Raw genomic sequence first — 56,010 nt, forward strand, 5'->3', positions numbered from 1 at the left:
GAAGCTCGCGACGCCCGCGGCCGGCCATCCGATCATTCACACCATTCGCCTGATCGAGCCGGAAGTGTCGCGGACGATCGGCATCGTGCGCAGGCGCGGGGCGACCCTGTCCCCTCATGCCAGCCAGTTTCTGAAGATGCTGCTGGAGGCATGGCGCTCGCCTGCCCGGACCAGCGGGCAAGGCAGGCCGCGCTCCCGATCTGCCGACACGAGCGCGAATGTCGCTGCGACCGTGCCTCGCGGGAAACGCTGACAAGGCCGGACACCGCGAGGCGAATTGATTGGCATGTATTGATGCGGCCTTTGGATCGATGCGCGAATCCGCAGCCCCACAGCCTCTCTTCAACCGCGACATAGGTCTGACAAGAAGCCGCTAGATCGGATGACGGCCATGCGCTAGTGTTTTATACGACCGGTTAAAAACACCGGCCGTTTGAGGGAGAAAAACGTGAAATCCAAGGTTATTGGCGCAGTATCACTGGCGGTCGCTGCGGCCGGGCTGTTTGCAGCCGCTGCACCCGCATTTGCGCAGCAGAAGACGATCACGGTCTGGTGGGGCAAGGGCTTCTACCGCTCCGAAGACGACGCGTTGATCGAGACGATCAAGAAATTCGAAGCCAAGACCGGCATCAAGGTCGAATTGTCGCAGTATGCGATCCAGGACATGATTCCGAAGACGGTCGCCGCTCTCGATGCCGGCACCGTGCCCGATGTCGCCTATTCCGATTCCTATGACGTCCAGGCGCAGGGCAAGTGGGCCTATGAGGGCAAGCTCGAGGATCTCTCCGACGTCATGGAGCCGATCAAGGGCCGCTTCGTGCAGAACACGCTCGATGCGTCGATCCTCTACAACGACGTCACCAAGAAGAAGGCCTATTACGGCTTTCCGCTGAAACAGCAGAGCATGCACGTCCAGATTTGGAACGACATGCTGGAGAAGGCCGGCTTCAAGCTGAGCGACATTCCGAACGACTGGAGCGGTTACTGGACCTTCTGGTGCGACAAGGTGCAGCCCGCGATCCGCAAGGCGACCGGCCAGCGCATCTATGCCGTCGGCCAGCCGATGGGCGTGGAATCCACCGACGCCTTCCAGTCCTTCTACACCTTCATGGACGCCTACCATGTCAAGCTGGTCGACGATGACGGCAAGCTCACCGTCGACGATCCCAAGGTTCGCGAGAACCTGATCAAGGCGATGAAGGATTACACCGACACCTACATCAAGGGCTGCACGCCGCCGTCCTCCACGACCTGGAAGGATCCCGACAACAACGTCGCCTTCCACAACAAGACCATCGTGATGACCCACAACTTCACGATCTCGATTGCGGCGAAGTGGTTTGAGGATTCCACGAACCAGGCGCTGACGCCCGAGCAGCGCGAGGCCGGCAAGAAGGCCTATGAGCAGGACATCATCACGGCCTCCTTCCCCAAGGCACCGGATGGTTCGACCATCCGCTACCGCTCCGACGTCAAGACCGGACTGGTGTTCACCGCGGCCAAGAACAAGGCCGAGGCCAAGCAGTTCATCAGCTTCCTGCTCCAGGAAGAGAACGTCCGTCCTTACATCGAGGGCGCGCTCGGCCGCTGGTTCCCGGTGACGAAGGAAAGCCAGGAAAGCCCGTTCTGGCAGGCTGACAAGCACCGCAAGGCCGTCTACACCCAGTTCAAGGGCGGCACCGCGGCGTTCGACTTCACCAAGAACTGGAAGTTCACGATTCTCAACAACGAGAACGTGTGGGCGAAGGCGATGAACCGCGTCGTCAGCGAGAAGGTTCCGGTCGACAAAGCCGTCGACGAACTGATCGCCCGCATCAAGCAGGTCGCGGGTTAATTCATCCGCCCCTCTCCCCGCATTGCGGGGAGAGGTGTAAGAACAACACCGGCCGCGTTTCGCGGCCGGCTTCTCTTTGAAGAGTCCAAAAAGAATGGCGATCACGCTCTCAGGCGATCAGGCAGTCCCCGGCCCGCCCCTGTCGTCTCGGCTGACCCCGGCGCAGGTCTGGGGCATCGTGCTGCTCGCGCCCTATCTGCTCGTTTTCCTCGCCTTCGTGGTCTATCCCGTCTGCTACGGGCTCTGGCTGGCGCGGGCCCCCTCGAACTATGTCGCGCTCTATAACGACCCGATCTTCGCGCGCGCTGCGGTCAACACGCTGATCTTCCTGGTCATCGGCATCAACATCAAGATGCTGATCGCGCTGTTCCTGTCCGGCTTCTTCGCCCAGCAGCGCCCCTGGATCAAATGGCTCTCGGTGATCTTCATCCTGCCCTGGGCCGTGCCGTCGATCCCGACCATCCTGTCGGTGCGCTTCATGCTCAATCCCGAATGGGGCATGATCAACCATTTCATCTTCTCCTTCACCGGCGATGACGGCCCGAACTGGCTGAACGATCCGACCGTGGCGCTGACCATGGCGATCGCCGTGCATATCTGGAAGTCTCTGCCGTTCTGGACGCTGATCCTGATCACCGGCCGCCTTGCGATCTCGCACGACCTGTTCGAGGCCGCCGAAGTCGACGGTGCGAGCTGGTGGCAGAAATTCCGCTACATCACCTGGCCGTCGATGCAGACGCTCTACGTCACCTGCACGCTGCTCTCGATGATCTGGACGCTCGGCGACTTCAACAGCGTCTATCTGCTCACCGGCGGCGGCCCGGCCGACCTCACGCACGTGCTGTCGACGCTCGGCATCCGCTATCTCCGGCTCGACCAGCTCTCGCTGGCAATGGCATCCATCGTCTGCGCGATGCCGTTCGTCCTGCCGCTCGTGTACTTCATGATGAAACGGTTGTCCCGATGAAGCTCCCCGGCGTAAGAGAGTTTTCCTGGCGCGAAGTCGGGATCGAAGCGCGGCTCCTGCTGATCGGCATTCCCGTCTTCCTGTGGACGATGATCCCGATCTATCACATGTTCCTGTTCGCGATCTCCCCGAAGGAGGACGCATTCTCGGGCAAGCTGTGGCCGGACCATCCGACGCTGCACAACTTCGAGATCGTGTTCAAGCAGCAGCACTACTTCCTGCGCGATTTCTACGTGCAGTTCTGGAATTCGGTGGTGATTGCGGCGTCCGTCGGCGTGCTGACGCTGTTCATCGCGACCGCGGCTGCGTTCTCGATCTCGCGGCTGAAAGTGCCGGGCGGACGGATCGTGCTGAACCTCGCGCTCTTCACCTATTTCATTCCGGCCGCGTTCCTGGCCGTGCCGATGTACCGGACCATGGGCAATTACGGCCTGCTCAACAATCACTGGTCGCTGATCCTGGCGATGGTGACGATCGCCTCGCCTTACGCCATCTGGGTGCTCAAGCAGGCGTCGGACAAGCTGCCGGTCGAGCTCGACGAGGCCGCGGTGATGGACGGCGCGACGACGCTGCAGATTTTCCGCCTGGTCTATTTGCCGCTGATGATGCCCTCGCTGGTCGCGATCGGCACCTATGCGGTGCTGCTGGCCTGGAACGAATATCTCTACGCGTTCCTGCTGCTCTCCAACGACCGCGAGATCACCCTTCCCGTCGCGCTCGGCAACTTCCTCGCCGCCGATGACTCGCCCTGGGAGCTGCTGATGACCACCGGCTTCATCTACGCGCTGCCGCCGGCCGCGGTCTACTACGCCTTCCGCCGCTACATGGTGGGCGGGCTCACGGCAGGTGCGGTGAAGTCGTAAGCACCAGGTTTGCGCGATTCAGGATCAAGACTCGAGCCGGATGCGAAACCGTCTCGTCACGGATGTGTCGCCCTCGAAGTGACGCCAGTACTTCAGCACGACATCGCCGCTTCCGGCCGAAATGCGTCTGAAGGAGAACTTCACTTCGCCTCCGCTTCCGAGCTGGCCCGAAGAATAATTCGGCGTCGCTTGGCCATCCTCGACAATGCCTGAATCGATCCGCTCGATGGCCCAGCGATAGCCGGTGGTGGCGTTTTCGGGGAGCGTGATTTCAACGGTGTCTCCGCCCCGCAGATCAAGCGTGCGATCGTTATCAGCTTCGGTCAACGACGGCATACGCTTCAATCCCGCAGCAAAGCCGGCCTGTGCACGGCAGCACACCAAACGCGCGGACGGACGTCAAGTTCCTGCCCGTCCGCGCCGAGCCCGCCAATCCAGTCTAGACGGTCGCCCCATAACTCTCTGAATAGAAAGCGGCATTGATGTAGGCTTCGCTGACGTAAGCAAACCCCTTGTCGCCCCAGGCGGTGCCCCAGCTGTTGCGGATGATGATACGGCCGTCGGCCCGGTATCCGACGGCGCACACCGCATGGCCGCCGCGTACCGTTCCCGGCTGGAACGTGTCGATGATGCCGTGCGTGGCAGTGGCATTGTCCCAGGCGTGATCGACATTCAATCCGACCAGGATCGGCCCGTGCGTCGCGAGCCATGACCGCCAGTTTGCCGTATTGCGTTGCAGATTGACGTAGGACGCAATCTTGCGCGTCGCGGCCGTTGCGAAGAAGGTCTTTTCGTCGCCAAGATACATGTTGGTCGTAATGTGAAACGGCAGCAGGGTCTCGGGCACCGGACCGTAATTCCGGAGGATGTCCATTGCCGCCTTCAGGGTGGTGCCTGCTCCCTCGATCATCGTTTCCGGCAAACTGGTCAGCGTGTCCGTCTCTTTGGACGCCATCCAGGTAAAGCGGGGCGACAGCTTGACTTTCGCATCCAGCTTGCCGGCCTTGACCAGATGATACCGGGCGATGCCGTCCGTCGAGCTCCAGCCAACGCAGGATCCCGTCGATTCCTGGTTTCCAATGTCCCACCACGCCGCGCGCAGATCGACACTGGCCGGAAGCGCCGCGGGCGCGGTGACGGCGTTTGCGGCCAGCGCATTTTCATACTGCCAGTCATTCTGGGTGTCGCGGGACGGCAGCAGATTGCAAATTCGGTGCTGTTCGGGACGTCCCGACGTTTCAGAGGCGGATGACTTCTGATTTCTGTCGCTCTTCTTACGCTTCGCCATAATGATTTCCTTGTGAAATGAGGATGTGAGGCAATGCGAGCTGACGCCCGTGGGGCGACGCAACTTTATGCGCCCGACCTCAGCGGAGAGCTGTGAAGTGGATTACACATCCAGAGGTAGAATATTATTATTCAGCGTCACTTCGTCGCGCGCGCGACACGTCGCTCTCAGTTGTTACAGCGGCGCTGCGCTCTCGCCCTGCGAGCTCGACAGCTTCGAAGCGAGCGAGGCGATGACGATAACGACGGCGATCAGGGCGATCACCAGCGTGCAGACCGCGTTGATCTCCGGCTTCACCCCCAAACGCACCTCGGAATAGATGCGGATCGGCAAGGTGGCCGAGCCCGGTCCGGTGGTGAAGCTCGCGATGACGAGATCGTCGAGCGACAGCGTGAAGGCCAGCATCCAGCCGGCGACGATCGCAGGCGCGATCAGCGGCAACGTCACGGAGACGAATGCGCGGAGCGGGTTGCAGCCGAGATCCATCGCCGCTTCCTCCAGCGAGCGATCGAGCGAGCCGAGGCGGGACTGCACGACCACCGCGACGAAGCACATCGTCAGCGTGGTGTGGGCGATCGTCACGGTCCAGAAGCCGCGCTCGGCGTTGAGCGCCACGAACAGCAGCAGCAACGACAATCCGGTGATCACCTCTGGCATCACCAGCGGCGCATAGAGCATGCCGGAGAACAGCGTGCGGCCACGGAACCGCTCGCCGCGCGACAGCGCGACCGCGGCCAGCGTGCCGAGCAGCGTGGCGATGGTCGCCGAGGAGACCGCGACCCGCAGGCTCATCCAGGCCGCCTCGATCATGGCGCGGTCATTGAAGAGCTCGTGATACCAGCGCAGCGACCAGCCGCCCCACACCGTGACGAGGCGCGAGGCGTTGAAGGAATAGATCATGAGGATGAGGATCGGCAGATAGAGGAATGCCAGACCCAGCGCGAGCGAGGCGATGTTGAAGCGGGAGAGGCGAGAGACCCTGCGCATCGTCTCAGCGCCCTTGTTCCAGCTGCCGCTTTTGCAGCCGCTCATAAAGCAGCAGCGGCACCAGCAGCACGACCAGCAACACGATGGCCGCGGCGGACGCGACCGGCCAGTCCTTGTTGGTGAAGAATTCGAGCCACAGGGTCTGGCCGATCATCAGCGAATTGGAGCCGGCCAGAAGATCCGGAATGACGAACTCGCCGACGATCGGGATGAAGCACAGCAGCACGCCGGCGCCGACGCCAGGCAGCGACAACGGAAAGGTGACGAGCCAGAACACCTGCCAGGGCGGAGCACCGAGATCGCCGGCCGCCTCCTCTAGCGCCGGCTCCATCTTGGCGAGCGTGGCGTAGAGCGGCAGGATCATGAACGGCAGATAGGAATAGACGATGCCGATATACATCGCGCTGTCGGTGGAGAGCCAGACCACGGGCTGGCTGACCAGGTGCAAAGCCAGCAGGATCTGGTTGAGCAGGCCGTCGTGCTGGAGGATGTTGATCCAGGCATAGATGCGGATCAGGAACGAGGTCCAGAACGGCACGATCACCAGCACCATCGCCACCGCCTGCCAAGCCTTCGGCAGTCGCGCCATGCCATAGGCGATGGGATAGCCGATCAGCAGCAACAGGGCGGTGGCCGTCACCGCAACGGTGAGGCTGCGCACATAGGCGAACACGTAGATATCGTCGGAAGCGAGCAGCTTGAAATTATCGATCGAGAGCGTGGCAAAGGCCGCCCTGAGCGCGTCCCATCCTGCCGTCAGGTCGAACACGGGCTCATAGGGCGGCTGCGCGATCGCCGTCTGCGACAGGCTGATCTTCAGCACGAAAGCGAACGGCACCAGGAAGAACAGCACCATCCAGACATAGGGGGCGATCGCGGCGAAGCGCGCCGGGCGCGCGAAGATGCGGCGGGCGCTCATGATTGCAGCACCACGCAATCGTCGGGAGAGAACCAGGCGACGACATGCTGATTCAGGCTGTAGGCATCGACGTCGAGGCGCGCACTGTTGGCGACGGACGCCTGCACCGTTCCGCCGGCATCGAGCTTCACCTTGTAAGTGGTGGTGCCGCCGAGATAGCAGATGTCGGCGATCACGCCGTCCAGGGCGTTGATCGCGTTTTCACGGCCGGCCTCGCTCACCGGGCCCCGGCGCGACAGCTTGACCTTCTCGGGACGGATCGCGATCGAGAATCGTCCCGCGCCGACCGGCTCGCGTGGTTCGGCGACCACCAACGTGCCCGCATCACGCGTGCCGACGACCAGACGATGACCGTCGCGCAATTTGGTCTCGCCGTCGAACAGATTGACGTCGCCGACGAACTCCGCGATCCAGCGCGAGCGCGGCGCTTCATAGAGCTCGCGGGGGCTCGCGACCTGCGCCAGCTTGCCTGATTTCATCACGCCGATCCGGCTCGCCATCGTCATCGCCTCCTCCTGGTCGTGCGTGACGATGATGAAGGTCATGCCGAGCCGGCGCTGCAGCTCCATCAGCTCGCCCTGCGTGCTCTCGCGCAGCTTCTTGTCGAGCGCCGCGAGCGGCTCGTCGAGCAAAAGAAGTTGTGGCCGCCGCGCCAATGCGCGGGCGAGCGCGACGCGCTGGCGCTGGCCGCCGGAGAGCTGGTCGGGCTTGCGCTTCTCCAGCCCCTCGAGCTTCACCAACGCGACCATCTCGGCCACACGGGTGGCGATCTCGGCGCGCGCCATGCCGGCACGCTTCAGTCCAAAGGCGATGTTTTCGCGCACCGACAGATGCGGAAACAACGCGTAGTTCTGGAACATCATATTGATCGGGCGCTCGTGCGGCAGCGCCTGCGCGATGTCCTTGTCCCCGAGCAGGATGCGGCCCTCGTCCGGGGCCTCGAAGCCCGCGAGCATGCGCAGCAGAGTGGTCTTGCCACAGCCGCTCGGACCGAGCAGCGCGAAGAACTCGCCGGCCTTGATGTCGAGCGACACGCCGTCGACGGCGCGGAACGTCCCGAACGTCTTGGCGACGTTCTCGATGCGCAGCAGCGGCTGGCCGACAGCAGCGTCTCCATCGACCGCATTTGTGGTGGCGCGCGTTTTGGGCAATTCGTCCGTCATGGTCCCTGCCAACCCCGATTCCGCCGCACGCTAGCGGCCGATCGACCTTTGCTCAACCGGTTAGCGGTGGACATCCGCCATGAACGCTGCCAGCGCCTCACGATCCGCCGCAGCCATGGTCAGGCCGAGCTTGGAACGGCGCCACAGGACATCATCTGGAAAGCGCGCCCATTCGCGGGTCATGAGATAGCGCACTTCGGCGCCCGTTAGCTCTGGGCCGAAAGCAGGGCCGAGCTCGTCGCGGGCCTTGGCCTCGCCGAGCACTGCCGAGAGCCGCGAGCCATAGGCCCCGACCAGGCGCTGGGCCTGTGTCTCCTCAAGAAAGCGCCAGCGGTCGCGCGCAAGGTCGACTTCGGTGTCGAAGCGATCCCAGGCGAAATCGCCGCCAGGCAGCACGGCGCCGGCCGTCCAGGGCGGCGACATCGGATAGAATGGCGTCAGCTTCGTCACCGCCTGCTCGGCACGCAGGCGCGAGGTGGTAACGTCGCCGCCAAACATCGTGATCAGCGGCGCCTTGCGTCGGCGGGCATGGAACAGCATCGCGCCGTCGCGTCCCCGCGCGGACGCCAGCGTCAGGTTGACGCCGGAGACCGTCCGAACCACGTCGGTGGGCGCAACGCGCTCGCGGAAATAGCGGCTGGCCGCCTCGCAGAGATAGCTGACATCGGCCCCCGGCATTGCGACGATCGCGGGATCTCCGGTGAAGGCATGCGTGACCGTGCCGATCAGCGTGAACGCGCGCTCGAACGGCTGAGCGAAGATCAGTCGTCCATCGTGGTTCTGAAACACGTAGACATTCTCGGAGTCGAACAGCCTGGGCACCACGATCTGACTCATCTGCGTAGCCGCCATAGCCGGCTGCGGCTGCCGCAGCACGGTGTCGGCGACCATCGACGTCCAGCCCCCGGTCGCGTTGGCCAGCGCCCGGGCCGTGATCGTGCGGCGATGGCCGCGATCGACCACCGCGAGCCGCCAGACGTCGGTTCGATCGGCGCGCACGCAGCGCGCCCCCGTGCGGATCGCGGCGCCGCGCTCGGATGCATCCAGCGCGGTGAGCACCACCAGGCGGGAATCGTCCACCACGCAGTCCGAATATTCGAAGGCCGTACCGAACGGGCGCTTCAGCGCGTTGCCGACCGGATGATGGGTGATGTCGAGGGTCACAGATCCAGGCAGTCCGTTCCGGCTGATGAGGCCGTCGTAGAGAAACAAGCCGGCGCGCAGCAGCCATGGCGGACGCTCGTCGGAATGCGCGGGGATCACGAAGCGCATCGGCCGCACGACATGCGGGGCGATGGAAAGCCAGATCGGGCGCTCGGCCAGCGACCGGCGCACCCGCCAGAACCCGCGCCGCTCCAGCACCGACAGATCGCCGTGGATCAGCCGCGGTGTTGCCGAGGACGCCGCGCCGCCGAGATCGCCCTGCTCGAACAGAATAACCCGCAGACCACGGCCGGCCGCATCGCGCGCGAGACTGACACCGTTCAGGCCGCCGCCGATGATCGCAAGGTCGTAATCCGCCATGAAGCCGTCGAGAAGGAGCGAAGCGCCCTCTCATCTCTAGAGCCATTTCCGTTCCGATGAAATCGGAACGGTGCTCTGGATTCATAGTCTGACGCCGTTTTCTTGACGCGAACCGGCGTCCACTTCGCTGGAAAACGCTTCTAGCCGGTCTTGAGCGCAAGCTCCATGACCTCGGCGCGGCCAACGAGACCGGCATATTTGCCGATCGGCAGCGGCTTGCCGAGCAGATAGCCCTGCACGCCGTCGCAGCCCTCCTTGGCGAGGAAAGCGAGTTGCTCGACGGTTTCGACGCCCTCGGCGATGATCGACATGTCGAGGCCATGGCCGAGATCGATCACCGCACGGACGATCGCAGCGGATTGCGGGTTGCGGCCGAGATTGATGATGAAGGCGCGGTCGATCTTGATCTTGTCGAACGGGAACGCCTGTAGGTAGCTCAGGGAAGAATAACCGCTGCCGAAATCGTCCATCGAGATCCGAACGCCGAGCGCCTTCAATCGGCGCAGCAGCGCGAGGCCCCGGTCGAAATCTTCGATCAGCACGCCCTCGGTGATCTCCAGCTCGAGCCGGCCGGGTGCAAGGCCGGTCTCGATCAGGATCGAATGGACGAGGCCAACCACGTCGCCGTGCATGAACTGCGCCGGCGACAGATTGACCGCGACCTGGAGCGGCTTCGGCCAGGACGCCGCCTCGCGGCAGGCCTCGCGCAGGATCCACTCGCCCATCTCGACGATCAGGCCGCTCTCCTCGGCGATCGGAATGAATTCGGCCGGCGAGACCTGGCCGCGCACCGGATGCTGCCAGCGCGCCAGTGCCTCGAAGCCGATGATCTCGCTCTCGGCGACGCTGTGGCCCGCGGCCCCCTGCGGCTGGAAGGCAAGCGAGAGCTCGCCGTTCTTGATCGCCATTGAGAGGTCCTGGTGCAGCACGCGGCGATCGCGGATCTGCTGGTCCATCTCCGGCTGGTAGAGGCTGATTGTGCCGCGGGACTTCTGCTTGGCCCGGAACAGCGCCGCACCCGCATTGGCGAGCAGCGAGGCGCCGTCAGCACCATTGTGCGGGAAGACCGCCATGCCGGTGGTGGCGCCGGCGCGGACCGCCCGGCCGTCGATCTGGAATTCCTTCGCGACGGCTTCGCCGAGGTGCTGCGCCAGCGCAAGGCCCGAATCCGGCTGCTTGCCGTCGATGATGAGGCCGAATTCGTCGCCGGAGAGGCGCGCGACCACGCCGCCGCGGGCGGAGTCCTGAAGCCGCTGGGCCACCTCGACCAGGAGCTTGTCGCCGAGCGCGTGGCCGAAGACGTCGTTGACCTCCTTGAGGCCGTCGAGGTCGACGCAGAGGACGGCGAACTCCTCGTCGGTGCCTTCGCAGGCCTCGATCATCTGGGTCAACGCCTGCAGGAAGGCGGCGCGGTTCGGCAAATCGGTGAGGCCGTCGTGATAGGCCATGTGCGCCATGCGCGACTCGGTCTGCCGGCGGTCGGTGACGTCCTCGTGGGTCTTGATCAGATATTGCGGCTCGCCGGTATCGCCGAGCACGGTGGCGCGGCGGGTCAGGAACAGCCGCAGCCCGTCCTTGGTGGAGATCGGGTGCTCCTCGGTGATCATCCCGCGTTTCTTGATCGCGGCCTCGTCGCGCGCGATGATCAGCTTGGCTTCCTTGGGGTTGAAGATGTCGGACGCCGTCAGGCCCGTGGCTTCCTCGCGCCTGCGATTGAGGATCGTCTCGGCGCTGCGGTTGGCGAGCAGATAGCGGCCATCCTTGACCTGCTCGACGATCAGGGCCACCGGGATGTTGTCGACCACCAGTTCGAGGAACTTCTTGGTGCTCTCCAGCTCCTTCGACAGCGAGCGGCGGTCGGTGATGTCCTCGAATACGAGCATCAGGAATTCGGGCTTGTTGCTCTCGTCGCGGACCACGATCCGGATCGAGGCGACCATGCGCCGCTCGCCGCCGCGGTCGACCTCGAATTCGTTGCGGAACTGGCCGTCCGGCGAATTGAGCGCCGCCCGGTCGGTCGCCTCGATGCTGGCAGCCGAAAGCGACGCGAACAGCTCGCGCGCATTCTTGCCGACGACGTGGTCGCGTGAGAAGCCCCAGAACCGCTCATAGGCGCTGTTGGCGAAGATATAGCGGCCATCCTCGATGTTCTTCGCGGCCACGCAGGCCGGGACGTTGTCCAGCACCGTTTCGAGGAACTGCTTGGTCGAGGCGAGCTGCCGCGACAGCCGCCGCTGCTCGCTGACGTCGAGATGCGTCGCCACCGAGCCGCCGTTCGGCAGCACGAAATATTTCACCAGGATGGCCCGCCCGTCCGGCAGCTCGGTGATCAGGCCGTTGGTGCTGGCCGCCTTCTCATAGAACTCGTCGTCGGAGGCCACGCCGAGCACCCCGCGCTTGCGCCGCAGTTCGAGGAGTTCATAGCCGTTCATGTTGGCCCAGATGTCCGAGCGCGTCAGGCCGTAAATCTCGAGATAGCGGTCGTTGCAGAAGATGATGCGGCGCTGCGAATCCGTCATCACCACGCCCTGATTGAGATTGTTCATGGCGGAGGAGACGAAGGCGTTGCGCCGCAGCTGCAAACGCCTGGTCCGGCGCAGCGAGGAATGGATCCACAGCGCGATCGCGGCAAGGAAGGCGCAAACGACGATGCCCGCGATCAGGACTTCCCAGACCACATTGGGATCGAGCTGACCAAGATAGCTCGGCGCGGCGAAGCCGTCCGACAGCGCATAGGCGCGCGCGGGCGCAACCGTGCCGGCCAGGCACACAACGGCCTGCACAGCAATCGGAAGCGTGCTGCCCTCGTGCCAGTTCTTCTCAGCCATCAGCCACCCGCGATTTCAACGTCGGATTGTCTGGCTTCACGGGTTTGGATCGGGTAAACGCCTGTACGCGCAACAGAAAAATGTGACGTAAAATACGGCAATTGCCCTGACATGATAAATTCTTCCTTAACGGAAAACGCCCCCGCGCCATTCATTCCGGTCCTGATGCCACCGGCGCGACCAGCGGACATGCTGCACAACCATGGATAGGGTCGATTGCGTCGTCGTCGGAGCCGGGGTGGTCGGGCTCGCGGTGGCCCGAAAGCTGGCGCAGGCCGGGCGCGAGGTCATCGTGCTCGAGGAGGCCGAGGCGATCGGCACCATCACCTCCTCGCGCAACAGCGAGGTGATCCATGCCGGCATCTACTACCGCGCCGGGAGCTGGATGGCGCGCATGTGCGTCGACGGCAAGCACGCGCTCTACCGCTACTGTGCCGAGCGCGGCATCCCGCACAAGAACTGCGGCAAGCTGATCGTCGCGACCAGCCCGCAGGAGACCGCCAAGCTGCAAGCGATCAAGGCGCATGCCGAGGCCAATGGCGTGCTCGACATGCAGCTGCTCGCGGGCGAGGCGGCACGCGCGCTGGAGCCGGCGCTGGCCTGCGACGCCGCACTGCTGTCGCCCTCGACGGGCATCATCGACAGCCACGCCTACATGCTGTCGCTGCGCGGCGAAGCCGAGGCGGCAGGCGCCGCCTTCGCGTTTCACACCCCGCTGGTCCGTGCCAAGGCGGCCGGCGGCGTCATCGAGATCGAGGCCGGCGGCGAGGCCCCGATGACGCTGCAATGCGGCCTGCTCGTCAACGCCGCTGGGCTCTCGGCGACGGCGGTAGCGCGCAACATCGACGGCATGCCGCTGGATCGCATTCCACCGGCCTATCTCGCCAAGGGAAATTACTTCAGCTGCAATGCCAAGGCGCCGTTCTCGCGCCTGATCTATCCGGTGCCCGAACCCGGCGGACTTGGCGTGCACCTGACGCTGGACATGGCCGGCCAGGCGCGCTTCGGCCCCGACGTCGAGTGGATCGAGACGATCGATTACGAGGTCGATCCGTCGCGTGCCGAGCGGTTCTATCCGGCGATCCGCAAATATTGGCCGACGCTGCCCGACGGCGCGTTGATGCCGAGCTATTCAGGCATCCGGCCGAAGATCGTGCCGCCCGCGGTGGCCACGCAAGACTTCTTGATGCAGGGACCGCGCGATCACGGCATCGCAGGTCTGGTCAATCTGTTCGGCATCGAATCGCCGGGTCTGACGTCGTCGCTCGCGATCGCCGATCACGTCGCCGAGCTCGCAGACGTCTAGGCTCGCAGGTCTCTAGAGCATCGAGACGAAGTCCAAGAGCCGCGCAAATGGCTTTGCACGGTGCGCACCCCTTCAGCAGGGATGAGCGCAAAGCTCTCATCCCTGCTGGATAAGGGTACGATCAACTCTACGCTGTTACGGGGGTTACTAGTGGAGCGTGTCGCCGTGCTTCAGACGCTCGATCTGGTCCTTGACCATCAACTTCCGGCGCTTCAACTCAACAATTTGCAGGTCGTCTGTTGAAAGGTGCACGAGAGCTTCGTGCAATTCGTTTTCCAGAAGTTTGTGCTTCCGTTCCAATTCAACGAGATGTGCCTGAATTGTCATTCGAAACCTCCTCGGTAGGGTTGAACCTTAGGATTCGATCCGGACAATGAAGTCTACATCACCGATTCGTTCTGTCGATGGGTATCCGTCGTCGCAGCTTCATTTTTGAAAATTCATATGTAACGAAGCGTGAGTAAAGGAACCCCGCGGGAAAAATCCATGATATCAATGCGCTTGCGCGGCCCCGTCAGATCTCCTCAGAAATATGTTGCGGGAGATCGGCGAAGAGGGATCGCAGATCGCTTGCGATCACGCCGCGCAAGGACGATAATTTCCACAGGGCATCCACAGCCTTAGTCTCACGCCTATCGGTTTTCGGCCACCGCAGACATGACCAATGAAGACGAGCGTGAGCTCGAAGCCGAGCTCACCCGGTTGCAGCAGGAACACCGAGATCTCGATGCGGCGATCGATGCACTGCATCAATCGCCCGCCCCCGACCTGTTGCGGCTGCAGCGGTTGAAGAAGCGCAAGCTGTTGTTGCGTGACCGCATCGCGTTCATCGAAGACCAGATTACCCCGGACATCATCGCCTGATCCACAGACCGCGCGCGACGAGCCTGCTGGGCATCGAATCCGCTTGACTCAAAAAGAACAAAATAAGAACATTCGGGTACCCCAACGCCCCCCCCCCCAGGAACGCCCGAGGAAACGCAGATGTCGACAGCCGCCCTTCTCGACAACAGCCACTATGAACAGGCCTGCGACCAAGCCATCGCGATGTGCGACGGCAATCTGCGCAGCACCATCAAGGCGCTGATCATGGCCAACGAATATCTGGAAGCCGAACTGGAGGAATTGCAGGCGGCGATCTCCGCCGGCTGCATTCCGGACACCTCCCGCAGCAAGACGCGGAGCAAGAGCAGCGCCGCTTGAACTTCAATATTGGAGCAACGCCATGTCGGACGTGACCTATTACGTTGCAATGCCCTTTTTGATCGACGCCGACGGCTCGCCTGTCGCCGGCGCAGCGGAAGAATGCCAGAGTTCGACCTCCGCGTTGCGGCGCGCCGAGGCCTTGTCGCGCGGCGCAGGCCACATCGGCGCGGTCGCATTCAGCCGCAGCGGCGATCCCATGACCGGCGAATTCGGCGACGCCACGCTGCTGCGCAAATTCGGCAACGTGCCGGAAGATCTCGCCACGCTGTAAGGGTCGTGGCTTGATCTCTTCGGAAAGCCGCTTCACGCTTTTCGCTGACGCGGCCCTTCGGGTCCGGATCATGCTCTAGCTGCTGACCAGCCTGATCCGCGGCTCGTGCCGCCGGTGCGCCTTGCGCACATACATGGCGGCATCCGCCTCCTCCAGGGCGCGGCCTGCGTCGGATTGCGCTCCCAGCAGCGCGACGCCGGCGGAGGCACCCGCGGTCACGTGCTGGCCGCGAAAGACGAAGGACAATTCGTCGATCGCCTGTTCGAAGGCGGCGGCCTTCGCCTTGGCATCGGTCTCGCTCAGATTCCAGAGCAGCAGCGCGAACTCGTCGCCCCCGAGCCGGCCGACCACGTCGGAGGCACGGACCTGCCGCGTCAGCGTGGCGGCAATCGCCTTGAGCACCTCGTCGCCGGCGCCGTGACCGAACGAATCGTTGATCGGCTTCAACCGATCGACGTCGAGCACAATCAGCGCCCCACTGGCGCGATAGCGCTTCATGTAGGCGATGGCGCGCGCGAGCTCGCGCTCGAAGCCGCGCCGGTTGGGGATCTCGAGCAGGAAGTCGGTATCGGCCGCAGCTTCCAGTTCCGCGACCCGGCGCAGCGCCTCCTTGAGCTTGGTCCGCAAGCCCCGGATCGTCGCTCTCGTGGTTTCCTTGGCTCCATCATCGCTCGACGCGCCACGCCGCGGCGGCTGCGCCGGACGCCTGGTCAGCCGCTTCGGGGCGGCCTTGGAACGGCTGGCGCTGGTTTTTCGGCCCTTTTTGGCCTTCGCAGCGCTCGCCCTTTTTGGTTTCTTCATGGGCATCCTGCTCAATGAAGGCTTGCGGGGATTCACCAAGACAGGATAGTGCATTCCCTTCTCCTTGCCACCGCCTTGCGAGCCGCCGGCCGGAACCGTTAATCTGGCCTATCCTTCTGTTTTTCGGGCACAATTAACGTCATGACCGCGCCGATCGCCATCATCATGGGAAGCCAGTCGGACTGGGACACGATGCGGCATGCCGCCGACACGCTTGCTGCGCTCGGCGTCGCCGCCGACACCCGCATCGTTTCGGCCCACCGCACCCCCGACCGGCTGTTTGCTTTCGCCAAGGGCGCCAAGGCCGCGGGGTACAAGATCATCATCGCCGGCGCCGGAGGCGCTGCTCATCTGCCCGGCATGGCGGCGGCCCTGACGGAACTGCCGGTGTTCGGCGTGCCCGTCGAATCGAAGACGCTCAAGGGCGTCGACTCGCTCCATTCGATCGTCCAGATGCCCGCGGGCATCCCGGTCGGCACGCTCGCTATCGGCAAGGCGGGCGCCATCAATGCGGCACTGCTTGCCGCTGCCGTGCTGGCATTGTCCGACCCGGCCCTGTCGGATCGCCTCGCCGCCTGGCGCAAGGCGCAAACCGAGGCGGTTGCCGAGCGCCCGGAGGACAAGGCGTGAGTGACGCAAAGCAGGTGAAGCTGAAGCCCGGCGACACCATCGGAATCCTCGGCGGCGGACAATTGGGACGGATGCTGGCGATGGCGGCGGCGCGGCTCGGCCTGCGCTGCCAGGTGTTCTCGCCCGATCCGGACTCGCCCGCTTTCGACGTCGTGCTGAACGCGACCTGTGCCGAATATGCCGACGTTGAAGCGCTCGAACTGTTCGCCAACGACGTCGACGTCATCACCTACGAATTCGAGAACGTGCCCTCGGCTGCGGCGATGGTACTGGATGCGCGCCGGCCGGTGCTGCCCAACCGCAAGATCCTCGAGACCACCCAGGACCGGCTCGCCGAGAAGGATTTTGTCACCCGCCTCGGCATCGGTACGGCCGCCTACGCCGACGTCACCTCGGTGGCGTCGCTGCGCGAGGCCATCGTCAGGATCGGTCTTCCGGCCGTGCTCAAGACCCGCCGCTTCGGTTATGACGGCAAGGGCCAGGCCATCATCCGCGCGGGCGACGACATCGCCAAGGTGTGGACCAGCCTCGCCACCAAATCTGCGATCCTGGAAGCCTTCGTGCCGTACGAGCGCGAGATTTCCGTGATCGCCGCACGCTCGATCACAGGCGAGGTCGAGTGCTTCGACGTCACCGAGAACGAGCATCGCGACCACATCCTGAAGATCTCGCGCGCACCCGCACGGATCCCGGATTTACTTGCCGAGGAAGCGCGCGGCATTGCCGGAAAGATCGCCAGCGCGCTCGACTATGTCGGCGTGCTCGCCGTCGAGATGTTCGTGCTCGCCAATGGCACGGGACCGAAGGTGCTGGTCAACGAGATCGCCCCGCGCGTGCATAATTCCGGGCACTGGACGCTCGACGGCGCGTCGGTCTCGCAGTTCGAGCAGCACATCCGCGCCATCGCCGGCTGGCCGCTCGGCAAGCCGGTGCGCCACGGCGAGGTCGTCACCATGACAAATTTGATCGGCGACGAGATCAACGATTACGAGAAGTGGCTGGGCGTGCCGGGCGCGACTGTGCACATCTATGGCAAGGGCACGCCGCGCCCCGGCCGCAAGATGGGCCACGTCACCGAAGTCAGGCCGTCGAAAGACAAGTGACAAGGGCACGTGGGGGACCGCAGCAATCGCTGCGATCCCCTTTCGTGTTACGCCGTCTTCACGCCCGCGACGACGCCGGTGGGCTCCTCGCTGAGCCAGCGATAGATCACCCCGCCCAGCGCGCCGCCGATCAGCGGTGCGACCCAGAACAGCCAAAGCTGCGCTGTCGCCCAGCCGCCGACGAACAGCGCGGGGCCCGTGCTGCGCGCCGGGTTCACCGACGTGTTCGTGACGGGGATGCTCACGAGATGGATCATCACCAGCGCGAGCCCGATCGCGAGCGGTGCGAAGCCGGCGGGCGCGCGGCCATGCGTGGCGCCCATGATGATGAACAGGAACATCATGGTCATCACCACCTCGGTGAGGAAGCAGACGATCATGCTGTACTGGCCGGGCGAATGCGCATCATAGCCGTTGGATGCGAAGCCCTTGCTGACGTCGAATCCGGGAGCCCCGCTCGCGATGACATAGAGCAGCCAAGCCGCCACGATCGCACCTGCCACCTGCGCAATCACATAGGGCAGGATCTGCCCGGCGGGAAAACGGCCGCCGGCAGCAAGACCGACAGTGACCGCGGGGTTGAGATGGCAACCCGAGATATGGCCGATCGCATAGGCCATGGTGACCACGCTAAGCCCGAACGCGAGGGAGACACCGACCAGACCGATTCCGACCTGCGGAAAGCCGGCGGCTATCACCGCGCTCCCGCAACCTGCGAATGTGAGCCAGAAGGTGCCGATGGCTTCAGCAGCGTATTTCTTGATATCCATGTGTCGTCCCCTGCTTTCAAGATTCCGGAACAAAGCTCCGGAAACGGCCCCACCCTTGGCGTCAAATCTCCCAAATCAGGGCCGCACGGAGATATTTTGCCTTATTTAATGGCTGAACTTGGCCCGAATCCGCGCTTGGCAGGTGGACATCCCCGGTTTTGTCTGATACATCCGCGCCCTCAAGGTTAAGGGCTTGCGCGTTTCGCCATCCCCTTCGTCTTACCAGAATTCAAATCCGATCCACTAAAGAGGATGCCGCGTGCAGGTTCTCGTTCGCGATAACAATGTCGATCAAGCCCTCAAGGCGCTGAAGAAGAAGATGCAGCGCGAGGGTATTTTCCGCGAGATGAAGCTCCGCGGTCACTACGAAAAGCCCTCCGAGAAGAAGGCCCGCGAAAAGGCCGAAGCCGTGCGCCGTGCGCGCAAGCTGGCCCGCAAGAAGCTGCAGCGCGAAGGCCTGTTGCCGATGAAGCCGAAGCCGGTGTTCGGCGCCGGTCCCGGCGGTGATCGTGGCGGTCGTAGCGGCCCGGGTGCAGGTCCGCGCGGACCGCGCTGATCCACCGGATCTTGCAAGATTCAGTTTCCGATGACGCGGGCCACTGGCCCGCGTTATTGTTTGTGGGCGGTGCCTTTCTGGGACGGGGCACGCACGATGCGGCACCGAAGCGCGATGGGTCTTTCATCGTGCTTTGGTCTATTGTTTGAGCATGAACTCTTCGGAAAACCGCTTCACACTTTTCCGGATCATGCTCTAGCGCGAGCGACCGTAGATGGCCTCCCCTTTCCCCGAACGCAGCTTGGCGCGACGACGCCGGATCTGGTGGCCGTTCGCGCTGGCTTTGACGGGGATCGCGCTGTGCGGCTGCTCCTTCGATCTGGGATCGTTGATGCCGGAGAAGGACAAGCCGCAGCAGGAAGCACCCAAGGCGGCCGCGCCCGCTGAGAGTGCGGTGAGCGCCGGCAACGTCACCGAAGCTCAGGCCCGCACCGCAAAAGCCCAATCCCTGGCGAAGTCAGGCGAGACCGCGGCAGCGCTCGACGAGTTCAATCGCGCGGTCGATCTCGATCCCTACAATGCGCAGGCGCTTTATGGCCGTGCCCTGATCTACCAGGGCAATCATCAGCACGACTTCGCGATCGCCGATTTCACCGCTGCGAGCGGGCTCAACCCCCAGAAGGTCGAGCCGCTGCTTGGGCGCGCCATCAGCTATTTTGCGCTCGGCAAGGTCAAGGAAGCCGCAGCCGATCTGGATGAGGCCTCCGAGGTGGATCCGCACAACGCCCAGGTCTGGACCGCGCGCGGACAGGCCTATGAACGGCTGGGCGACAAGGCCAAGGCGGCCGCATCCTACACCCGTGCCGTCTCGCTCCGCCCACGCGACGACACCGCGCGCAGCGGCCTTGCCCGCGTCGGCGGCTGACGGTTTGGGCGCAGCGCAGGCGCTGCCTTAGTCGGGGGTGGCGCTCTTCGGCAGAACGGAGTGGAACATCGACTTCATGCCTGACAGCATCTCGTCGGCCACATTGGTCTTCTTCGGCCGTGGCATGGAGGCACCGGCGTCGGCGCGCAGATCGAGCGGCGGCGCAATCATCGGCACGGGAATGTCGGCCGGCGGCGTCATCCGATTCGGATCGTCGTTGCCAACCGAGGCCGTGTAGGGCGGATTGGCCGACGAGGAACCATTATTGCCATAGGCCTCGGGTGACGGCGTCGACACCGTAATCGGCGGCGGCAGCGGGCGGACCGCGGCCGGCTCCATATTGATGATTCGCGGGGCCTCGGGCGTGCGGGAGGCCTCCCGCACGGCAGGCTCGGCTGGCCGCTCGGCTGACTTGGGCTCGGACGGTCGAATCTCGGACGGCTTGGTTTCGGAAGATTTAGCCTCAGCGGACTTGGCTTCAGACGACTTGGCTTCAGACGACTTGGCTTCAGACGACTTGCCTTCAGGCGTCTTGCGCAGGCGTTCGATCGCGGCACGCACAAGATCGTTCGCGTCGGGGGTCGCAGCCGGCGCCGAATTCGCCTCCGCCACTGGGGCAGCGGAAGCGGGTGCAGCCGCGGGCGAAGTCGGCGTAGACTTGGCGGCAGCCTTCTCGCGCGCGGGCGGCTTGCCGCGCGGGCTGGCATCGCCCGGCGTCACCTCCGCGGCCTTGTGCTCGACGGCAGGCTGATCGGCGGCCTTCTCAGCCGCCGGCTTGTCCGTCACGTGCTTCTCGGGGATGCCTTTCGCCTTGACGCCGGGGGCCGGGAGATTGGCGACATCGGCCGGCTTGCCGGCCTCGGCGGGAGCTACCACGGCCGAGGGGGCATCAGCCGCCGGCTTGGCGTTGATGTAGTGATTAACGATGTACGCCCCGATGATCGTCGCGAGCACCGAGGGGAAAATATCCATCGAAATTTTAGCGAGGTATTTCAGCATTCCGGCCACTCCCCGCGCGATCTGATGCGGGAACTTTGGGGCATTGTAAGGGATCAACTGCGACGGATCGATGGCAAGTGTTAAGGCCGAAGTTACGGCTTCAGCTCGATCTCAAGGAACACGATCTCGGTTGAGGTTTCGTTAAGTACGTCATGTTGGACGCCAGCCTTACGGAAATAGGATTTCCCGGCCGCCAGCTGCGCCTTGGACCGCTCGCCACCGGGGGCTACGATGGTCATCTCCCCCGCCACGACGGGAACAATCACGTAATCCATGCCGTGCGTGTGATGCCCGGTGGCGCTGCCCGGACCGAGCCGCCATTCGGTGACCCGAACCTCCTCGTTATCGACCTGAACTTCGGATCTGGCGGCAAGCATCGGGAACTCCAGGGATGCGACCCGGACCTGAAGGGGTCGCGGAGGCGGTGGGTCAGGGTACGAAAACCATGAAAACGTAGACGGCAAATACCACCATATGGACCAGCCCGAACAGGACATTCGTCCTGCCCGTGCCGAAGGTCAGCATGCTCAGGAAGAAGGTCAGGAGCAAAAGCACGCTGCCCTGGGCGCTGAGGCCGAGCTCGAGCTCCTTGTCGAGCGCGTAGGTGGCAATGCCGACGGCAGGGATCGTCAGCCCGATGGTGGCCAGCGACGAGCCAAGCGCCAGGTTGATGCTCTTCTGCAGGTCGTTCTTGCGAGCCGCGGAGACGGCCGCGACGCCCTCCGGCATCAGGATCAGGAGCGCGACCAGAAGCCCGGTGAAGGCCGGCGGCGCGCCGATCTTGGCCGCGACAGCGTCGACCACCAGCGAAAACTTCTTGGCCAGCAGCACGACCGCCAGGAGCGCAACCAACAGCAGCACGATGCTGAGCACGAACATCCTGCCCGACGGGTGCACCCCGCCGGCCTCCCCGTCCGCCCTTTCATGGACGAAGTAATCCTTATGCAAGACGGTCTGGGTGTAGAGGAACACGCCGTACAGGGCGAGCGTGACCACGTCGACGAAACCGAGCTGAGCCGCCGAAAAGACCGGCCCCGGCGTGCTGGTCGTGTAGTTCGGCATGATCAGGGTGATGGTCGCGAGCGCGAACAGGACGCTGAGATAGACGTTGGCGCCGGAGAGCTGAAAGCCCTGCTCGCGATAGCGCAGGCCGCCGATGAAGATGCAGAGCCCGACGAGGCCGTTGCAGACGATCATGACCACGGCGAACACGGTGTCGCGCGCCAGTTCCGGCGCAGGCTTGTCACCCAGCATGATCGTGGTGATCAGCGCCACCTCGATGATGGTCACCGAGAGCGTCAGCACCAGCGTGCCATAGGGTTCGCCGACCCGTTCGGCGATCACCTCGGCATGATGAACCGCGGCGAACACCGCGCCGAACAGGATGACCAGAAGGACGATGGCGAAGACGAGCCCGCTCGGCGAAATCGTGAACACGTAATCCGTCGCGCTGACGGCTGCGAACAACAGCACGGCCAGCGCCGGGAAGATCCAGGATGACCGGGGCATCGGATTATGGGCGCTCATCCACCGGATCCAATCATGTCAGCCGAGCTGTAGCAAATCGGCCGGCAGATTCAATGCCAGCGCAAGATCGGCGCGACCGGCAGCAACGTCAGCAGCAGGAACAGCGGGATCAGCACGGCGCCGGCCCGCAGGAAATAGCCGAAGAAGCTCGGCATCTCGATGCCGTTCTCGCTTGCGATGCTGCTCACCATGAAGTTCGGCGCATTGCCGATATAGGTCAGCGCCCCCATGTAGACCGCCCCCATGGAGATGGAAGCGAGCGTGCCCGAGAGCTGATGCATCAACACCTGCGGATCGCCGCCGGCGAGCTCGAAGAACAGCAGATAGGTCGGCGCATTGTCGAGGAACGCCGACATCAAGCCCGTGAACCAGAAATAGGCCACCTCGCGCGGCGTGCCGTCCGGTGCCGTCACGGCTGACAACAGCCACGCGAAGGCGCCGTGGTGGCCGGCGTTGAGCATGGCGATGACCGGGATGATGGCGACAAAGATGCCGGCGAAAAGCTTTGCGACCTCGCGGATCGGCTCCCACGTGAAGCCGTTGGCCAGCCTGTGCTCGTCCGGCGTCAGCCACACCGATAGCGCCGCAATGACGAGCAGGGCCAAATTGCGCGCGATATCCTCCAGCTCGAACTTCGTTCCGAGAACGTCGAAGGCAATGCCGGGCTTCCACATCGCCGACACCAGCAGGCTCGCGACGATGGCGGCTATCAGCACGAGATTGACGAGGCCGCGGATGCGGACGGGCTTGCCGGGGCCGGCGTCGTCGAGCAAAGGCTCGCTGCGGAAGCGCCAGACGTCGACGGCGACGAAAATGGCAAGCAGCAATCCGGCCACGACCGCGGTCTGCAGCCAGATGGTCCGGGTGGTCCAGAAGAAGTCGACGCCGTGCAGGAAACCGACGAACAGCGGGGGATCGCCGAGCGGGCTCAACGCGCCGCCGACATTGGCAACCAGGATGATGAAGAAGACGATGACATGAGCGTTGTGGCGCCGCGGCCGGTTGGCCCGGATCAGCGGACGAATCAGGATCATCGCGGCACCCGTGGTGCCGACGATGCTCGCGCCCAGCGTGCCGAGCGCGAGGATGCCGGCATTGATCGCCGGCGTGGCCTTGATGTCGCCGGTAATGAGGATTCCGCCGGCCACGACATAGAGCGAGAACAGCAGCACGATGAAGCCGAGATATTCAGCGAGCAGAGCATGCACGAGCGCCGCCAGCGTCGCCGTGCCTCCGGCAAAAATCACCAGCGAGGCCAGCGCCGCCAGCGACCAGGCGGCGGCGATCTTGCCGTAATGGTGGTGCCAGATCTTCGGAAACAACAAGGGCCCGAGCGCGATCGACAGCAACAGACCCGCAAAGGGCAGCGCATAGGGCCAGCGCATCGCCGCACCGTCGAGCCCGGTGGCCGCCCATGCCTGCTGCGGCAACAAGATGAAGACGGCAAGGAGGAAGACGCCCCGGAGCCGCGTGACAGGTCGTTTAATATCCAATGAAGCGCCTTGCCGTTTCGACCGCACCGAAACTATCGAGATTGTCATGTCCGCCGCCCGCAAAACCAACGAACTGCTTCGGTTCATGCGCGAACGCGAACAGACGCTCTCCGAACAGGATCGAAATGGCAAGATCATTGGTGCCATGCATCACGAGCAGCGGCACCGTGACGCGCGCGATCCGTTCGTCGGAACGAAACTGGTCGCGCATGAGCAGGCGCACCGGCACGTAGCGGAATGCCAATGCTGCAATATCGACCGTCGAGGTGTACGGCGCCTCCAGGATCAATTTGCCGATGGCGTGGTCGGAGGCAAGCGCGACCGCCACGCCCGTCCCGAGCGAAAAGCCCCAGGCGACGATTCGGTCCGCCCCATAGCGCGCGCTGGTGAAAGCGTAGGCTGCGGCCGCATCGCTGAGCAGGCCCTGCTCGCTCGGCGCGCCGCTCGAGCCGGCATAGCCGCGATAGGACAGTGCGACGAGGCCGGTGCCATCGGCCGTCATGGCCTTGAAGCGGCTGACACGACCGGCAAGGAAATCGCCATTACCCGGAAAATACAGGATTACGGAACGGCCGGTTTTCGCAGGCACGTGCCAGACAATGACCTTCTCGCCATCCGAGGTGGTCAGGACATGCTCTTCCGCCTCGGGACAATCCGCCGCACCGGGCGAGGTTCGCTCGGTCGTCGGTATGGGAAACAGCATCTCGCGCTGCCGGACATACAGCAGGACGAGCCCGGCGAGATAGGCGGCCACGAGCAGGATGACGGTCCATTTGGCGATGGTGATCATTGCGCGGCCGGCCCCGGTTTCCACTCAGGGCTTGCGACGGCTCCGCAGCGATTTCATGACGTCAGGCCGAAGGCTTGCCGGGACGCCGCGGCAGCCGCACGCCGCCTTATGGGCGGCGTGCCATTTGATGCGCTGCTCGCGCGTCGCCTTGGACGGCATGCGATGGGACCGGTGCCATTCCTTGTTGATGGCCACGGTCCGTCTCGTTCGCGCGCTACATCGCCTTGACGATGTTCTCGGTGACCTTCTTGGCGTCGCCGAGCAGCATCATGGTGTTGTCGCGATAGAACAGCGGATTGTCGATGCCGGCATAACCTGACGCCAGCGAGCGCTTGATGAACATCACGGTGCCGGCCTTCCAGACCTGCAGCACGGGCATGCCGTAGATCGGCGAGGTCTTGTCCTCTTCGGCCGCCGGATTGGTGACGTCGTTGGCACCGATCACGAAGGCGATGTCGGCCTGCGCGAACTCGGAGTTGATGTCCTCGAGCTCAAACACCTCGTCATAGGGCACGTTGGCCTCGGCGAGCAGCACGTTCATGTGGCCGGGCATGCGGCCCGCGACCGGGTGAATGGCGTACTTCACCTCGACGCCTTCCTTCTTCAGGATGTCGCCCATCTCGCGCAGCGCGTGCTGAGCCTGCGCCACCGCCATGCCGTAGCCGGGCACGATGATGACCTTCTGCGCGTTCTTCATGATGAAGGCCGCGTCGTCCGCCGAGCCGAGCTTGGCGGGCTTCTGCTCGCCGCCGCCACCGCCGGCCGCGGCGGTTTCTCCGCCGAAGCCGCCGAGGATGACCGAGATGAACGAGCGGTTCATCGCGTGGCACATGATGTAGGACAGGATCGCACCGGAGGAGCCGACCAGCGCGCCGGTGATGATCAGCGCGGAATTGCCCAGCGTGAAGCCGATGCCGGCCGCGGCCCAGCCGGAGTAGGAGTTCAGCATCGAGATCACGACCGGCATGTCGGCGCCGCCGATCGGGATGATCATGAGCACGCCGAGCGCCAGCGCCAGGATGGTGATCATCCAGAAATCGAACGCGCCGCCGGTGAGGACGAGGCGGACGACGAAGAACACCAGCGCCAATGCGAGCGCGATGTTGATGATGTGGCGGGCGGGCAAGATGATCGGCGCGCCGCTCATCCGCGCGGACAGCTTCAGGAACGCGATCACCGAGCCGGTGAAGGTCAGCGCGCCGATGGCGACGCCGAGCGACATCTCGACCAGGCTCTGCGTATGGATGTTGCCGGGCGTGCCGATGTCGAAGGCCTCGGGCGCGTAGAACGCGCCGGCGGCGACCAGCACCGCGGCCATGCCGACCAGCGAATGGAAGGCGGCGACCAGTTCCGGCATCGAGGTCATCGGCACGCGGCGGGCGATCACCGCACCGATGCCGCCGCCGATGGCGACCGCGAGGATGACCAGCACCCAGGCGACGCCGTCGGCCGGCGGATGGCTCGCCAGCGTGGTGGCGACCGCGATCGCCATGCCGATCATGCCGAACAGATTGCCCTGGCGCGACGAAGCCGGGCTCGAAAGTCCGCGCAGCGACAGGATGAACAGCACCCCCGCTACGAGATACAAGAATGCAGAGAGATTGGCGCTCATCTCAGGTCCCCATTAATCCTTCAGCCCGAGGTGGCCGCTTACTTCGACTTCTTCTTGTACATCGCCAGCATGCGCTGGGTGACAAGGAAGCCGCCAAAGATGTTCACGCAGGCAAAGATGAGCGCGACGAAGCCGAAGCCGCGCGCCCATCCCGAGCCGCTCGAAACCATGCCGACGCCGACCGCGAGCAGCGCGCCGACCACGATCACCGAGGAGATCGCGTTGGTCACGCTCATCAGCGGCGTGTGCAGGGCCGGGGTCACCGACCACACCACGAAATAGCCGACGAAGACGGCGAGGACGAAGATCGACAGCCGGAAGATGAAGGGGTCGACGACCTGTGCAGCATGCTCCATGGCGGGTCTCCTTAAACCTTCGGCTGGAAGTTCGGGTGGATGACGGCGCCGTCTTTGGTGAGCGCGGTGGCCTTGACCAGCTCGTCGTCCCAGTTGACGGCGAGCTTCTTCTCTTTCTTGTCGACCATGGTCTCGATGAAGGAGAACAAATTGCGCGCGTAGAGGCTGGAGGCCGAGGCCGCGACGCGGCCGGCGACGTTGGTGTAACCGACGATCTTGATGCCATCGAGGTCGACGACCTCGCCCGGCTTCGCACCCTCGACATTGCCGCCGCGCTCGACGGCGAGATCGACCAGCACCGAACCGGGCTTCATCGACTTGACCATCTCGCCGGAGACGAGCTTCGGCGCGGGCCGGCCCGGAATCAGCGCGGTGGTGATCACGATGTCCTGCTTCTTGATGTGCTCGGCGGTAAGCGCGGCCTGCTTGGCTTGATACTCCTTGGACATCTCCTTGGCGTAGCCGCCGGCGGTCTGCGCGTTCTTGAACTCTTCGTCCTCGACGGCGAGGAACTTGGCGCCGAGCGATTCGACCTGCTCTTTCGTGGCGGGACGCACGTCGGTCGCGGTCACGACGGCACCGAGACGGCGCGCGGTCGCGATCGCCTGGAGGCCGGCGACGCCGACGCCCATCACGAACACCTTGGCGGCGGGCACGGTGCCGGCCGCGGTCATCATCATCGGAAAGGCGCGGCCGAAGGCTTCGGCGCCCTCGATCACGGCGCGGTAACCGGCAAGGTTCGCCTGCGAGGACAGCACGTCCATCACCTGCGCGCGGGTGATGCGCGGCATCAGCTCCATGGCGAAGGCGGAGACGCCGGCATCGGCGATCGTCTTCAGCGCGGCCTCGTTGCCGTAGGGATCCATGATGGCGATGACGAGCGCACCGCGCTTGTACTGCGACAGCTCCGATGCCTCGGGGCGCTTCACCTTGATGATGATGTCGGCATCTTTCAGCGCGTCTGCACTGACGGTGGCGCCTGCGGCGGTAAATTCGGAATCCGGCAGGCCCGACTTGAGTCCGGCACCCGGCTCGACGGCGATCTCGGCGCCCAGCGCCTTGAACTTCTTCACCGTATCAGGCGAAGCGGCGACACGCGGCTCCGACGGATCGATTTCCTTGGCAACGGCGATCTTCATAGGTCCTCCGGCGGCGCGGGACAGCGCGCGCGCAAACTTGAGCGTTACTCCCGCGGCGTTCGATACCGGTTTTAGCACCGGCTTGAATGCAAATATTCTGGGCAGCTGCTGCCGCTGGCGTGTGCAGCTGCCGATCGGTCAGGTCAGGAAGATCGCCATCAGGATCACGATGAGCGCGACCGAGGCCGTGCCGTACTTCACCAGCTTGATGAAGCCCTCGTAGGTCTGCTCGTGGGCAACGTAGTCGTTGCCGTCGGCGGTGCTGTACGCCACTTCGCTATGATCAGCCATGGATGTCCCCAGTCGAAAGTTCAATTCTTAGGCTGGGATACCGCAAAGTTTCGGGCAGGGCAACGGCAGGCGGGCGCGGTTTTCCTGCAAATCAGGTGATTTGGAATTCCAATTGCCGGGAATCGGGGCGCGCGCTGCTCAGTCCTGTTCGACCTCCGTGGCGGCGGCACTCACGGGCCGTCGCCGGAGCGCCGGGAGCCCGAGCGCCGCGCGCACCTCGGCGACGGCCGTCTCTCCAGCCGCGGTGAACCGCGCCATGCGCGGAGCGGTGCCGGGACCGACCGCGACATCATGGTCGCCAGCCAGGAAACCATGGGTCATGTGAAACCCGAGCGCGCGATAGACCTCGAACTGCTCCTCCGAGAAGAACTGGTCGCCGGTGGTCTCGTGGGGAAACGTAGCGTTCCGCCGCGCATAGTCGCGGATGTAGTCGTTCTCGTCGCTGGAGAGCGAGGACTTGATATAGACGAGATAGCCCTTGTCATCGCCGCCATAGTCGATGACGCCGATCGCCACGTGAACGTGGGGCTTCGAGGCTTCTTCCGATGTCCCAGGGGACGCTTGCGCGGAGGTCTTGTCCGCATTCTCCGCCATGATGGCACGCGTGCGGTCGCGGATCGGGGTCCAGGGCAGATCGATGCGGACACCGAGATCGATGCGGGCGTAGCGCTGCAGCTTCATCAGCGAGGCGAAATTCATGGGCGCATCTGCTTCCGCGTCGACTGCGACGATCACCCTGCAACGCCGGCGCAGCAGCTCGTAGACGCCGAGATTCTCGATGTGGCCGCCGTCGGTGAGATAGACGCCGTCGCTGTTCTCGTAGAGACGGCCGGAGATTTCCGACCACAGGAACAAGGGCGTGGAGCGCCGCTGCGGCCGGGCCGTGGCCTCGACATAGCGCGGATTGCTCAGCCAATAGCCCAGCCGCACGTTGAGCAGCGCGAGCGTCGGCGTCAGCGCCTTGATCGAGTTCGAGCCCATGTTCGACGACGCCGCAGCCCCTGAGATCGCCATGGCGGTGGCGAGGTCGAGGCCTTGCTCCAGGCGCTCGACCGCCTCCGTCCTGGCGTAGCGCGTCGCTTCGCTGCCGACATAGAGCGGCGAGAAGACGAAGAAGTCCGCGTTGCGACCGCGCCGGTTGGCGAAGTCGGAGCCCTGGATGTTCAGCGCCGTGTTGATGAGATGATAGGGTGCCCCCAGCTTCGACGCCGCCGCCACGCCATCCTTGTCGGCGCCGTCCCTGGCGGCTGCATAGAGCTCGCTCAGCTTCATGCGATCGAGCGGCATGAAATCACGCCCCTGGTCGAGGCTCGCCTCGGCGCGCGCGATATTGCCGTCCGCCGAACGATCAGGGTCGAACAGAAACGCCTTGCTCAGCCGATCTCGGTAGAGACGGTGCAGCGAATTCGCGTTGGGCGTCAAAGACCAGGAGATCGCAAACAGCAGCAGGCCGACGAGCGCATAAAGAATGACCAGAGGCAGGCTGTGCGAATAGCCCGAGCCTGCATCCGACCAATGGAATTGTCGTGCGATGTTGCTCGCGGCGGATCTGAGCCAGGCCGGCACGTGGGAGACCGGCGTCAGCCACTCCATCGTCGCCGCCGGTGCGGCGGGCTGCGGCGTGATCTCGGCCGTGAAGGTGCCCGCGCCCGCGTCGAACGCGATCTTGCCGGCCAGATTGCCCGATGCGGGCGCGGTCGATTTGCTGGCGGCAAGGCAGCTCCTCTGCCCGACGAGCGCCAGAGGCGCCTGGCATTTTTCGAGCGGGTCGTTGGCGATGCCCCAATAGGACAGATAGAGGTAGGCGACCCAGATGATCAGCGGCAGCGCCAGGCCCGCGATCCACAGCGCGACCTTGGCAATGATCGCGACCAGCAACGCACCCCATTGCGAGGACACGCTGTTGCCTTTGAGGAATTCGGCGAATTGCTGCCTGAAGGCCGTGACGAACACGCCGATCGGCGCGGCGATCGCAGCGAACGCCTTGATCCAGGTGACGGCGACGCCGCCGACCGGCCCGCCGATCGCATCGCTGTCGACGACATCGAACATCTGCGACAGCATGAAGGGCTGGAACTCGAAGAATGCGATCACGGCAAGCAGCACCAGGAAGGTCGCGCCGGCAGTCGGCCAATGCGAACGAAACTCCTGACGTTTTTCGGGGCTCGCCAATGATTGCTTGAGCGCCCAGACGAAGAACAGGCCTATACCGATGATCGCGGTCGCCAGCGTCAGCGCGAATTGCTTGATCTGCAGGAGGCGCGCGAAGTCGCAGGCGATGCCGAGCAGGAACGCGATCGCCGCGGCATAAATGAAGGACAGCGTCGGGCCCATGCCGCGCTCGGCACGCGCGACCAGATAGGCAATTCCGCCGCAGACGAGCAGCCCCAGCGCGACCATCGTGCCGATCGCCGCGAAGCCGAAACGGTCCGCGACCCAGCCGAAATGATGCAGCTCACACTGCGGCAACGCGCCGTCGGCGAGATCGACGCCGAAGAAGTTCGCGACCGTCAGGCAGCTCCGCAGCGGCGTCGACCAGATCGTGACGGCCGCGAGCAGCAGCACGACCGGCAGGGTCAGTCCGATATTGGCGATCAGGCCGCGCACCACGATCGCGATCCCGGTCAGCAGGTCGCGGACGCCGGCCGGGATCAAATAGTTGGAGTAATTCCTAATATGGCCGACCGACGGCGTATCGCTGATCTCGCTGGCGGTCGCAATTCCACCGGCCGGCCGCTCGCCAAATACGAAACGCCCGGTCACCGTCATGGTGGTGCTGAGCGAGGTGCCGATGTAGCCGCCGCCCGACACCGTGGAGAGATAGTCGATTCGCCCGATCAGATCGTGATGGTTCAATGCCTGAAGCACGCCGAGACAGGTGGCTGAAGAGCGGATGCCGCCGCCGGACAAAGCGAGCCCGACAACGTCGAGCATCTGGCAGGCATCGACGCGGTCGGGATCGAGCTGCCGCGCCGTCTCGCGGCGCGTGTTGATCGCCTTCATCTCGTCGCGAACGATCTGCTGGTGTTTCTGGCACCAGGGCGTTTCCTCCTCAAAGGCCGCGGCGTTCCGCGCTGCTTCAGGTCGCGGAACCTGTCCCCGATCGGCCATGCGACCCTCCCCAGCGAAAATCACGATCAACAATCAATAGTTGAAAAACACGATAAAGTATCTACTGGCTTAGTCTTGTCTCTGGGCCGAGCGTTCAATGCCGGCGAGCAGGATCTCCAGCCCCGTCTCGAACGTCGCATCGAAATGCGCAGGCTGAAAATACGGAGCAGCCGCCGCAAGATGCCTGAAGCTGGCGGCGATCGTTTCGTTCGAGACCGGCTCCGCCGATGAGGGCCCGCGGGCATAGCCCGCCGTCTCATCCAGCGCCGCGCCCGTGAGGTAATAGCCGAGCTCGCGGAAATAGATTGCGGCATCGCGGTCAGAGAAGCCCGCCTCGCGCAGGATGCCGATGATGCCGTCGATATAGGCGACCCCGGCAGGCGTATTGAGCCGGTGCACCGCGAAGAAGGGGAAGAAGGCCGGGTGCGTGAGCGCCATGGCGCGGAAGCCGTGGGCAGCCCGGCGCAGGCGCTCGCGCCAGTCCCATTGCGGCTCCATCGCCACGCGCGCCTGTGCGAGCATCAGATCGACGAGCGCATCCATCAGATGCGCCTTGCTCGGGAAGTGGTGATAAATGCTCATGGCCTCGCAGCCGAGCTCCTCGCCCAGCCGGCGCGTCGAGAGCTTGGCGAGCCCCTCGCGATCGACCAGCGCCATCGCGGAGGCCGCAATAAGCTCGCGGGACAGCCCCCTGCCCCCTTCGCGCGGCGGCCGGCGCTTGCGCGGGACAGTCGAGGCTTTCCGGCCCGCTCTGGCTTTTCTGGTCATGACATTCCGAATCGAAACCGCTTGCAACCTTACACCGCAAGGCCGTATTGTGAAGCTGCCTTACACTGTAAGCCTGGAGCTGACGCGATGTCCGCAATCGAGCTGTTTGGCCTCTTGGTGCCCGCGACCTATCTCGTCATGCTGGCCGTCGAGCGCCTGATCCCGGCGCGGCAATTCCCGGAGATTCCTTATTGGCGGCTCAAAGGCTTCTGCTTCCTGACCGTTCAGGGCCTGCTGGCGACGCTGACCCCGCTGCTGATCCCGGAAGCCTGGCTGGAGCGACACAGATTGATGGACCTCACCGGTCTCGGCGTCGCCGGCGGAGCGGCACTCGGCTATTTTGTGCTCTCACTCGTCAATTACGGCTGGCACCGCAGCGCGCACACCTTTCCCCTGATGTGGCGGCTGTTCCACCAGATCCATCACAGCCCGCAACGCATGGACATGTCCGGCGCGGCCCTCTTTCACCCGCTCGAGACGATCTCATTCTTTGCGATCGCATCCGTGGTGACGACGCTGGTGCTCGGGCTCGATCCGGTCGCGGCGGCCGCGACCGGATACATCGCCGCCTTCTACGGCTATTTCCAGCACATGAATGTGCGCACGCCGCAATGGCTCGGCTTCGTCATCCAGCGGCCGGAGGCGCATTGCATCCATCACCAGCGCGACGTGCACGCCTTCAATTATGGCGACCTGCCGATCTGGGACATGCTGTTCGGCACCTTCCGCAATCCGGCAAGCTTCGAGGGCGCAGTCGGCTTCGACAAGCCGGCGACCGACCGGTTTGGTGCGATGCTCGGCTTCGTCGACGTGAACGAGCCCGCGGCCGGGCAGAACAGCCTCGGCCGCAGCCCCAACGCGACCGGCTAGAGCAAAGCGTCCGCGTTCAATCTCAGCCCATCGCCTCCAGCTCGTCGATCATCCCGGCGATGACCGACAGGCCGCCATCCCAGAATTTGGGATCCTTGGCATCGAGCCCGAACGGGCGCAGCAGCTCGGAATAATGCTTGGTGCCGCCGGCCGCGAGCATGTCGAGATAGCGCTCGGCAAAGCCCTCGGCCGCGTTTTCGTAGACGGCATAGAGCGAGTTCACGAGGCAATCGCCGAAAGCATAGGCGTAGACGTAGAACGGCGAATGGATGAAGTGCGGGATGTACATCCAGTAGTTCTCATAGCCCGCCTTGATCTCGATCGCAGGCCCGAGGCTCTCGCCCTGCACCGACAGCCAGATCTCGCCGAGCCGCGTCGCGGTGAGCTCGCCGTTCTTGCGTTCGGTGTGGACCGCGCGCTCGAAGGAATAGAACGCGATCTGCCGCACCACGGTGTTGATCATGTCCTCGACCTTGCCGGCCAGCAGCGCCTGGCGCTGTTTTGCATTTTTGGTCTGGGCAAGGAGCCGCTTGAACGTCAGCATCTCGCCGAACACGCTCGCGGTCTCCGCCAGCGTGAGCGGCGTCGGCGCCATCAGCGCACCGTTCTTGGCCGCCAGCACCTGATGCACGCCATGGCCGAGCTCGTGGGCGAGCGTCATCACGTCGCGCGGCTTGCCCTGGTAGTTCATGAGCACGTAAGGGTGCGCGGAGGGCGTGGTCGGATGCGAGAACGCACCCGGCGCCTTGCCCGGCCGCACCGGCGCGTCGATCCAGCGATCGGTGAAGAAGCGCTCGGCGATATCGGCCATTTTGGGCGAGAAGCCGCGATAGGCCGTCAGCACCATGTTGCGCGCATCGGGCCAGCCGATGACGTCGGTCGCGGCAAACGGCAACGGCGCGTTGCGGTCCCAATAGGCCAGCCGCTTCTTGCCGAACCACTTCGCCTTCAGCGCATAATAGCGATGCGACAGCTTTGGATAGGCCGCGCGCACCGAGGCCACCAGCGCATCCACAACCTCGCGCTCGACCCGGTTGTTGAGGTGCCGGGAATCCGCGACATCCTGAAAACCGCGCCAGCGGTCGGAGATGTCCTTGTCCTTGGCGAGCGTGTTGGTGATCAGCGCAAAGGTGCGCTCATTTGCCTTGAAAGTCTTTGCCAGTGCGTCAGCCGCGCTCTTGCGCTTTGCGCCATCACGGTCCTGCAGCAGATTGAGCGTCGGCTCGATCGCCAGCTCCTTGGACCCGACCTTGAAACGCAGGCCGGAGATGGTCTGGTCGAACAGCCTGTTGAAGGCGGAATAGCCGGTCTGCGCCTTCTCCAGGAAAAGCTGCTCCAGCTTGTCGTCGAGCTGATACGGCTTCTCCTTGCGCAGGTCCTCGATCCACGGGCGGTAGTACGCAAGCTCGGGGGCTTGCATCGCGCGGTTCAAAATATCGTCATCGACGCGATTGAGCTCGAGCGCAAAGAACAGAAGATGCGTCGACGCCGCCGTCAGCCGCTCCGAAACATCGCCGTAAAACTTTGAAATCGCAGGGTCCACGCTGTCGCCGGCATGGACGAGCCCGGCGTAGGAGCCGAGGCGGCCGGCGAGATCGTCGATCGCCTCAAAGCGTCGCACCGCCTCCGCGAGCCATTTTCCGCCATCTTCGTTTGCTGTCCCTGTCGCGAGCTTGCCCTTGTAGTCCGTCTCGAACGCGACGCAGTCGGCATCCATCTTTTCGAGATCGCGCGCCACTTCCGGCGCATCGATCCCGGAATAGAGATCGGCCAGGTTCCACTCGGGAAGCTTGCCGGTTTTGCTCGCAGGCTTAGCGGAGGGTTTTGCCTTGGCGGTAGATTTCTTGGCTGCCGATTTCTTGACGGCAGATGTCTTCGCGGCAGCAGACTTGCGGAGAGCAGGCTTGTTGAGGGCAGGCTTGTTGAGAGCAGACTTGTTGAGAGCAGACTTGGAGCGCGAATTCATTGTGTGGGAAACCTGTGTTCAACCATCGCGGCGGCGAGCGGGGGCATCAAGGTTTAAGAGTGCGTTAATCGGCTTCGGCCAGAGTGCCCCGATTCGAGACAGATAGTAGTAGCGTGCGGGGAACACCATGGCTGCCAGTATTTTGATCGCCGACGACGACGCCGTAGCACGCCGGCTGGTCGAGAACATGGTGCAGAAATGCGGCTATGAGACGGTCGTCGTGGACTCCGGCGATGCCGCGATCGCCGCCCTCACCGCTCCCGATGCTCCGGCCATCGACGGTGTCATCCTCGATCTCGTGATGCCCGGCCTCGACGGCATGGGCGTGCTGGCCAAGATCCGCGAAGCGGGCCTCAGCGTCCCCGTCATCGTGCAGACCGCCCATGGCGGCATCGACAACGTGATCTCGGCGATGCGCGCTGGCGCGGCCGATTTCGTGGTCAAGCCGGTCGGCCTCGAGCGACTTCAGGTTTCACTGCGCAATGCTCTCAACGCCTCCGCGCTCAAGGGCGAATTGCAGCGTATTCGGCACAGCCGCGAGGGCCGGCTGACCTTCTCCGATATCATCACCCGCGCCGAGGCGATGGCCGGCGTTATGCGCGCCGCGCAGAAGGCCGCGAACTCTTCCATTCCGGTGCTGATCGAGGGCGAGTCCGGCGTCGGCAAGGAGATGTTCGCGCGCGCCATCCATGGCAGCGGCGAGCGCAAGGCGAAGCCGTTCGTCGCCGTCAATTGCGGCGCGATTCCCGACAACCTCGTCGAGTCCATTCTGTTCGGCCACGAAAAGGGTGCTTTCACCGGCGCCACCGAACGGCACATGGGCAAATTCGTCGAAGCACATGGCGGCACGCTGTTTCTGGACGAGGTCAGCGAGCTGCCGCTGACCGCGCAGGTGAAGCTGCTGCGCGCGCTCCAGGAAGGCGCCGTCGAGGCGGTCGGCGGCCGCAAGCCCGTCAAGGTCGACGTCCGCATCGTCTCGGCCACCAATCGCCGGCTGCTGGAGCGGGTCAAGCAGGGACACTTCCGGGAAGATCTGTTCTATCGCCTGCACGTGCTGCCGCTGACGATCCCCTCGCTCCGGGCCCGGCGCGAGGACATCCCGCATCTGCTCCGGCATTTCCTGGCGCGCTTTGCCGCCGAGGAGAACCGCCAGATCACCGGCATCAGCGGCGAGGCCATGGCGCATCTCGCCCAACTCGACTGGCCCGGCAACATCCGCCAGCTCGAGAATGCGGTCTACCGTGCGGTGGTGATGAGCGAGGGCGACCAGCTCGGCCTCAGTGATTTCCCGCTGCTCGCGTCGCAGCCGCACCACGCCACCGAGATTCCGACCGCGCCGCTGATGCTCGAGCCGGCGGCGAGCCCGTCGGTCGTGTCAGGTAACGATATACCAATCGCTCCTCTCCCGGCCGTGGGAACTTTGGCGATGCTGACCCCAACCGGCGATGTCCGCGCACTCGAGGACATGGAGAACGAGATCATCCGTTTCGCGATCTCGCATTATCGCGGCCAGATGTCCGAGGTGGCCCGCCGTCTCAAAATCGGCCGGTCCACCCTCTACCGCAAACTCGACGAAGCCGGGGTTCCCGGCCATGGCGGGAAAAGCGGCGAAGAGACGCACTGAGCCTCATGCGAACGGAGGTTCGCGAGGCGATGCGAGACCGGTTGTAAGCCGTTCGCATGACGACAGAATTCGACTGCGACTTGAACCGTGACTTGGAAGTGACAGACACAGGGAAAAGCGCTTGAGGCAAGCGCACAATCCGTTGCCAAGAGGCTCCCTTGAAGTCAGTTTGGCGTGAGTTGTCCCGGTTAGCGCTGGCTGCAAAACCGGGGTCTGTATATCGTCTGCGTATGAATCGTTGCGTGCAGGCGTGCAACTTTCGAGAGGCCGGCGCGATTTAGCCGAAGCTCAATTGGCGATAACGAAGCTGTTCCATAAGGGACAGTTCACCCGAGGGGTGCGACACAATGCGTGACTGTTTGAACCACCGTGCGGGCTTCGACCGTGTCTTGATGACGGTCGCGGCAACCTTCCTCACGGTGTCGGCCAGCTCAGCCCTGGCGCAGGATCAGGCGCGCAGCAGCGCTGCGGAGCTCGCGATCGAAGCCGCGATCCCGCGCCCCGAGCCGGCCAATGTCCCGCCCCCGACCGCATCGGACATCAAGCTCGACACCACCGCCACGGTTCAGGACTCCGCCAAGGAGCCGGCAAGGGAGCCTGTGAAGGCTGACGTCGCCCCCGCCGCGGACAAGGTCGAGACCAAGCCTTCCGACGTCGCCACGACGCCCGCCACCGAGGCGCCGAAGAGCGAGACTGCCAAAACCGAGCCTGCCAAGACCGAGCCTGCAAAGACTGAGCCTGCAAAGACCGAGCCTGCAAAGGCGGACACCGCCACGGCAAATCCGGCTGCACCTGCGGCACCCGCCGCCGCTGCAGCTCCGGCCGCCGAGCCGGTCAAGGCCGCGAGCAGCGTTCCCACCGCCGACCAGCCGGTCGCCGACAAGCTCAAGGACATCATCGGCGCCAAGACGTCGCGCCATTTCGACCGCAAGAACGAGCGCGCGGCGATCGAGAAGTTTTACGGCGCACGCGACTTCGCGCCGGTCTGGACGCAAGGCGGCAGCCTGACGGCTGCGGCCAAGGGCGTCATCGCGCGGCTGAAGGACGCCGCTTCCGACGGCCTCAATCCGGCGGATTATCCGGTGCCGGATTTCGCCAGCGCCACCACGCCCGATGCGCTGGCCGATGCCGAGCTCAAGCTCACCGCCAGCATGTTCGACTATGCGCGCCAGGCCCAGAGCGGCCGCATGCATTGGTCGCAGGTCTCTGGCGACATCCTCTATCCCGAGCATCCGGTCGACCCGAACGAGGTGCTCGCCAAGGTCACGACCGCAACTGACGCCTCCGCAGCGCTCGACAGCTACAACCCGCCGCACAAGCTCTACAAGGAGCTGAAGGCGAAGCTCGCGGAGCTTCGCGGTCAGGGCAGCGGCCCGGCGATCGAGATCGCCGACGGTCCGGCGCTGAAATACACTCCGGCCACCAAGAAGCAGGCCGAAATCGTCGTGGAAGATTCGCGCGTGCCGCAGCTCCGCGCCAAGCTGGGCCTCGCCGAGAACGCCAGCGACACCCGCTATGACGCCGCCGTCGCCGACGCCGTGCGCAAGTTCCAGAACAGCGCGGAGATGAAGGCGACCGGCATCCTCGACGACAAGACGGTCAAGGCGCTCAACACCCCGAAGCGCGACAAGCAGATCGACGTCGTGCTGGTCAACATGGAGCGCTGGCGCTGGCTGCCGCGCGACCTCGGCGCGCCATCGCTGGGCGATGCCTATGTGATCCTCAACATTCCCGACTACACGCTGAAGGTGATGCAGCGCGGCCAGCAGGTCTGGACCACCCGCGTCGTCACCGGCAAGCCGGGCACGCATGCGACCCCGCTGCTCACCGAGACGATGAAGTACATCACGGTCAACCCGACCTGGAACGTGCCGCCGTCGATCGTCTACAACGAGTACCTGCCGGCGCTTCAGCAGGACCCCACCGTGCTGCAGCGCATGGGCCTCAAGCTCGAGCAGAACCGCGATGGCTCGGTGCACATCTCGCAGCCGCCCGGCGAAGCCAACGCGCTCGGCCGCATCCGCTTCAACTTCCCGAACAAGTTCCTAGTCTATCAGCACGACACGCCGGACAAGAACCTGTTCGCCAGGGAAGATCGCGCCTTCAGCCATGGCTGCATGCGCGTGCAGAACCCCGATCAGTACGCCTCGGTGCTGCTCAACATCGTCATGCCGAACGAGAAGTACACGCCGGAGCGCGTGCGGAGCATGTACGGCAGGAGCGAGATCGACCTGAAATTCCCGACGCCGATGCCGGTCAACATCACCTATCAGACCGCGTTCGTGGATGACGCCGGCAAGCTGCAATTCCGCAAGGACGTCTATGGCCGCGACGCGACCATGATCAACATCCTGAAGAACAATCGCGGCAAGGACCTCGAGGCCGTCGTTGCGCACTCGCAGCCCAGCTATTCGCGCCCGGCGACGACCCTGCCCTCCGGTGTCGCGGTGGCCAACAATGGCGGCGGCTTCGGCTCGTCCGGCCCGAACTTCTTCGAGCGGCTGTTCGGAGGCGGGGCTCCGACCCCGCCGCCGGCTCCGGTCGGCCGCCGGCCCCAGCAGCAGCGGGTATTTACCCGGTAAGCCTGCTCGACGGCCCTTTCCAAAATTCTGCAACGATATCAACGGCCCCATCCCATGGATGGGGCCGTTTAACGTTAACCATTGTCCACCTCGGCCCGGGGAGCGGGCGTTTTTTTGCCACAGTCAACCGGTTAGGATCGTATTCTGACTTGGTTTGGGGGCGAGAAGGTCAACCTCGAATTAACCTTCTCGCTTTAAGAAAGCGTTCATCCTCTTCGCGCTGCTAACGGGGTTGGCGGGAGAGTCCATTTTGAACGCTCGTCGACTGGGTGGGCTCATACGTGCTGACTGGTCTCGCACGCCAATTCGCTGTGCTGTCGTTGTCCCATGCGGGAGTGAAGGCCGGTTCGCGCATCGGCCTCGCTGCCGCGTTGCTGCTTGCTGCCGCGGGATCGGTTCATAACGCGGCCGCGCTGAACGAGACCAAGACGCTCTCCTTCCACCACACCCATTCCGGCGAAGACCTCACCGTCACCTTCAAGCGCGACGGCCGCTATGACGAAGCGGCGCTGAAGCAGCTCAACCACTTCCTGCGCGACTGGCGCACCCAGGACGAGACGGTCATGGACCGCCGCCTGTTCGACATCCTCTGGGAAGTCTATCGCGACGTCGACGCCAAGCAGCCGATCCAGATCATCTCGTCCTACCGCTCCCCCGCCACCAACGCCATGCTCCGCCGCCGCTCCTCCGGGGTGGCGCGCTTCAGCCAGCACATGCTGGGACATGCGATGGACTTCTACATTCCGGGCGTGCCGCTGGAGCAGATCCGCTTCGCCGGCTTGCGCCTGCAGCGCGGCGGCGTCGGCTTCTATCCGACCTCAGGCTCGCCCTTCGTGCATCTGGACACCGGCAGCATCCGGCACTGGCCGCGGATGACGCATGATCAGCTCGCCCGCGTCTTCCCGGACGGCAAGACGGTGCATCTGCCGACCGACGGCACGCCGCTGAAGGGCTATGAGCTCGCAAAAGCCGAGATCGAGCGCCGCGGCAACGGCGACGATTCCAGCAGCAGCAAGCCGAACTTCTTCGCCGCCCTGTTCAGGGGCAAATCGGCAGCTCCGGCTACCAGCAGCGATGAGGATGACGAGGGCGCGCCCGCCCCGGCCGCGAAGCCGGCAGCCCCCACCGTCGTCGCAGCCGCAGCCAAGCCCGTCGAACCGGTGCCGACGCCGCGAGCCAAGCCGCAAATGGCCGCGATCCAGCTCGCCTCGGCCGATGCGCAGCTCGTTGCCCCGCCCAAGCCGAAGCCCGCGCCGGTTGCTGACAAGCCCGCTGCCGGCAAATCTGCTGACGACAAGCCGGAGACGCCGGCCGACATCATCAATGCCCGCGGCTTCTGGGATGACGTCCCGACCGCGCCACAGCAGGCGACGCCGGCGCAGGTCGCTGCGCTGAAGGCCCGCCAGGCCCTTGCCGCCGCCACCGATCCGCAGGCCACCGCGAGCGTGTCCAACGCGGCCCTGCAGGCGCTCGCTTTCGCGCCCGCGGCCTCCCCGATTGACCGCGCCAATGTCGTTGCCGCCTCGGCGCCGATCCCGCGTTCCGCCCGCCCCGCCTCGCGCAGCCTCGCCCAGGCGACGGAGATCAACACCGTGGTCGGCAAGAGCACCGACGGCATGGTCGCGACCGCGACGCGCCTCTCTGCCGCCAAGGGCGAGAGCGTCTGGCTCAAGATCGTGATGCTGTCGCCGAGCGCCAGCCGTGCGATGTCGGTCACGCTGATGGGCGAGCTCGATACCGCGGCGCTGCGCGCTTATTTCGTCAAGCCGCGGGCCGTGATCGCGATGGGCTTTGCCGACGACCCGATGCAGGGGCTGTCCTGCGAGACCTTCTCCGGCAGCGCCACCGCAAAGCTCCAGACGACGTCGTTCGTCGTGCGGACCGCGGCGCTGCGCTGAGCGCCGCTGCTGTTTCCAGAATTTCACTCTCGTAGCTCGGAGCGAAGCGCAATCCGGGAATCATGCCGCATGCAACGACGGCCCCGGATTTCGCTGCGCTCCATCCGGGCTACAGGTGGTGCTACCGCGCCTGCTTGCCCCGCCGATCCCGATGATAGGTCAGCGCCAGCGACAGACAGATCGATAGCTCCCGCGTCAGCAGCTTGCCCGACACCGGCAACAACAGCGCCCTGGTTTGCCGATATTCGAACTGATCGGGAAAGCGTTCGCGGAACGTGTCGATCAGGGTCGTCTTGCAGTTGAAGAGAATGGCGGCGGCGTCGGAGTCCTTGACGCGGCCAAGCCGGATCGTCGATCCGCTGCCGGTCTCATCGGTCAGATAAGCCGGCTCGCCCCATTTCAGGGTCTCGGTAAGGCGGCCGACATGCTCGTCCGCAGCGGCAGTCGCGAAGATCAGGTCGCGCACCTGCAGCAGCCGCTTACCGATCGGTGCCGGCAGAGCGCCGAAGGCACGGTTCAATTCGCGCGGCAGCGGTGGCGCAGTCACGGCGGTCTCCGTTCACAAAGGAAGGGCAACACGCCAGCCTTGTAGCCCGGACGGAGCGAAAGCGTCATCCCGGGAATGCGGCCTGCGCTGCCAGAACCCGGATTCCGCTTGCGCTCCATCCGGGCTACGGCAGCGACGTTTGAGGCGCGAGCGCCTCAGATCATCCCCAGCGCCTGCATGTAGGTCTCGAGAATCGTCTCGGCCTCGGCGCGCTCATTGGGGTCCTGCTTGCGCAGGCGCACGATGGTGCGCAACGCCTTGACGTCGTAGCCATTGCCCTTGCTCTCGGCATAGACGTCGCGGATGTCGTCGGAGATCGCCTTCTTCTCTTCCTCCAGCCGCTCGATGCGCTCGATGATGGATTTGAGCTGGTCCTTGGCAAATTTCGTCGCGGGCTCGTCATCGCGGACGGCGGCGGTGGTGGCCATCTTGGTACTCCAAATGGAACTGGCAAAACGAGGTGACGCCGGCATCCCTCACCGCGCGTGCTGGCAGAACCCTTAGGGTTGGCGCCGGTCGCGTTCAAGGCAGCATCGCGCTCGTCCACAGCGCGCCCACACCTTCCTGCGGCGGGGCGAAGAAAGCTGTTGTGCGGTGCGACTCAAGGCTTGCGCGAACTCAATGCCCGTGGCCGTGGGGATGGACCTTCTTCATGGTCTCGAGCTGCTCGGGCGTGGCCGCGCCCTGATGTTTCGACTTCCAGGTCTCGTAGGGCATGCCGTAGACGGCCTCACGGCTCTCGTCCTTGCTCAAGGCGACACCTTGGGCGTCGGCGGCTTCCTTGAGCCAGTTGGACAGGCAGTTGCGGCAGAAGCCCGCCAGATTCATCAGGTCGATGTTCTGGACGTCGGTCCGGGTCTTGAGATGATCGACCAGACGCCGGAAAGCGGCCGCCTCGAGCTCGGTTCTGGTTTTGTCGTCGATTGCCATGGCTGTATCCCCGGTATCCTTTGGGCCTGACCCCGATGGGGGTCACCCTTACGGGATCAATTGGGCCCTGTCACAGATTTTGCCATATCCCGGCGCAGACCGGTCCGAAGCCGGGTTGCCGCTCGTTTGTGGCGGTTCCCCGGCCCTACGCCAAATCGCCAATGATCTGGTATAGCTACCGCGACAATGATTGCCGAATCTCCCCGCTCCCCGCTTCGCCTGCTCGCCCGGTTGGTCCCGGTGCTGATGGTCGCCTGGCTATGCCTTGGCGCCAGCCCGGCCTCGGCCGATTTCCGGCTCTGCAACAACACATCGAGCCGGGTCGGCATTGCCCTCGGCTACAAGGACGCCGAGGGCTGGACCACCGAGGGCTGGTGGAACATCTCGTCGCGCTCCTGCGAGACCCTGCTGCGGGGAACGCTGGTCGCCCGTTACTATTACATCTACGCGATCGACTATGATCGCGGCGGCGAGTGGTCGGGGCAGGCCTTCATGTGCTCCCGCGACAAGGAGTTCACCATCCGCGGCACCGAGGATTGCCTCGCGCGCGGCTACGACCGGACCGGCTATTTCGAGGTCGACACCGGCGAGCAGCGGGCGTGGACGGTGCAACTGACCGACGCCAACGAACAGCCGGCGCAGCAACGCGTACCTGGCCTGCCCGGTCCGGTTGGCCCAGGCGGGGTTCCGGGTTTGCCCACCAGCCCGCCCGGTGCTACGCCCCCGGGCTCGCCCGGCCTGCCACCCCAGTCTGGAAATAAGCCATGAGGCGTCTTCGCCGTATCAAGATTCTCGCGACCCTGGGACCGGCCTCTTCAGATCTCGCGATGATCCGCCGCCTGTTCGAGGCCGGCGCCGACCTGTTTCGCATCAACATGAGCCACACCCCGCATGACAAGATGCGGGAGCTGGTGGCGACGATCCGCAACGTCGAGTCGAGCTACGGCCGGCCGATCGGCATCCTGGTCGACCTGCAGGGCCCGAAGCTCAGATTGGGCGCCTTCGCCGAAGGCTCGGTGCAGCTCCAGAACGGCCAGACCTTCACGCTCGATTCCAACAAGACGCCCGGCGATGCCACGCGCGTCCACCTGCCGCATCCGGAGATCCTGGCCGCGCTCAGGCCGGGCCACGCGCTGCTGCTCGACGACGGCAAGGTGCGCCTGATCGCAGAGGAGACCTCGAAGGAGCACGCGGTGACGCGTGTCGTGGTCGGCGGCAAGATGAGCGACCGCAAGGGCGTCAGCCTGCCCGACACCGACCTGCCGGTCTCCGCCATGACGCCGAAGGATCGCGCCGACCTCGAGGCGGCGCTCGTCACCGGAATCGACTGGATCGCGCTGTCCTTCGTGCAGCGCGCCGACGACGTGCTCGAAGCCAAGAAGATGATCCGCGGCCGCGCCGCCGTCATGGCCAAGATCGAGAAGCCGCAGGCGATCGACCGCCTCGCCGACATCATCGAGGCCTCCGACGCGCTGATGGTGGCGCGCGGCGACCTCGGCGTGGAGCTGCCGCTCGAGCGCGTGCCGAGCCTGCAGAAGCAGATGACGCGGATGGCGCGCCGCGCCGGCAAGCCCGTGGTGATTGCGACCCAGATGCTGGAATCGATGATCCAGTCGCCGGTCCCGACCCGCGCTGAAGTCTCGGACGTCGCAACGGCGGTCTATGAGGGCGCCGACGCCATCATGTTGTCGGCCGAGTCGGCCGCCGGCAAATTCCCGGTCGAGGCGGTCTCGACCATGAACCGCATCGGGGAGGAGGTCGAACGCGACCCGACATACCGCTCGGTGATCATGGCCCAGCGCCCGGCGCCGGAAGCGACCGTGGGCGATGCGATCGCGGATGCGGCGCGGCAGATCGCCGAGACCCTCGACCTGCCCGCCTTGATCTGCTGGACCTCGTCGGGCTCGACCGCAGTGCGCGTGGCGCGCGAACGGCCGAAGCCGCCGATCGTGGCGATCACGCCGAACATCACGGCAGGACGGCGGCTCGCCGTCACTTGGGGCGTGCACTGCGTGGTCGCTGAGGATGCCCGCGATCAGGACGACATGGTCAGCCGTGCCGGCCAGATCGCGTTCCGTGACGGCTTCGTCCGTGCCGGCCAGCGCGTGCTCATCGTCGCCGGCGTGCCGCTCGGCATTCCCGGCACCACCAACATGGTACGCATCGCCTCGGTCGGCCCCGAAGGCGACGCGAACATGTAGGTCGCCGGCACCCCTCCAACACAAATATCGAAGAACAACCCCATGCACAGTAGCCGGAGGGTCCGGCGAGCTTGCTGCGATCTGACGAAAAGGCTTTCCCGCTCAACGACCTGAGCGGGATCAGGCCGCCGCCCCGGTCGCGCGGCGGTTCTTACGCGCCAACCAGCGCCTTCGTCGCCGGCAGCAGCGTCTGCTGCACCACCAGACCGCGGGCGCGGGCGTCCATGACGCCGACCGCGCGCAGCGCCAGCAGCGTCACGGTCTGCACCGCATCGCGCATCTTGACGGGATCATCGAGATTGTCGGGCGCGAGCGGCCCGACCAGCGCCTCGTGCAGCGCACCGAGCAACGCGGTGGCGGCGAGCGCGGTGTCCTGCGCCGGCAGGTGACCGGCCCGTACCGCAGCGTCGATCCGCCCAGCAATCTCGCCCGCGATCTCGCGCCGGCTGGCCAGGCGCGAGGCGCTGACATCGACATCGACGGGCTCGGCCAGGATGCCCCAGGCGAGCCGGCGCTGCGACAGGGTATGGACCGCCACGGTGGTCACGGCCGCGGCCAAGGCTGAGGACGGCCCCGGCGCCGCATCGGCCGCCCGGCGGATCGCCGCGAGCTCGTCGCGGGAGACCTCGGCGATGAGTTCAGAGATCAGCTCGGCCTTGGAGGGGAAGTAGCGGTAGACCGTGCCGGCCGCGACATTGGCCCGGACCGCGACCGGCGCGATCTGCACCGCCGCCATCCCGCCTTCCGCCGCAGTCTCCCGCGCCGCCGCGAGAATCGCACTGCGCCGCGCCGCAAGGCGCTTCACCACTTGATGCGTCCGCCGATAAACCATGGCGCGCTTCCTGTCCCACACGCGTGCCGCACGCCCTGCGGCCGAACGCTTCGTCACGTCAAAGATGCAAATCGCCCCGCAAGGACTGAACAACTATTCAGGGTAGATGACAAGATGGGAAATGCGTGGAGCGTCACGGCGACGGACTGAAGCGCCAACCCTGGTTGCGGAGGCTGATCAGGGCGTGCTCGCTCCACCTCGCCGCGGATTCCTGCTTGCCGAAAGGGAGCCGAAATGCCGCCTGTGCGATGGCCGGCGTCGCGAGACGCGATGCTATGGCGCGATGTCCAACTGGAAGGACCGCCGCCCGATCTCGGCAGCTTTTCGGCGAAGAACGTAAGTTGCCCTATAGGTGCCAGGCGGCCAGACGACGCCTCCGCGCTTTCTTCCGGCCGAGATGAAATATTGGGCCTGGTCGCGCGGCAGCTTCGGTGCCCGATACTCGGCGATCACTTGCCCTTCGGGTGACTTCAGCTCGAGAATTTGCTCGTCGTCCGCCTGAAGTCCGATCGCGCGAACATAGGCCACGATGGCGGCCGAATGAGAGCCAGGCAAGGATCGCTTGAGCTCGCCTGTCTCGATCTCGTCCATGGTCACTGCTCGATCGGCAAAGCCGGCATTGATGATTTCGGCGGCCGGATAGTTCGAAACGGTGTTCAGCGTCGGCTGCCACAGCGAACGGCCGGAGCTGCATTCGCCTTTCACGGCGCCCTCAGCGAACGGATCCACAACCGTCCCGTCATGCCGCACGGTGAAATGCAGGTGTGGGAATTCGGTGTTTCCGGACAGGCCCACCAACCCGAGCGCCTGCCCGGAACTGACCCTGTCACCGGGCTTCAATCTGAGACTGCCTTTGGCCATGTGGCAGTATTGCGTGCTCCAGCCGTTCTCATGCTCGACGACCGCGCCGTTGCCGCATTCCCTGCCGGCGATTGCGGCTTTGCCGACGACCTTGACCGATACGTCATCCATGCCATCGCGCGTGTGCACGAGCGCCCAGCAGCGGCAGCAACGACCTCGACGCCTTTTCTCTGAACGTCCAGATCGGGTAACCGGATGTCGGTGCCGTCGTGGCCGTCATAGGTTCAGTGCCCGCATCGAAAGTCCAAGGTTTTGTCCGAGGGATCATGGTCGACGTAGTTCTGGATGAAGCAGGTCGTTCCCAACTCGCAAGCAACCGGCCAGGCGAGAGGCTGTGGCTCGGAGCCGTGAGATACTGATGGGCAAGTGACGAGCATGCAAATAGCCGATGCAGCCACACACTTTCTCATCCGATCCGTCCGTTCAATGAGCTTGGCGCCGCGACGCGGCGCCCGAAAGCTAGCTATTATCATGCTGCCGCACGCCGTCAGCCCGCACCAAGAGGCAAGGAGCTACAATGAGCCGATCCATTCAGGTTGCTACAGGACTCTTTGATAGCCGGCCGTATGGCTTTGCACAGGTCGCAATCATCCGGACACCGGTTTAGTGACGTTGCAAATATATCTGGCCAGGTCGCTTGGGATGCCGATCGAAAAATCGTTGGCCCCGGCGACATCGGACGTCAACTGGAAAAGAGCCTGGAAAATCTGGCTGTCGCATTGGCGTCGGTTGGGGCAACGCTCAATGACGTCGGCTCACTCCGTCTCTACATCAAGCACGATCATCTGCACGAAGGCGAGGCGATCAGTGGCGCGCCCAAGGCAACGTTCGGCGACAACCCGCCATGCGCAACGTGGATCGGGGTGCCAGGTCTCGCGAACGACGCATTCCTGATAGAGGTCGAGCCATCCAACGTTTTTCTTGCGCGAGCAGGCCGCGAACGGCTTTAGGTCACGCGCCCTCAATTTTGGGCCCGAAGTGTACGGTCTACCCAAAATCGAGACATCGTAATCTCGAAAATGGGCTTGGCCTTCCAATCCGGATCACAGAAGGACCAAACGCGTGGACGCCCCCGGGAGAGGGCGCTGTAAACGCATAGATAAAAGTACCATGCAATGGTTCTAAGTCCGATAACCACACTTCTTACGGCGATCTTAATGCAGATCCGTAACTGTGCGGAGGCAATGTAATTCCATCTCGGTACACCATGCTCGACAGGGACTCCCGGACCGCCTGGCAGCTTTTCCAACTCAACTGGCTTCCGATTCTCGGGATGGGGACCCTGCTGGCGCTTGGCCTTCCCTTGACCGGACTCGCTCTCGAGCCGGTCGCTTTTGGCGTGACCGTTGCGATCGCCGCGGCGCTGGCCGCGATCGTCTATGGGCACCGGATCGTCAAAGGAGACCTTGCGGACCCGAAGCTGGTGTTTTCGCTCGGCACCATCGGACAGCTCCTCCTGCTCTGCACCATTATCGGGCCACTGACTTACGTCGCGGGCAAGCTGAACTGGCCGCTGCAGGACCAGGCGCTGCTGGCGATCGACCGGGCGCTGGGCCTCGATCCGGAACCGATCGCGCGCTATGTCAACGATCACCCCTGGCTCGCGAACTGCCTCACGCGCGCCTATGGCCTGATCAAGTTTCCGCTGCTCGGCATTCCCGTCGTGCTGGCACTGACGGCGCGCTATGTGCGGCTGCAATTATTCATGCTGGCGATGAGCCTCGCGCTCGCGGTCACCATCACGATCTCGGCCGTGGTCCCCGCGATCGGCACCTATTACGGCCTGCATTTATCGGCCGCGCATTTCCCAGAGATCAACACCGAGGTCTATGCCGGGCAGCTGCGCGACATCCTGGCGCTCCGGGACGGCAGCCTGCAGGAGCTTCGGCTGTTCTTTCTCTCCGGAATCGTCTCGTTTCCGAGCTTTCACGCGGCATCCGGGGTGCTCTACATGTGGGCGCTGTGGCCGGTGCGCGGCCTCGGCGGCATCGCGGCCGTGCTCAACCTGGCGATGATCGCGGCGACGCCGGTGATCGGCGCGCATTACATCATCGACGTCGCTGCCGGCGTCGGTCTCGCAGCGGCTTCGATCTGGGCGGCGAAGTTCTACCTCGGCCGGAGCCGCGCGCTGCATGGGTCTGCAGCGCCCGCTGCGTCGAGCGGACTGACAGGCCTCGTCCAGGAGAATTGACAAGCTTCTTCGAAAAGAAAAGAGCCCCGTCAAGGACGGGGCTCTCTGAAATCTTCTGGTCGTCCGGCTTTACTTGAGGCCGGTCGAGATCGCGGTGAACTTGGTGTTCAGCGTGGTGCCGAGGTTGTTGACGACGGTGATGATCGCCAGCGCGATGCCGGCAGCGATCAGTCCGTATTCAATGGCGGTGGCGCCGGATTCATCCTTCACGAAACGCGCAACGAGGTTCTTCATAGAGGTGCTCCAAATGAGTACACGAGGCTTGCAACTGATCTGGTCTTTTCGGCTTCCCAGCGCCGCCCGACCATGGAACTGAATGTAGAGACAAAGAATTGCGCCGCAGTTAATTCGACTGCGTAAACACCGAGCGGATTGCGTGTGTGGGCCGATGGTAAATCGAAATCTAAAACAATCAGTTAAATTGTCGGGACATGAAGCCGGCATGACGCTGCCGGTTTACCCGAAGTTATGACCGCCATGGTCCAATGCCGCCCGCTCGAACCGAAGCGCGACATGATGATCATGCGTCGCGCTTCATGACGTTGTTCGAGCATGGCCCTCTCGGAAATCCGCGCCGCACAGCGATCCCATGACATGGTTCCCTCCGAGAGGCCGGCTTTGACAATCTCGACGCGTCCCGGCTCGGACCGATCCATCGCGATCATCGTTCTTGCGGTGCTGGCGGCCGTCTCGTTGCTTCCGGTTCTGCTGACCCCCATTCCCGCGATGGTCGATTATCCCAATCACCTCGCCCGCATGTACATTCTGAGCCAAAGCGGCACCCCCAACGCCAATCCGCATTACGAGGTGACCTGGGCCTTCTATCCCAATCTCGGCATGGATCTGCTGGTGCCGCAGATGGCGCGGCTGATGAGCGTCGAGAGCGCCACACGGCTGTTTCTGCTGCTGAGCCAATTGCTGATCGTCGGAGGCGCGCTGCTGCTCGAATGGGTCCGGAAGGGACGGGTCGAGCTTGCCGGCTTCGCCGCGCTCGCTGTCCTCTACTGCCTGCCGTTCAGCTGGGGCTTCGTGAATTTCGAGTTCGGGCTCGGCCTCGCGCTCTGGGGCATCGCCGTTTATCTGATGCTGGCAGAAGGCCCATGGCCGCTGCGTTTCCTCGCCAATCTGATCTTCGTCGCTGCGCTGTATGTGGCGCATTTCTTTTCGCTCGGCATTTATGGCGCGACACTGGGCCTGTTCGAGTTGTCGCGCATTCGCCAACGGCAGATCGCCTATCCCGTCGCGGCCGCACGGCTTGGCGCGCTGGCGCTCCCGGCGCTGGCGCTGTTTGCGCTCATGCATTTCACCGCAGGCTCGATCGGAAGCGAAGGGACGAGCTGGTTCCTTGCCTTCAAGCCGATCTGGCCGCTGCGCATCATGAACGGCTACAATCTGACGACGGCGGCAGCGACCGGACTGGCGCTGATGATCGCGCTGTTTTTCGCGGCACGACGCGGCATCCTCCGGCTCGAGCCTTCAGGCACCTGGCTCGCGATCGGTTTTGCGCTGCTCTATCTGGTCATTCCATCGAAGCTGTTCGGAACCTCCTTCGTCGATCTTCGCGTGATTCCCGCCGCGGCCCTGATCCTGCCGGCCTTCTGCTCGCTGTCGCTGCCGAGCCGTCGGTGGAAAATGGCGTCGCTCGCGGGTATCAGCGGCATCATATTGCTCAATCTCGCCGTCGTCCTTTCGGTGTGGCTGCCCTACCGCGCCGATTACGCGGCGATCATCGCCTCGTTCCAGAAGATCGATCGCGGCTCGCGTGTCCTGGTCGGCAGCACGGTCGACGATGGAGACCCGCCCTTCGCCGACCTCACCTCGTATCCCATGTATTATGCGCCGACGTTGGCCGTGCACTACGCCAATGCGTTCGTGCCGAACCTGTTCACTGAAACGGGCAAGCAGCCCGTGCGGCCGCGCGAGGCCATGCGCAATATCGCCATTCCCTATGGCGGACCGGTGCCGTCAGGCCTGCTGGCCGCGATCGCGACAGGCCAGCCGCCGGCGGACGTTCCGCCGTTCGTCCGCAGCTGGGACCGCGATTTCGACTACCTCTATATGCTTGGGGCGCCGGCCGCGAACCCGCTGCCGGATCGGCTGGAAGTCTTGGAGACCTCGGAGCGATTTGTTCTCTACAGGATCCGCCGCAAGCCCTAGACCGACGCCGCGGCTGCCCAAGCGTGGTTAACCGGCCTTCACCATCCCACTCCGCCTCCCCGCTGTTCGCCTCCGGCAATGCTCCGGGCGCTAGACCCTTAACGGTTGCGGCAAGGCGACCTTAACCACCGCCTCATAGACTTCCGCCCCTGCAACCCAGTCGGAATCCCCTCGCATGGCGGCCACTTCCAGATCGATCCGCTACAGCCTCGTCATCCCCGTGTTCAACGAGGAAGCCGTGCTGCCGGTCCTGTTGCGCCGGCTCGACCAGGTCATGTTCCGGCTCGACGGGCCGGCGGAAGCGATCTTCGTCGACGACGGCAGCCGCGACTCCAGCTCGATCGTGCTAAAGGCGCTCGCCGCGCGCGACTCGCGCTTTCGCTACATCGGCTTGTCGCGAAATTTCGGCCACCAGATCGCCATCACCGCCGGCATGGACGCCGCGCAAGGTGACGCGATCATCGTCATGGATGCCGATCTGCAGGATCCGCCCGAGGTGATCGAGCAATTGATCGCGAAGTGGAAGGAGGGCAACGACATCGTCCACGCCCGCCGCCTGTCGCGCGAGGGCGAAAGCCGTTTCAAGCGCGCGACCGCGCATCTGTTCTACCGGCTGCTCGGCAAGATGTCCTCGGTCGGGATCCCCGCCGATGTCGGCGACTTCCGCCTGATCGATCGCAAGGTGCTCGAGGCGCTGCGGCAGATGCCGGAGCAGGACCGCTTCGTGCGCGGCATGATCGCCTGGCTCGGCTTCCGCCAGGCCGAGGTCGCCTTCCACCGCCTCGAGCGCGCCGCGGGCGAAACCAAGTACCCGCTGTTCAAGATGGTTCGTCTGGCGGTGAACGCCGCGCTCGGCTTTTCCGATCTGCCCCTGCGGCTTGCCATCTGGTGCGGATTGACGGTGTCCGGGCTCGCGCTGCTCTACGGCGGCTGGGTCGTCCTGTTGTGGCTCAGCAAGGACAGTCATCTCGTCACCGGCTGGTCCTCGACGATGGTCGTCGTGTCGCTGCTGTGCGGCATGAACATGCTGATGACGGGCATCGTGGGGCTCTATGTCGGTCGGATCCATGCCGAGGTGAAGCGCCGCCCGCTCTACGTGGTGCAGGCCCGCGTCGGCTTCGATCGCGACGAGACGGCGGCGACGCCGGCGATCCACGCCGTCAACGAGTGACCAACGCATGACCGAACTGTTCGACGGCTATCACGACAATTACCGTGACGTGGTGCAATCCTCGATCGACTTCTCGGGCCTGCCGCATGATTTCTTCATGCGCGCAAAGGCCGATCTGCTGCGCGATCTGATCGCGCAGCGGCTGGATGTCGAGAAGCCCGACTTGCTGGACGTCGGCTGCGGCGTCGGCAGCCTTCATCCGCTGCTGCACGACATGGTCGGCCGCTTGAGCGGCATCGACGTCTCCTCGGCCAGCCTGGCGCAGGCGCGCGCTCGCAATCACGGGGTCGACTACCGGGAGTTCGACGGGCGCACTTTTCCGTTTGCCGATGCCAGCTTCGATCTCGTCACCGCCGTCTGCGTGATGCACCATATCGTGCCGACCGAGTGGGCGCAGTTCATCGCCGAGATGCGCCGCGTGGCACGCCCCGGCGGGCTCGTCTGCGTGATCGAGCACAATCCGTACAATCCGCTGACGCGGCTTGCCGTCGCGCGCTGCGAGTTCGACCGCGACGCGGTGTTGCTCGGTGCCGGCACGACCCGAAAGTTGATGACGGCTGGCGGCCTGCGCGAGATCGATGCGCGGCATTTCCTGCTGCTTCCCTGGGACAGCAAGCCGGCACGGCGCCTGGAAGGCGCACTGAGCGGCGTGTGGCTCGGCGGCCAATACGCCGCGTTCGGAACCGCCTGAGTTATTTTTTCGGCGTATCCCGCCGCTTGTGCACGACCACCACATCGTCGCTGTAGACGCGCTGCCACTCCGGCAGCCGGTCGAGCATGGCGACCGCCGGCGTGCTTGGTGCGAGCAGCGTCGCGCCGATCTTGTATTCGTCGAGCAGCTTGAGAAAGTCTACGAGGTCGACCAGCGCCAGCGCGCGATTGTAGCGGTTGATGAACGGGCCCCCGTACAGTTCGCCGCGACCATCGATGAAGGTGGGAATGCCGGAAAAGATCAAATAGCCGCCGAAGGAATAATCGTTGAGCACAGGCCCCGCCTTGGCGAGGTCGGCCTTGGCGATCGCGGCTTGCGGGGCGACGGATGGAGCCGGCCTGACGTCGCGCGCCAGGGCCACCCCGCTCATCGCGATCAAAACACCGAGCCCAGCCAGGCTTAGGCCGCGCGAGACAACTGCCGCATCATCCTCGGCCGGTCCGCCGAACTTCCGGCCCAGCGGAGCCGCCAGATAGAGCGGCGCCAGCATGGCCAGCAGATCCGCATTGCGGATTTGCGCCAGCGCGAAATGCAGCAGGCCGATCACCACGAGGGCGCGCACGACCGGCAGCGTGATGCCGCGCGAGAGCGCGAAGATGCTGCCCAGCAGCAGCAACTCGAAGCCACCGATGTGGCTGAAATCCTGTGGCCGCCATTCCGCGATCCAGGCGAGCGCGGAGCCGAGGCCGAGCGTCGTCAGCGGCATCAGCAGCGGTTCCGGCCCGTGCGGCGTCAGGCAGGATGCCGCGACCGCAAGGGCCGTGAATGGCAGCCAGCGCAGCAGCACGCGCGGCCATTCGCTTCGCGCTTCACGCAGCAGCGCCTCGAGCACCGCCGGGCCGATCAGTCCAAGCGCCAGCACCACGCTGCCGTGCAGATTGGTCCACAGCACCAGGAGCGGCAGGGCCCAATAGGGCGGCGGCCCCGCACGATCCATGCAGCGGACCAGCGCAGCCGCCCAGGTCACCATCACCGGCAGCACGAAGACATGGGGACGCGCGAGCATGTGCGGCGCCAGCAGGACGACGGCCGCCATCACCATGAGCAGCGTCAGGGTCGGCGAAAGCTCGCGCAGCAGGAAGGAGGTGAACAGGCCGAAGGCGAGCGCGATCGCCGCGGCCGCGATGGCGACCACGCCTGGCCAGCCGGCAAGCGCGTAGATTCCGGCGTAGATGACCTCGGACAACCACTCGAAGGTGATCCAGGGCGCGCCGCGCATCGAAAAGGAAAACGGGTCGCTCGCCGGCAGGGCGCCGTGCGCGATGATCCAGCGTCCAACCTCGATGTGAGAATAGCTGTCGGGATCGGCAAGCAGCCGCGGCCCCGCCACCAGCAGCATGGCATAGACGCAAAGGCCTACTGCCCAAGGGAGCGCTGCACGTGCCGAGAACGGTTGAACCGCGCTGTGGACGACCTGGTCAGTCATGGCGGGCCAAAATAGGCCGCAAGCGTTAAGTTCTTCTTTAATGTTTCGCGCGTTTGCCGCGAAGGCGGTTCAGGCACTTCGCTCGCGCCCCGCGATGCGCAGCCAGCCAACAAAAAACGCGGCGTTTCCGCCGCGTTTTTCAATCTCATATGACGCCCGGCGATTACGCCTGCGGCTGCGGCTCCAGGCCGGGATCAGCATCGGGCCGCGGGCGCGGCGACTTGCCGGCCGGGGGCACCGCGGAGGCGCGCGGCGTGGTCGGCTCGAGCACGGATTCGCGGTTCGGCTTCTTGCCCTTGAGCAGATCGACGATCTCGTCGCCGCTCAGCGTCTCGAACTCCAGCAGGCCCTTGGCCAGCGCCTCGAGGTCGGCATGCTTCTCGGTGAGGATCCGGGTTGCTTCCTTGTAGCCTTCCTCGACCAGACGGCGGATCTCGGAGTCGATCTTCTGCACGGTCGCCTCAGAGGCGTTCTGCGTCCGCGACACCGACATGCCCAGGAACACCTCGTCCTGGTTCTCGCCGTAGGAGACCGTGCCGAGCTCTTCCGACAGGCCCCAGCGCGTCACCATCATGCGGGCGAGGCGCGTGGCCTGCTCGATGTCGGAGGCGGCGCCCGAGGTCACCTTCTCGCGGCCGAAGATCAGCTCTTCGGCGACGCGGCCGCCCATCATGATCGCGAGGCGCGAGGTCATCTGCTCCAGAGACATCGACAGCTTGTCGCGCTCGGGGAGTTGCATGACCATGCCGAGCGCACGGCCGCGCGGGATGATGGTCGCCTTGTGGATCGGATCGGTCGCGGGCACGTTGAGGCCGACGATGGCGTGGCCGCCCTCATGATAGGCCGTCAACAGCTTCTCTTCCTCGGTCATGACGAGCGACTTGCGCTCGGCACCCATCATCACCTTGTCCTTGGCTTCCTCGAACTCGGCCTGCGTCACCATCCGCTTGTTGCGGCGGGCGGCGGTGAGCGCGGCTTCGTTGACGAGGTTCATCAGGTCGGCGCCGGAGAAGCCCGGGGTGCCGCGCGCGATGGTCTTGAGGTTGATATCCGGCGCCAGCGGCACCTTGCGAACGTGGACCTTCAGGATCTGCTCGCGGCCGACGACGTCGGGATTCGGCACCACGACCTGACGGTCGAAGCGGCCCGGACGCAGCAGCGCGGGATCGAGCACGTCGGGGCGGTTGGTCGCGGCGATCAGGATCACGCCCTCGTTCGCCTCGAAGCCGTCCATCTCGACCAGCAACTGGTTCAGCGTCTGCTCGCGCTCGTCATTGCCGCCGCCGAGACCGGCGCCACGGTGACGACCAACGGCGTCGATTTCGTCGATGAAGATGATGCAGGGCGCGTTCTTCTTGGCCTGCTCGAACATGTCGCGCACACGAGAGGCGCCGACGCCGACGAACATCTCGACGAAGTCCGAACCCGAAATGGTGAAGAACGGCACGTTGGCTTCGCCCGCGACCGCACGTGCGATCAGGGTCTTACCGGTGCCGGGAGGGCCGACCAGCAGCACGCCGCGCGGAATGCGGCCGCCGAGGCGCTGGAATTTGCCGGGGTCGCGCAGGAATTCGACGATCTCCTGCAGGTCCTGCTTGGCTTCGTCCACGCCGGCGACGTCCTCGAAGGTGACGCGGCCATGAGCTTCGGTCAGCATCTTGGCGCGCGACTTGCCGAAGCCCATCGCCTTGCCGGCGCCGCCCTGCATCTGCCGCGACAGGAAGATCCACACGCCGATCAGCGCAATGAACGGCAGCCAGGAGACCAGCAGCGAGACGAACCACGGCACGTTGTCGCCCGGCGGCTTCGCGGTGATCTGCACCTTGCTGTCATACAGGCGCTTCACCAGCGTCGGGTCGTTCGGCGCATAGGTCTGGAAGCTGGAGCCGTTGGTGAAGGTGCCGTGAATGTCAGGCCCCTGGATCACGACGTCGCGCACATTGCCGCGGTCAACTTCGCTCAGCAGCTGCGAGAAGGCGATGTCCTGCGAGGAGGCCCGCTGACCCGGATTCTGGAAGAGCGTGAACAACGCCAACAGCAGCAAGACAATGATGACCCAGAGGGCGAAATTGCGC

Annotated in this window: 54 protein-coding genes (2 of these 54 cut by a window edge); 24 read left to right on the plus strand and 30 right to left on the minus strand. The window is 64.5% G+C overall.

Translation table 11 applies throughout. The features are described 5' to 3' along the window. From ML401_RS30435 to ML401_RS30450, 4 genes are all read left to right on the plus strand, one after another. Positions 1–253: the end of a LysR family transcriptional regulator gene (locus ML401_RS30435; protein WP_212067378.1), read on the plus strand. It extends 728 nt beyond the left edge of the window; only the last 253 of its 981 coding nucleotides appear in the window; its start codon lies beyond the left edge, outside the window; it ends in the stop codon at positions 251–253. 195 nt (positions 254–448) lie between these two features. Continuing rightward, the gene (locus ML401_RS30440) at positions 449–1,834 is read left to right on the plus strand and encodes an ABC transporter substrate-binding protein (RefSeq protein WP_194404295.1); all 1,386 of its coding nucleotides are present in this window, start codon (positions 449–451) and stop codon (positions 1,832–1,834) included. Between the two features lie 94 nt (positions 1,835–1,928). Then, positions 1,929–2,801, plus strand: coding sequence for a carbohydrate ABC transporter permease (locus tag ML401_RS30445; protein ID WP_194404296.1), 873 nt, complete (start codon positions 1,929–1,931; stop codon positions 2,799–2,801). Beyond that, entirely contained in the window at positions 2,798–3,664 is an 867-nt protein-coding gene (locus ML401_RS30450; protein WP_194404297.1) for a carbohydrate ABC transporter permease, read from the plus strand. Before ML401_RS30445 ends, ML401_RS30450 begins: the two co-directional genes overlap by 4 nt. 24 nt (positions 3,665–3,688) lie before the next feature. On the opposite strand, the gene ML401_RS30455 is transcribed toward ML401_RS30450, so the two are convergent. The 7 genes from ML401_RS30455 to ML401_RS30485 all read right to left on the minus strand — a co-directional run bounded on the left by ML401_RS30455 (position 3,689) and on the right by ML401_RS30485 (position 12,373). Beyond that, a complete protein-coding gene (locus tag ML401_RS30455) occupies positions 3,689–4,000 on the minus strand; it encodes a protease inhibitor I42 family protein (protein WP_211415995.1) in 312 nt (103 codons plus the stop codon). Positions 4,001–4,103: 103 nt separating this feature from the next. Beyond that, positions 4,104–4,952, minus strand: a complete 849-nt coding sequence (locus tag ML401_RS30460) for a C1 family peptidase (RefSeq protein ID WP_212067380.1) — start codon at positions 4,950–4,952, stop codon at positions 4,104–4,106. Positions 4,953–5,126: 174 nt separating this feature from the next. Continuing rightward, positions 5,127–5,939, minus strand: coding sequence for an ABC transporter permease (locus ML401_RS30465; protein ID WP_285807909.1), 813 nt, complete (start codon positions 5,937–5,939; stop codon positions 5,127–5,129). Between the two features lie 4 nt (positions 5,940–5,943). Next, a complete protein-coding gene (locus ML401_RS30470) occupies positions 5,944–6,858 on the minus strand; it encodes an ABC transporter permease (RefSeq protein WP_259216424.1) in 915 nt (304 codons plus the stop codon). Continuing rightward, a complete protein-coding gene (locus ML401_RS30475) occupies positions 6,855–8,021 on the minus strand; it encodes an ABC transporter ATP-binding protein (protein WP_259216423.1) in 1,167 nt (388 codons plus the stop codon). The genes ML401_RS30470 and ML401_RS30475 overlap by 4 nt, the downstream gene beginning before the upstream one ends. A 60-nt stretch (positions 8,022–8,081) precedes the next feature. Next, positions 8,082–9,545 (minus strand): glycerol-3-phosphate dehydrogenase, encoded by a 1,464-nt coding sequence (locus tag ML401_RS30480; protein ID WP_259216422.1) that lies wholly within the window; start codon positions 9,543–9,545, stop codon positions 8,082–8,084. A gap of 140 nt (positions 9,546–9,685) precedes the next feature. Next, positions 9,686–12,373, minus strand: coding sequence for an EAL domain-containing protein (locus ML401_RS30485; RefSeq protein ID WP_211415989.1), 2,688 nt, complete (start codon positions 12,371–12,373; stop codon positions 9,686–9,688). A gap of 202 nt (positions 12,374–12,575) precedes the next feature. Here ML401_RS30485 and ML401_RS30490 point away from each other — a divergent pair, with 202 nt between their 5' ends. Further along, on the plus strand, positions 12,576–13,679 hold the full coding sequence (locus ML401_RS30490) for an NAD(P)/FAD-dependent oxidoreductase (RefSeq protein WP_211415988.1): 1,104 nt from the start codon (positions 12,576–12,578) through the stop codon (positions 13,677–13,679). 147 nt (positions 13,680–13,826) lie between these two features. Here the strand turns inward: ML401_RS30490 and ML401_RS30495 are convergent, their stop codons facing one another. Beyond that, complete coding sequence (locus ML401_RS30495; protein WP_061880823.1) at positions 13,827–14,006, minus strand: YdcH family protein; 180 nt, start codon at positions 14,004–14,006, stop codon at positions 13,827–13,829. A gap of 330 nt (positions 14,007–14,336) precedes the next feature. Between ML401_RS30495 and ML401_RS30500 the strand changes: the two genes are divergently transcribed. The 3 genes from ML401_RS30500 (at position 14,337) to ML401_RS30510 (ending at position 15,156) form a co-directional block, all read left to right on the plus strand. Further along, on the plus strand, positions 14,337–14,543 hold the full coding sequence (locus tag ML401_RS30500; protein WP_008546179.1) for a YdcH family protein: 207 nt from the start codon (positions 14,337–14,339) through the stop codon (positions 14,541–14,543). A gap of 120 nt (positions 14,544–14,663) precedes the next feature. Then, positions 14,664–14,882, plus strand: coding sequence for a hypothetical protein (locus ML401_RS30505; RefSeq protein ID WP_194404305.1), 219 nt, complete (start codon positions 14,664–14,666; stop codon positions 14,880–14,882). 22 nt (positions 14,883–14,904) lie between these two features. Continuing rightward, a complete protein-coding gene (locus tag ML401_RS30510; RefSeq protein WP_211415987.1) occupies positions 14,905–15,156 on the plus strand; it encodes a hypothetical protein in 252 nt (83 codons plus the stop codon). A gap of 75 nt (positions 15,157–15,231) precedes the next feature. Here the strand turns inward: ML401_RS30510 and ML401_RS30515 are convergent, their stop codons facing one another. Beyond that, positions 15,232–15,870 carry a GGDEF domain-containing protein gene (locus ML401_RS30515; protein WP_285812770.1) on the minus strand — a complete coding sequence of 213 codons (639 nt, stop codon included), beginning with the start codon at positions 15,868–15,870 and terminating at the stop codon, positions 15,232–15,234. Here ML401_RS30515 and ML401_RS30520 point away from each other — a divergent pair. The 3 genes from ML401_RS30520 to ML401_RS30530 all read left to right on the plus strand — a co-directional run bounded on the left by ML401_RS30520 (position 15,767) and on the right by ML401_RS30530 (position 17,690). Then, positions 15,767–16,006, plus strand: a complete 240-nt coding sequence (locus ML401_RS30520; protein WP_249156793.1) for a hypothetical protein — start codon at positions 15,767–15,769, stop codon at positions 16,004–16,006. The genes ML401_RS30515 and ML401_RS30520 overlap by 104 nt on opposite strands. 92 nt (positions 16,007–16,098) lie before the next feature. Beyond that, complete coding sequence (purE, locus tag ML401_RS30525; RefSeq protein WP_194404308.1) at positions 16,099–16,587, plus strand: 5-(carboxyamino)imidazole ribonucleotide mutase; 489 nt, start codon at positions 16,099–16,101, stop codon at positions 16,585–16,587. Beyond that, complete coding sequence (locus ML401_RS30530; protein WP_212067389.1) at positions 16,584–17,690, plus strand: 5-(carboxyamino)imidazole ribonucleotide synthase; 1,107 nt, start codon at positions 16,584–16,586, stop codon at positions 17,688–17,690. The genes purE and ML401_RS30530 overlap by 4 nt, the downstream gene beginning before the upstream one ends. A 47-nt stretch (positions 17,691–17,737) precedes the next feature. On the opposite strand, the gene aqpZ is transcribed toward ML401_RS30530, so the two are convergent. Continuing rightward, positions 17,738–18,460, minus strand: a complete 723-nt coding sequence (gene aqpZ / locus ML401_RS30535) for an aquaporin Z (RefSeq protein ID WP_211415984.1) — start codon at positions 18,458–18,460, stop codon at positions 17,738–17,740. 259 nt (positions 18,461–18,719) lie between these two features. Here aqpZ and rpsU point away from each other — a divergent pair, with 259 nt between their 5' ends. Beyond that, positions 18,720–19,016 carry a 30S ribosomal protein S21 gene (gene rpsU, locus ML401_RS30540; protein WP_014492442.1) on the plus strand — a complete coding sequence of 99 codons (297 nt, stop codon included), beginning with the start codon at positions 18,720–18,722 and terminating at the stop codon, positions 19,014–19,016. 214 nt (positions 19,017–19,230) lie between these two features. Then, positions 19,231–19,881 carry a tetratricopeptide repeat protein gene (locus tag ML401_RS30545; RefSeq protein WP_285807910.1) on the plus strand — a complete coding sequence of 217 codons (651 nt, stop codon included), beginning with the start codon at positions 19,231–19,233 and terminating at the stop codon, positions 19,879–19,881. Between the two features lie 27 nt (positions 19,882–19,908). On the opposite strand, the gene ML401_RS30550 is transcribed toward ML401_RS30545, so the two are convergent. The 11 genes from ML401_RS30550 to ML401_RS30600 all read right to left on the minus strand — a co-directional run bounded on the left by ML401_RS30550 (position 19,909) and on the right by ML401_RS30600 (position 31,967). Beyond that, positions 19,909–20,880: a hypothetical protein gene (locus ML401_RS30550; protein ID WP_285807911.1), complete on the minus strand. Its 972-nt coding sequence runs from the start codon at positions 20,878–20,880 to the stop codon at positions 19,909–19,911. Between the two features lie 92 nt (positions 20,881–20,972). After that, entirely contained in the window at positions 20,973–21,257 is a 285-nt protein-coding gene (locus tag ML401_RS30555; protein WP_028140292.1) for a cupin domain-containing protein, read from the minus strand. Positions 21,258–21,309: 52 nt separating this feature from the next. Further along, a complete protein-coding gene (locus tag ML401_RS30560) occupies positions 21,310–22,407 on the minus strand; it encodes a calcium:proton antiporter (protein WP_285807912.1) in 1,098 nt (365 codons plus the stop codon). Between the two features lie 50 nt (positions 22,408–22,457). After that, positions 22,458–23,792 (minus strand): sodium:proton antiporter, encoded by a 1,335-nt coding sequence (locus ML401_RS30565; protein ID WP_249131908.1) that lies wholly within the window; start codon positions 23,790–23,792, stop codon positions 22,458–22,460. Positions 23,793–23,889: 97 nt separating this feature from the next. After that, complete coding sequence (locus ML401_RS30570) at positions 23,890–24,687, minus strand: alpha/beta hydrolase (RefSeq protein WP_285812771.1); 798 nt, start codon at positions 24,685–24,687, stop codon at positions 23,890–23,892. Positions 24,688–24,904: 217 nt separating this feature from the next. Continuing rightward, positions 24,905–26,302, minus strand: coding sequence for an NAD(P)(+) transhydrogenase (Re/Si-specific) subunit beta (locus ML401_RS30575; RefSeq protein WP_194404315.1), 1,398 nt, complete (start codon positions 26,300–26,302; stop codon positions 24,905–24,907). Between the two features lie 38 nt (positions 26,303–26,340). Further along, complete coding sequence (locus ML401_RS30580; RefSeq protein WP_024337650.1) at positions 26,341–26,658, minus strand: proton-translocating transhydrogenase family protein; 318 nt, start codon at positions 26,656–26,658, stop codon at positions 26,341–26,343. 11 nt (positions 26,659–26,669) lie between these two features. Beyond that, positions 26,670–27,797, minus strand: a complete 1,128-nt coding sequence (locus tag ML401_RS30585) for a Re/Si-specific NAD(P)(+) transhydrogenase subunit alpha (protein WP_194404316.1) — start codon at positions 27,795–27,797, stop codon at positions 26,670–26,672. Positions 27,798–27,935: 138 nt separating this feature from the next. Then, positions 27,936–28,088 carry an aa3-type cytochrome c oxidase subunit IV gene (locus tag ML401_RS30590; RefSeq protein ID WP_018317799.1) on the minus strand — a complete coding sequence of 51 codons (153 nt, stop codon included), beginning with the start codon at positions 28,086–28,088 and terminating at the stop codon, positions 27,936–27,938. Positions 28,089–28,226: 138 nt separating this feature from the next. Beyond that, positions 28,227–31,199, minus strand: coding sequence for a cell division protein (locus tag ML401_RS30595; RefSeq protein WP_285807913.1), 2,973 nt, complete (start codon positions 31,197–31,199; stop codon positions 28,227–28,229). Between the two features lie 69 nt (positions 31,200–31,268). Continuing rightward, a complete protein-coding gene (locus tag ML401_RS30600; protein WP_285807914.1) occupies positions 31,269–31,967 on the minus strand; it encodes a TetR/AcrR family transcriptional regulator in 699 nt (232 codons plus the stop codon). Positions 31,968–32,054: 87 nt separating this feature from the next. Here ML401_RS30600 and ML401_RS30605 point away from each other — a divergent pair, with 87 nt between their 5' ends. Further along, positions 32,055–32,837, plus strand: a complete 783-nt coding sequence (locus ML401_RS30605) for a sterol desaturase family protein (protein WP_259216412.1) — start codon at positions 32,055–32,057, stop codon at positions 32,835–32,837. Positions 32,838–32,859: 22 nt separating this feature from the next. Here ML401_RS30605 and ML401_RS30610 read toward each other — a convergent pair whose 3' ends face one another. Next, positions 32,860–34,803 carry a M3 family oligoendopeptidase gene (locus tag ML401_RS30610; protein ID WP_259216411.1) on the minus strand — a complete coding sequence of 648 codons (1,944 nt, stop codon included), beginning with the start codon at positions 34,801–34,803 and terminating at the stop codon, positions 32,860–32,862. Positions 34,804–34,930: 127 nt separating this feature from the next. Here ML401_RS30610 and ML401_RS30615 point away from each other — a divergent pair, with 127 nt between their 5' ends. From ML401_RS30615 to ML401_RS30625, 3 genes are all read left to right on the plus strand, one after another. Then, positions 34,931–36,427 carry a sigma-54 dependent transcriptional regulator gene (locus tag ML401_RS30615; RefSeq protein ID WP_211415976.1) on the plus strand — a complete coding sequence of 499 codons (1,497 nt, stop codon included), beginning with the start codon at positions 34,931–34,933 and terminating at the stop codon, positions 36,425–36,427. Between the two features lie 347 nt (positions 36,428–36,774). Further along, positions 36,775–39,009, plus strand: coding sequence for a murein L,D-transpeptidase (locus tag ML401_RS30620; RefSeq protein ID WP_259216410.1), 2,235 nt, complete (start codon positions 36,775–36,777; stop codon positions 39,007–39,009). A gap of 281 nt (positions 39,010–39,290) precedes the next feature. Continuing rightward, positions 39,291–40,907, plus strand: a complete 1,617-nt coding sequence (locus tag ML401_RS30625) for a DUF882 domain-containing protein (protein ID WP_285807915.1) — start codon at positions 39,291–39,293, stop codon at positions 40,905–40,907. Positions 40,908–41,028: 121 nt separating this feature from the next. Here ML401_RS30625 and ML401_RS30630 read toward each other — a convergent pair whose 3' ends face one another. The 3 genes from ML401_RS30630 to ML401_RS30640 all read right to left on the minus strand — a co-directional run bounded on the left by ML401_RS30630 (position 41,029) and on the right by ML401_RS30640 (position 42,384). Beyond that, a complete protein-coding gene (locus ML401_RS30630) occupies positions 41,029–41,454 on the minus strand; it encodes a DUF1801 domain-containing protein (protein ID WP_212067399.1) in 426 nt (141 codons plus the stop codon). Positions 41,455–41,609: 155 nt separating this feature from the next. Next, positions 41,610–41,882, minus strand: coding sequence for a DUF2312 domain-containing protein (locus ML401_RS30635; RefSeq protein ID WP_142250883.1), 273 nt, complete (start codon positions 41,880–41,882; stop codon positions 41,610–41,612). A 190-nt stretch (positions 41,883–42,072) separates the two neighbouring features. Further along, complete coding sequence (locus ML401_RS30640) at positions 42,073–42,384, minus strand: DUF1244 domain-containing protein (RefSeq protein ID WP_194404325.1); 312 nt, start codon at positions 42,382–42,384, stop codon at positions 42,073–42,075. A 186-nt stretch (positions 42,385–42,570) separates the two neighbouring features. On the opposite strand from ML401_RS30640, the gene ML401_RS30645 reads away from it, so the two are divergent. Continuing rightward, the gene (locus ML401_RS30645) at positions 42,571–43,152 is read left to right on the plus strand and encodes a DUF1036 domain-containing protein (RefSeq protein WP_194404326.1); all 582 of its coding nucleotides are present in this window, start codon (positions 42,571–42,573) and stop codon (positions 43,150–43,152) included. Next, complete coding sequence (pyk, locus tag ML401_RS30650; protein WP_211415971.1) at positions 43,149–44,585, plus strand: pyruvate kinase; 1,437 nt, start codon at positions 43,149–43,151, stop codon at positions 44,583–44,585. Before ML401_RS30645 ends, pyk begins: the two co-directional genes overlap by 4 nt. 151 nt (positions 44,586–44,736) lie before the next feature. On the opposite strand, the gene ML401_RS30655 is transcribed toward pyk, so the two are convergent. Both ML401_RS30655 and ML401_RS30660 read right to left on the minus strand, forming a co-directional pair. After that, positions 44,737–45,417, minus strand: a complete 681-nt coding sequence (locus ML401_RS30655; RefSeq protein WP_194404328.1) for a TetR/AcrR family transcriptional regulator — start codon at positions 45,415–45,417, stop codon at positions 44,737–44,739. 273 nt (positions 45,418–45,690) lie between these two features. Then, complete coding sequence (locus ML401_RS30660; protein WP_285807916.1) at positions 45,691–46,407, minus strand: M23 family metallopeptidase; 717 nt, start codon at positions 46,405–46,407, stop codon at positions 45,691–45,693. A 437-nt stretch (positions 46,408–46,844) separates the two neighbouring features. Between ML401_RS30660 and ML401_RS30665 the strand changes: the two genes are divergently transcribed. Together ML401_RS30665 and ML401_RS30670 are read left to right on the plus strand one after the other, a co-directional pair. After that, a complete protein-coding gene (locus ML401_RS30665; RefSeq protein ID WP_285807917.1) occupies positions 46,845–47,228 on the plus strand; it encodes a RidA family protein in 384 nt (127 codons plus the stop codon). 323 nt (positions 47,229–47,551) lie between these two features. Beyond that, positions 47,552–48,469, plus strand: coding sequence for a phosphatase PAP2 family protein (locus tag ML401_RS30670; protein ID WP_249131871.1), 918 nt, complete (start codon positions 47,552–47,554; stop codon positions 48,467–48,469). A 69-nt stretch (positions 48,470–48,538) separates the two neighbouring features. Here the strand turns inward: ML401_RS30670 and ML401_RS30675 are convergent, their stop codons facing one another. Then, complete coding sequence (locus ML401_RS30675; RefSeq protein ID WP_194404332.1) at positions 48,539–48,703, minus strand: Flp family type IVb pilin; 165 nt, start codon at positions 48,701–48,703, stop codon at positions 48,539–48,541. A gap of 360 nt (positions 48,704–49,063) precedes the next feature. Between ML401_RS30675 and ML401_RS30680 the strand changes: the two genes are divergently transcribed. From ML401_RS30680 to ML401_RS30690, 3 genes are all read left to right on the plus strand, one after another. Continuing rightward, positions 49,064–50,626: a hypothetical protein gene (locus tag ML401_RS30680; RefSeq protein ID WP_285807918.1), complete on the plus strand. Its 1,563-nt coding sequence runs from the start codon at positions 49,064–49,066 to the stop codon at positions 50,624–50,626. A 175-nt stretch (positions 50,627–50,801) separates the two neighbouring features. Then, on the plus strand, positions 50,802–51,797 hold the full coding sequence (locus ML401_RS30685; protein ID WP_194404334.1) for a glycosyltransferase family 2 protein: 996 nt from the start codon (positions 50,802–50,804) through the stop codon (positions 51,795–51,797). 7 nt (positions 51,798–51,804) lie between these two features. Beyond that, positions 51,805–52,488, plus strand: coding sequence for a class I SAM-dependent methyltransferase (locus ML401_RS30690; protein WP_285807919.1), 684 nt, complete (start codon positions 51,805–51,807; stop codon positions 52,486–52,488). Position 52,489: 1 nt separating this feature from the next. Here the strand turns inward: ML401_RS30690 and ML401_RS30695 are convergent, their stop codons facing one another. Then, positions 52,490–53,935: a hypothetical protein gene (locus ML401_RS30695; protein ID WP_285807920.1), complete on the minus strand. Its 1,446-nt coding sequence runs from the start codon at positions 53,933–53,935 to the stop codon at positions 52,490–52,492. Positions 53,936–54,098: 163 nt separating this feature from the next. Next, on the minus strand, positions 54,099–56,010 hold the 3' portion of the coding sequence (ftsH, locus tag ML401_RS30700) for an ATP-dependent zinc metalloprotease FtsH (RefSeq protein ID WP_097659839.1). The gene runs 14 nt beyond the window's last position; 1,912 of the gene's 1,926 nt are visible here — the last part of the coding sequence; its start codon lies off the right edge, out of view; its stop codon occupies positions 54,099–54,101.

The organism is Bradyrhizobium sp. 62B, from assembly GCF_030272265.2.
Classification (GTDB): domain Bacteria; phylum Pseudomonadota; class Alphaproteobacteria; order Rhizobiales; family Xanthobacteraceae; genus Bradyrhizobium.

Excerpts from the sequence above, each read along its gene's own strand:
- ML401_RS30445 (WP_194404296.1), top strand. The coding sequence starts at position 1,929 with ATGGCGATCACGCTCTCAGGCGATCAGGCAGTCCCCGGCCCGCCCCTG.
- ML401_RS30450 (WP_194404297.1), top strand. The coding sequence starts at position 2,798 with ATGAAGCTCCCCGGCGTAAGAGAGTTTTCCTGGCGCGAAGTCGGGATC.
- ML401_RS30455 (WP_211415995.1), bottom strand. The coding sequence starts at position 4,000 with ATGCCGTCGTTGACCGAAGCTGATAACGATCGCACGCTTGATCTGCGG.
- ML401_RS30460 (WP_212067380.1), bottom strand. The coding sequence starts at position 4,952 with ATGGCGAAGCGTAAGAAGAGCGACAGAAATCAGAAGTCATCCGCCTCT.
- ML401_RS30465 (WP_285807909.1), bottom strand. The coding sequence starts at position 5,939 with ATGCGCAGGGTCTCTCGCCTCTCCCGCTTCAACATCGCCTCGCTCGCG.
- ML401_RS30470 (WP_259216424.1), bottom strand. The coding sequence starts at position 6,858 with ATGAGCGCCCGCCGCATCTTCGCGCGCCCGGCGCGCTTCGCCGCGATC.
- ML401_RS30475 (WP_259216423.1), bottom strand. The coding sequence starts at position 8,021 with ATGACGGACGAATTGCCCAAAACGCGCGCCACCACAAATGCGGTCGAT.
- ML401_RS30480 (WP_259216422.1), bottom strand. The coding sequence starts at position 9,545 with ATGGCGGATTACGACCTTGCGATCATCGGCGGCGGCCTGAACGGTGTC.
- ML401_RS30485 (WP_211415989.1), bottom strand. The coding sequence starts at position 12,373 with ATGGCTGAGAAGAACTGGCACGAGGGCAGCACGCTTCCGATTGCTGTG.
- ML401_RS30490 (WP_211415988.1), top strand. The coding sequence starts at position 12,576 with ATGGATAGGGTCGATTGCGTCGTCGTCGGAGCCGGGGTGGTCGGGCTC.
- ML401_RS30495 (WP_061880823.1), bottom strand. The coding sequence starts at position 14,006 with ATGACAATTCAGGCACATCTCGTTGAATTGGAACGGAAGCACAAACTT.
- ML401_RS30500 (WP_008546179.1), top strand. The coding sequence starts at position 14,337 with ATGACCAATGAAGACGAGCGTGAGCTCGAAGCCGAGCTCACCCGGTTG.
- ML401_RS30505 (WP_194404305.1), top strand. The coding sequence starts at position 14,664 with ATGTCGACAGCCGCCCTTCTCGACAACAGCCACTATGAACAGGCCTGC.
- ML401_RS30510 (WP_211415987.1), top strand. The coding sequence starts at position 14,905 with ATGTCGGACGTGACCTATTACGTTGCAATGCCCTTTTTGATCGACGCC.
- purE (WP_194404308.1), top strand. The coding sequence starts at position 16,099 with ATGACCGCGCCGATCGCCATCATCATGGGAAGCCAGTCGGACTGGGAC.
- aqpZ (WP_211415984.1), bottom strand. The coding sequence starts at position 18,460 with ATGGATATCAAGAAATACGCTGCTGAAGCCATCGGCACCTTCTGGCTC.
- ML401_RS30545 (WP_285807910.1), top strand. The coding sequence starts at position 19,231 with ATGGCCTCCCCTTTCCCCGAACGCAGCTTGGCGCGACGACGCCGGATC.
- ML401_RS30550 (WP_285807911.1), bottom strand. The coding sequence starts at position 20,880 with ATGCTGAAATACCTCGCTAAAATTTCGATGGATATTTTCCCCTCGGTG.
- ML401_RS30555 (WP_028140292.1), bottom strand. The coding sequence starts at position 21,257 with ATGCTTGCCGCCAGATCCGAAGTTCAGGTCGATAACGAGGAGGTTCGG.
- ML401_RS30560 (WP_285807912.1), bottom strand. The coding sequence starts at position 22,407 with ATGAGCGCCCATAATCCGATGCCCCGGTCATCCTGGATCTTCCCGGCG.
- ML401_RS30565 (WP_249131908.1), bottom strand. The coding sequence starts at position 23,792 with ATGCGCTGGCCCTATGCGCTGCCCTTTGCGGGTCTGTTGCTGTCGATC.
- ML401_RS30575 (WP_194404315.1), bottom strand. The coding sequence starts at position 26,302 with ATGAGCGCCAATCTCTCTGCATTCTTGTATCTCGTAGCGGGGGTGCTG.
- ML401_RS30580 (WP_024337650.1), bottom strand. The coding sequence starts at position 26,658 with ATGGAGCATGCTGCACAGGTCGTCGACCCCTTCATCTTCCGGCTGTCG.
- ML401_RS30585 (WP_194404316.1), bottom strand. The coding sequence starts at position 27,797 with ATGAAGATCGCCGTTGCCAAGGAAATCGATCCGTCGGAGCCGCGTGTC.
- ML401_RS30590 (WP_018317799.1), bottom strand. The coding sequence starts at position 28,088 with ATGGCTGATCATAGCGAAGTGGCGTACAGCACCGCCGACGGCAACGAC.
- ML401_RS30595 (WP_285807913.1), bottom strand. The coding sequence starts at position 31,199 with ATGGCCGATCGGGGACAGGTTCCGCGACCTGAAGCAGCGCGGAACGCC.
- ML401_RS30600 (WP_285807914.1), bottom strand. The coding sequence starts at position 31,967 with ATGACCAGAAAAGCCAGAGCGGGCCGGAAAGCCTCGACTGTCCCGCGC.
- ML401_RS30605 (WP_259216412.1), top strand. The coding sequence starts at position 32,055 with ATGTCCGCAATCGAGCTGTTTGGCCTCTTGGTGCCCGCGACCTATCTC.
- ML401_RS30610 (WP_259216411.1), bottom strand. The coding sequence starts at position 34,803 with ATGAATTCGCGCTCCAAGTCTGCTCTCAACAAGTCTGCTCTCAACAAG.
- ML401_RS30615 (WP_211415976.1), top strand. The coding sequence starts at position 34,931 with ATGGCTGCCAGTATTTTGATCGCCGACGACGACGCCGTAGCACGCCGG.
- ML401_RS30620 (WP_259216410.1), top strand. The coding sequence starts at position 36,775 with ATGCGTGACTGTTTGAACCACCGTGCGGGCTTCGACCGTGTCTTGATG.
- ML401_RS30635 (WP_142250883.1), bottom strand. The coding sequence starts at position 41,882 with ATGGCCACCACCGCCGCCGTCCGCGATGACGAGCCCGCGACGAAATTT.
- ML401_RS30640 (WP_194404325.1), bottom strand. The coding sequence starts at position 42,384 with ATGGCAATCGACGACAAAACCAGAACCGAGCTCGAGGCGGCCGCTTTC.
- ML401_RS30645 (WP_194404326.1), top strand. The coding sequence starts at position 42,571 with ATGATTGCCGAATCTCCCCGCTCCCCGCTTCGCCTGCTCGCCCGGTTG.
- pyk (WP_211415971.1), top strand. The coding sequence starts at position 43,149 with ATGAGGCGTCTTCGCCGTATCAAGATTCTCGCGACCCTGGGACCGGCC.
- ML401_RS30655 (WP_194404328.1), bottom strand. The coding sequence starts at position 45,417 with ATGGTTTATCGGCGGACGCATCAAGTGGTGAAGCGCCTTGCGGCGCGG.
- ML401_RS30665 (WP_285807917.1), top strand. The coding sequence starts at position 46,845 with ATGGCTTTGCACAGGTCGCAATCATCCGGACACCGGTTTAGTGACGTT.
- ML401_RS30670 (WP_249131871.1), top strand. The coding sequence starts at position 47,552 with ATGGGGACCCTGCTGGCGCTTGGCCTTCCCTTGACCGGACTCGCTCTC.
- ML401_RS30675 (WP_194404332.1), bottom strand. The coding sequence starts at position 48,703 with ATGAAGAACCTCGTTGCGCGTTTCGTGAAGGATGAATCCGGCGCCACC.
- ML401_RS30680 (WP_285807918.1), top strand. The coding sequence starts at position 49,064 with ATGGTTCCCTCCGAGAGGCCGGCTTTGACAATCTCGACGCGTCCCGGC.
- ML401_RS30685 (WP_194404334.1), top strand. The coding sequence starts at position 50,802 with ATGGCGGCCACTTCCAGATCGATCCGCTACAGCCTCGTCATCCCCGTG.
- ML401_RS30690 (WP_285807919.1), top strand. The coding sequence starts at position 51,805 with ATGACCGAACTGTTCGACGGCTATCACGACAATTACCGTGACGTGGTG.
- ML401_RS30695 (WP_285807920.1), bottom strand. The coding sequence starts at position 53,935 with ATGACTGACCAGGTCGTCCACAGCGCGGTTCAACCGTTCTCGGCACGT.